The following is a 55290-nucleotide window of genomic DNA, read 5'->3' on the forward strand; positions in this document are numbered from 1 at the left end:
ACTGCTGACGATCGCGGAAGATCCGGGTGTCCCAGTCGAGCTGCTCCTCGATCGCGTCGATCCGGTCGAAGTCCTTCTCCTCCGCCGCCAGAAGCCGGCTCATCTTGGCCCGCAGCGCGTCGATCCGCCGGTCGAGCGCCTCCTGGCTGTGGGCGTAGCGCGTGATGCCCGACATGACGCGGCTGCGGACCGCCTCGATCCGCTCGAAGGTGGCGAGATACAGCGCCACCAGCGCCTCGGGCGGATGGCTTGCGGCAAACTCCGCAATCCGCCCCTCGGCCTCCTCGATGGAGAGGCGGCGCTGCTCAAGCTCTTCCGCCAGGTCCCGGATCTCGGGATCGCGGGCAAGATCCTCGGTGGCCGCGTCGGGAACCGGGCCGCTCCAGACCTGTCCCAGCGACAGGTGCGGCTGCTTGCGCTGGATGCAGGGCCAGTCGGGGTCCGAGAAATCCGCCGCCACGGCCGAGCCGGACATGAGGATCGCCGGAAGGATCCATTTCAGCATGGGGTGCCTCCTCACCGCTTGCGCAGGGCCCAGAGGCCCTTGGACGGGTCATACATGAAGACGGCCGCACCGAAGAACAGCAAGGCGCAGCCCGCGACGACGCCAAGCGCCAGCGGCTCGACCTGACGGTAGAGCGCGAAGCGGATCAGTTCGACCGCGTGGGTGAAGGGATTGGCCAGAGCGATGTCGGCCAGAAGCGGACTGGAATCGCGAAGCCGCCAGAGCGGATAGAGCGCGGTCGAGGCGAAGAACATCGGGAAGATGACGAAGTTCATCACGCCCGCGAAATTCTCGAGCTGCCGGATCGCCGACGAGATGAAAAGCCCCAGCGCTCCCAGCATCAGCCCCGACAGGAACAGCGCCGGCAGCACCGCGAGATAGCCCGGCGCCGGCGGCCGGATGCCCCAGATCCAGGCGATCAGCAGGAAGGCATAGACCTGCAGGATCGAGACCAGCACCCCCGCCACCAGCTTGGAGCCCAGCAGGAACCAGCGCGGATAGGGGCTGACCAGCAGCGTCCGCATCGCCCCCGTCTCGCGGTCATAGACCATCGAGAGCGAGCTTTGCATCCCGTTGAACAGCTGGATCATCGCGCAGAGGCCGGGCGTGACATAGACCTCGTAGAGCACATAGGTCTGATAGGGCGGCGTGATCGACAGGCCCAGCACCGCCCGAAATCCGGCCGCGAAGATGAACAGCCACACCAGAGGCCGGACCAGCGCCGACAGGAACCGTTCGCGCTGGCGCGTGAAGCGCAGAACCTCGCGCCCGGCGATGCCGGAAAAGGCGGTGAGATGGCCGCGCAGCGAGCGGCCGTGGCCGGGGCGCGGACGCGGCGGCGCCACGGGCGCCGTGCGGTGCGGTGCGGTCATGCGCCCTCTCCAGTCAGCGCAAGGAAGCCCTGCGTCAGGCTTCCGCCCAGATCCGCGGCCCGTCCCGTCAGCCGGACCTCGCCCCGGTGCAGCACCACCACACGGTCCTCGGGCGCGATCTCCTCCATCATGTGTGTGGCCCAGAGCGCCGAGACCCCCTCGGCCGCGATCAGGTCGCGCACCACGGTCTGAACCTCGGCCCGAGAGCGCAGGTCGAGCCCGGCCGTCGCCTCGTCCAGCAGCAGCAGTTCCGGCCGGTGCAGGAGCGCGCGGGCGATCTCGGCCCGGCGCTGCTGGCCGCCCGACAGGGTGGCCACACGGGCCCCCGCCTTGTCCGACAGGCTGACCAGCGCCAGCACCTCGTCAATGCGGGCCGTGGCCTCGCGGCGGCCGATCCCGTGCAACGCCGCATGGTAGCGCAGGTTCTGCGTCAGGGTCAGGTCGGCGTCGAGCGCCCGGCTCTGGAACACGACGCCCAGCCGGGCGAGCGCCTCGCCCGGCTGGCGGCGGGCGTCAAAGCCCGCCACGCGGATCGTCCCGCTCGTGGAGTCGTAAAGCCGGGTCACGAGCGAGAAGAGCGTGGTCTTGCCCGCCCCGTTCACACCGAGAAGCGCCACGAAGGCCCCCCGCGGGACGGTGAAGCTCACCTCCCGCAGGGCCCGGACCGCGCCGAAACTGTGGCTCAGGCCGGTGATCTCGAGCGCGGGCGGGCCGGCTGGCGTCATTCCTTGCGCTTCTCCGTCACCTCGAAGTTGCCATCCAGCTCGATGTCATACTGCCCGTCGGCGCAGAAGACGTCATCCAGTTCCCATCCGCCGTCATCGGCCTCGATGTTGACGGGATCGACCTCGCACTGCATCTCGGCCAGAAGCGCGTTGATGCGCGCGACCGTCGCCTCGTCGGCCTCCTGAGCCGAGGCGGTGGTGGCGGCCAGCACGAATGCCAGCGCGGCAAGTTTCTTCATCCTCTTTCCTCCCTGTCAGCGGATGTTGAAGGTGGCACGCTGCGTCTCGCCGGACGAGCCGGGAATGCTGAGCGTGAAGCTGCCCGGCACGATCGCCACTAACGAGATCCGCGCCTCGCCCGCCTCGTCGAACTCGATGGAATGGACGCCCATCGGCCGGATCTCGATCCCGTTGATGACGATCTCGTTGATCCAGATCGCGCGGAAGAAGTCGCCCCCCGACAGCGCAAGCTCGGCCGAGCCGTCGGCCACGATCTTGATCCGGTAGAAGGTGCCCGACTTCAGCTCGTAGGGCTCGTCCGCCACGGGCTTGCCCGAAGCCAGCGTCAGATCGGCCAGATCCTCGCGGTTCGAGGCCGACATGAGGCCCGCAAAGCCGAACTCGTGGGCGGCCGCCGGCACGGCCACCGGCGCTGCGACAAGGGCGGCGAGCGCCACGGCCAGGATGCGTTCAAACATGTCTTCCTCCCTGAACAATGTCCGTCATTCCACCGCCACCACCCCCCAGGGCTGCTCGCCCACCTGCACGGATCGGATAACCTCGTCCGTAGCCACGTCGATGATGGAGATGTCGTTCGAGTTTCCGTTGGTGGTGAAAAGGTATTTCTGATCGGGCGAGAAGGCCAGCTGCCAGACCCTCTGCCCCACGAGCAGATAGTCCGTCACCTCCCAGGTGGCGCCGTCCACCACGGCCACCCGGTTGGCGGGCCCGAGCGCGACATAGGCCTTGGAGCCGTCCGCCGTCACCCGCACCCCCACCGGCTGCAGGGCCTCGGGCAGGACGCCCGGCACCTCGAAGGTGATCTTCTTCTCGATCTGCCCCGAGGCCGGGTCGATGACCGAGACCGTGCCGCCGATCTCGGACGAGACGAGCAGCGTCGCGCCGTCGTCGGTGAATTGCGCGAAGCGGGGCCGCTGGTCCACCAGCACGTTCTGGACGATCTCGAAGGTCTCGGTGTCGATAAAATGCGCCATGTTCGTCGTCTCGGAGGTGTTGACGACGATCCGGCCGTCGGGCGAGACGCCCATGCCCTCGGGCTCCACCCCCACCGGCACCTCGGCCAGAACCGTGCGCGTCTCTACGTCGACGACGGTTACGATGTTGTCGTCCTCGTTGGCAATGTAGAGCGGGTTGCCCGAGGGATGCAGCACGAACAGCTCGGGGTCCGGCCCCGAGGGCAGCGTCGGCTGTTCCTCGTAGGTGTCGGTGCTGAACACCCGCACGAGATTGTCGTCCGAGGCGCAGACATAAAGCCACTTGCCGTCCGGCGAGGCCGTGATGCCACGCGGGCGCTGGCCGCCGGGGAAGGTCGCGATCACCTCGAAGCTCTCGCTGTCGAGCACGGTGATGTCGTTGCCCTTTTCGTTGCTGACGAAGATCTTGCCCGCAAGCGCCGGGCTCGCGGTGCAGAGGCAGGCCAGCAGGCCCGTGGCTCTCATGATCATCTCTTGTCCTCCCCTCTCAATGAATCACTGGCGCTCGATCTGGCAGGCCGTTTCCGGGCGGTCGATGCCGAGCGTATCGAGCTGGGAGACCTGGTGGAGATATTCGGACTGGGGCGAGACCGAGGTCACGATGTCGCCCGATCCGAGCAGGATCGGCTGGCGCAGCTGGCCGTCCCAGTCGCGCCATGTCAGCGGCTGGCCCTTGAAGCCGCCGAGCTGGAACTCGTCGCCCAGCATGTAGTCCCGCAGGACCACCATCTCGGCCGACTGGGTGCGGGTGGCCGCCTCGCCCACCGCGCGCATCGCCAGCCAGACCTGGTAATCCTCCTCGCGGCTCGGACGCTGGGCGAGCTTCTCGAAGCGGCTCTGGAACTGCATGCCGCCCCACATTTCCATCGCAGGATGCCACGAGAGCGGCGACAGACCCGCCGAGCCCGCGACAGGCCGCGCCTCCCATGTGTGATAGGGCAGGTAGGCGGCAAAGACGCCGGTCTCGTCAGCGGCCACCACCACATCATGCTGCGCCGCGCGCTGGGTGAAGGTGGGCATCTGCGCCTGGATCTGGACGAGCCCGCTGTCGGTCGCCCGCGCGCCGCCCGTATCCTCGAAGGTGCGCTCCTCGACGATGCGGGCGCCGAACTTGGTGGCGGCGCGCCGATAGCTATCGGCCAGCGCCCGGTCGGCCGGGTGGCTTCCCTCGATCAGGAACCAGTCGTCCCAGCGTTTCCACATGAGGAACTGAGCCAGAGCATCGGTGACCATCGCCCGGCTGGGCGCGGTGTGGAGAAGATTGGCCCGGCAGTCCTCGCCCCGAAGCGCGTCGCCCCGCGCGCGCGCGTTGAAGACCAGCACCTCGTCCCCCGCCGCATCGGCGAGCGCCAGCGTGGTCTCCTCATCGGCCAGCGTGACCACGAGCCGGACGCCCGAGGCCACGATCTCCTGCATCTTGCCGGCGGCCGTCTCGGGCGTGGCCGTCACCTCGTCGGTCACGAAGCTCTGGCCCATGAACTGCCCGGTGGTGGCGTTGTCACTGGTGCCGAGGCGCGCCCCGGCAAAGCCGAGATCCTCGGGCGGCAGGTCGAGACGCGAGGCGGGAGGACGGACGGGCACATCCACGCGCAGCACGGCCATCCGTATCTCGACCTGTGCCAGCGCGGCGCAGGGCATGGCCATGACCGCAACCAGCGCGGCGTGCAGAAATCGCATTCTCAATCCTCCCAACCCGTTCGTGTCTCACCGCGGCGCAGGCGGCACCTCCTCCAGATGCCCACCCAGATCCTGCCACGCCTCCGTCCCGCCGGGGAACCATTTCACGCCGGAAAAGCCCCAGCCGATCGCGCGCTTGGCCGCGTTCCAGGACATCCAGCAATCCTTCTTGCAGAAGATCACCACCTCGGCGCGCCCATCCCCCTGCGTCACACGCTCCAGCCCCTCGCGCAGGTAGGCGGCATCGGCCTCCGGCAGCGCCTCGTATCCCGTGTTCGGCAGCCAGACCGAGCCCGGAATGCTGAGATGCGGCTTCTCCCGCCATATCCGGTCTTCGGGCAGGCCTTCGGGGCGCGCCTCACGGGGAAGCACGTCAACGAAAGGCACACCTGCGGAATGGAGGGCGCGCGCCTCATCGGGCGTGAGGCCGGGCTGTCCCAGCACGGTGGCCGGAACCTCGGCCCTATAGGGCGCGCCGCGAAAGCCGTCGGGCTCGGGCACGCCGGCCAGCGCCGGAAGCGCCAGAAGACAGAGGGCCGCCGCGAACCTTCTCACCCGCCCTCCTTCAGCGCCTTTCCGTAATCATCCACCAAAGGCACGCCCGCCTCGCGCAGGATCGCATCAAGAGCCTCCTGTTCGCGCCGAAGCAGCGAATTGACCTCGCGCTTCCAGACATCCTCGCCCTGCCGCACGCCCATCGTGATGCGGTAGAACAGCCGTGGCGCGCCCTCTTCCTTAAGGAGCGGGATGGCCTTGAGCCCGGCACGCTCGCGCACGAGCGGACCGGCCACCGGCCCCCACATCAGGGCGGCATCGATCACCCCCGCCTCGATGTCCGAGAGCATGTCGCCGGCCGGGTCTTCGATCCGGCGGTCCACCATCAGGTCGTAGGGCTTGGCCCTCGCCATCAGCCCGTGCCGCGCGATGTGCGAGGCCGGGGGCGAGCCGGCCACCACGCCCATGCGCAGGCCCTTGAGCGCGGGGTCCGAGAGGGTCTCGACGCCCGCCAGCGGCCCCTCGGCCTTCACCACGAGCACATGGGTCGAGGTGTAGTAATGGTTGGTATTCAGCACCAGCTCGTCGCCCTGGGCGTAGCCGATGACGAGGTCGCACTTGCCCGCAAAGAGCGTGTTGCGCGCGAACCCCACCACCATCGGAAACCAGGTGTACTCCACCGGCTTGCCCATGACCTGGCCGAGATGCTCGGCGATGCGGTTCTCGAAGCCGCTGCCGTCGCGGTTGGACATGGGGGAATTGGCGGGGTCGGCGCAGATGCGCAGAACATCGTCCGAGACGAGGTCCGCGACCTGCGCCTGGGCCGGTCCGGCCGCAAGGACCGTCGCCACGAGCGCGCTGCGGATCATTCCATGCACGACGCTTCCACCTCGGCATATTCCTCGGTCTTGTCGGCGCGCTTGGCCGGGCGGCCACGATCAAGGTTCCCCGAGCCGCGGGCCCGCAGATAGGTCCAGATGTCATCGACGTAGCACATGACGTTCGGGTTCGTCCCGAAGGCCGGCATGACCAGCGTCTGCGCCGCCCCCACATCCTGCTTGCCGTTGGCGATGATCTCCAGGAACGTGTAGTAATCCATGCGCATCACGCTGTCCTTCAGCGCCGGCGCATAGGTCGAGCCCATGCCGTCCGGGCCGTGGCAGACGTGGCACTCCGACTGGTAGCGGCGGTAGCCCGAGAAGGTAGGCCAGTCCACCGTGCCGTCCTCGGCGATGTCGAAGGTGGGCACATCCTCGGCATTGAACGAGCGGATGCCGTCCGACGACGCGACCGCAACATCCGTGCCCTGTGCTGCGGCCTCGGCCGATGCCAGCGAGGTGGCGCCAGCCATCAGCGCGCACATCACCATGGCGCCAACGGACAGAGTGGTCTTCATTCGTTATCTCCTCCCAGAAGAAAGCCGCCCCCGCGGTGCCCGCAAGGGGGCGGCTTCGGTTCTTGCAGGGCCATGCACCCCCCTCCGCCGCACCTCCTTCAGCGGCGCAGGGGACCGGAGCCGGGACCGGCTCCGGCTGATGGCCGGGATCCTCAGTCCGGCACGGCGAACACGGTCAGCTGGCCGCCCAGCTCGGTGTAGTCCGAGAGCGCCGCATAGCCGCCCACAGCGCCCAGACCTTCGTTCGGGTTGGTCAGGCCGGCCGCGAGACCGATCCCGGCCCAGCCGCCGACGCCCGACAGGATGCCGATGTACTGCTTGCCGTTCAGCTCGTAGGTCATCACGTTGCCGATGACGCCCGAGGGGGTCTTGAAGCGGTAGAGAAGCTCGCCCGTCTCGGCGTCGATCGCCTTGAGGTAGCCTTCGAGCGTGCCGTAGAACACGACGTCGCCCGCGGTGGCCAGCGCCCCCGACCAGACCGAGAACTGCTCGGGCAGCGACCACTTGATCTCGCCCTTGGTGGCGTCCCAGGCGATGAAGTTGCCCATGCCGCCATGGCTGTCCGGCGCGGGATACATCGAGAGCGTCGCGCCCACATAGGGCTGGCCGGCCGAGTAGCTGACCCGGTAGGGCTCGTAATCCATGCAGACGTGGTTGGTCGGCACGTAGAAGAGGCCCGTCTTGGGCGAGAAGGCCGCCGGCTGCTGGTCCTTGGACCCCAGGGCCGCCGGGCAGACGCCGGTGGTGTTGGTGTCCTCGCCGTTCTGCGCCGTCGAGAACTCGGCCACCACCTGCGGACGGCCATACTGGTCGGACTCGGGGTCCATCACCACTTCCGTGGCCCAGTTCACCGCCGGATCGTACTTCTCGGCCACCAGAAGCTCGCCCGTCTCGCGGTCGAGCGTATAGCCAAAGCCGTTGCGGTCGAGGTTGACCAGCAGCTTGCGCATCTGCCCGTCGATCTCCTGATCGACGAGGATGTTCTCGTTCACCCCGTCATAGTCCCACTCGTCGTGCGGGGTCTTCTGGTAGAACCACTTCGCCATGCCGGTATCGACATCGCGCGCCATGATGGTCATCGACCACTTGTTGTCGCCCGGCCGCTGCGAGGGGTTCCAGGTCGAGGGGTTGCCGGTGCCGTAATAGACAAGGTTCAGGTCCGGGTCGTAGGAATACCAGCCCCAGGTGGTGCCGCCGCCGATCTGCCACTGATCGCCTTCCCAGCTGTCGAGCGACGAGTTCGGGCCGATCGGCTTTCCGAGATGCGTGGTCTGCTCGGGATCGACAAGCATCTCCTCGTCCGGGCCGGTCGAGAAGGCGCGCCAGACCTGCTCGCCGGTCTGCATGTCATAGGCGGTGAGGTGGCCGCGCACCCCGAACTCGCCCCCCGAGATGCCGACGAGGATCTTGTCCTTGACCGGCAGGACGGTCGCCGTGTTGGTCTCGCCCTTGGTGGGATCGCCGTTGACAGCCGTCCACTTCACCTCGCCGGACTTGGCATCCAGCGCCACGATCGTCGTATCGGCCTGATGCAGGAAGATCATGCCGTCGGCATAGGCCACGCCGCGGTTGACCGTGTCGCAGCACATCACGCCCACGACGTCGGGGTTCTGTTGCGGCTCGTAGCGCCACAGGATCTTGCCCTCGTTGTTCAGGTCGAGCGCATAGACATTGTTCGGGAACGGGGTGTGGACATACATGATCCCGTCGATCACGAGAGGCGAGCCCTCGTGGCCGCGCAGCACGCCCGTCGAGAAGGTCCAGGCGACCTGAAGCTTGCCCACGTTCTCGCGGTTGATCTGGTCCAGCTCGGAGTAGCGGGTGTTGGCATAGTCGCCGGTCTGGATCGCCCACTGGGTCGAATCCCCAATCGCCTGCATGACCGAGTCGTTCGCATAGACCGGCGCAGACGAGAGCAGCAGGGTCGCAGCGAGACCCCTCTTCAGCATCTTCATTGGCTCCTCCCGATGTTGATTTCTTGAGAATGTCTTGGTCTTCTCGACGGCCTTCGGTTCCCTCCCCGGAACTGGCGGCCTGTTCCCGAGCCTCATGCTACGGCGCGTCGATTTGTAGCGTCAACGTCGCCGGCCGGTTTTAAGCCCAAAGTATGACCGGCCGGTGCGCCATGAGCGGGATCTTGCGAAATCCTTGGCGCACCGAGCTTTTTCATCCTTCGGCTGGCGCGTCGGACGCCTCGCCGGCCTCCTGCACGGCGCCATCCGAGAAGGTCTCGAGATAGGCGATGATGTCGGCCAGCTCCTCCGGCTTCTTGATGCCGGGGAACGCCATCTTGGTGCCCGGCATGGACTTGCGCGGGTTGGCCAGGAAATCCTCGAGCGCCGCATGGTCCCAGACGAGGCCGCCCTCGGCCGCCTCGGCCATCGCCTTGGAATAGGCGAAGCCCTCGACGGTTGCGGCCGGACGTCCGACGACGCCGGTCAGCACCGGGCCGGTCTTGCTCGTGGCGCCTTCGCCGACCTGATGGCAGGCAAGGCACTTGCGGAAGGCCTTCTCGCCGGCGGCCGGATCGCCCTGGGCTGCGGCGGCATGCGCCGTGCCCAGCGCAAGCGCGCCTGCAAGAAACAACGTCAGTCTCATGATATGCTCCCTTTGCGGATGGCTCGGGGGGCGACCTGCGCACGAGGCCGCCCGGGCCGATCGAACGACCGGCCGGGTCACTGGCACCGACACTGGGAAATCGTCACGCGTCGCGGAGGGTCCGCGGCTCAGAACACCACGACCGAGCGGATCGACTCGCCCGCATGCATGAGATCGAAGCCCTTGTTGATCTCTTCGAGGCTCAGGATGTGGGTGATCATCGGATCGATCTGGATCTTGCCTTCCATGTACCATTCCACGATCTTCGGCACGTCGGTCCGCCCGCGCGCGCCACCGAAGGCGGACCCTTTCCAGACCCGTCCCGTCACCAGCTGGAACGGCCGCGTCTGGATCTCGGCCCCTGCCGGAGCCACGCCAATCACGATCGACTGGCCCCAGCCACGATGGCACGCTTCCAGCGCCTGTCGCATCACTTTCACGTTGCCCGTGCAGTCGAACGTGTAGTCCGCCCCGCCGATCTGGTCGAAGGGCGTCTTGGTCATGTTCACCAGATGGGCCACGATGTCCCCGTCGATCTCGGACGGGTTCACGAAATGGGTCATGCCGAAACGCTCGCCCCATTCCTTCTTGGAGTTGTTCAGATCCACGCCGATGATCATGTCGGCGCCGGCGAGGCGCAGGCCCTGGATGACGTTCAGCCCGATCCCGCCCAGGCCGAAGACCACGGCCTTGGCGCCGATCTCGACCTTGGCCGTGTTGATCACCGCGCCGATGCCGGTGGTGACGCCGCAGCCGATGTAGCAGATCTTGTCGAAGGGCGCGTCCTCGCGGACCTTGGCCACCGCGATCTCGGGCAGGACCGTGTAGTTCGAGAAGGTCGAGCAGCCCATGTAGTGCAGGATCGGCGTGCCATCGAGCATCGAGAAGCGGCTCGTACCGTCGGGCATCAGCCCCTGCCCCTGCGTGCCACGGATCGCGGTGCAGAGGTTGGTCTTCTGGCTCAGGCAGCTCGGGCATTGCCGGCACTCGGGCGTGTAGAGCGGGATGACGTGATCGCCCGGCTTCACGCTCGTGACACCGGGGCCCACTTCGACCACCACGCCCGCGCCCTCGTGGCCGAGGATCGCCGGGAACATGCCTTCCGGGTCGGCGCCGGACAGGGTGAACTCGTCTGTGTGGCAGATTCCGGTGGCCTTGATCTCGACCATGACCTCGCCGGCCTTCGGTCCTTCGAGATTGACCTCCATGATCTCGAGCGGCTTGCCGGCCTCGACGGCGACGGCGGCACGGGTGCGCATGTTACTCTCCCTCTCCTGAACCCGCCGCTGGGGCGGCGGTCCTGATATTTCTCTGACCTTAAGAGGAAATTCCGCCGGCGGCATTCGGCAAAAAGGATGAGGAAGCAGCCCTTGCATCCGGCGGGGATGCCCGTCCGCAGACGGTCTGGCCGCCTGCGGACGGGGATGGAGCGCGCGGCCGGGGCCGGACCGTGGCCGCCCCCGGCCCTTTGCGGCCTCAGGCGGCGAGCCTGCCCGAACGCTTGGCCACATGCGTCGCGATCGCGTCCATCAGCGGCGGCGAAAGGGCGTCGTAGGGCTCGAGCCCGAGTTCATGAAGACGGGCGCGGATGCCGTCCATCCGGTCCGGCGAGACCCCGCTCTCGATCACGGAAGAGACGAAGGCCGCAAATCCGGGCGGCGACCAGCCCTCCTCCGACGAGAGTTCCGTATGGATGAAGTCGAGCCCGTAGAACGGGTGGTCCTTGTTCTCGATCCGGCCGAACATGTGCGTGCCGCAGCCCGTGCAGGCATGGCGCTGGATCGCCATGCTGCTGTCGACGACCTTCAGCTTGTCGCCGTTGGCCACCACCTCGACCGCCTCGCGCGGCACGACCGCCACCATGCTGAAGATCGCCCCCTCGGGCTTCCAGCATTTCGTGCAGCCGCAGACGTGGTTGTGCGCCGACTGGGCGTTGATGCGCACCTCGACCGGCCGATCAGTGCATTTGCACCGCAACGTGCCACCGTGGAAATCATCCCGCGCCGGTGTGATGCCGTTGTCCACCGACGGATGGATCTTGACGTCTCCCTGAGTCATCTCCGTTGCATCCTCCCTGACATGCAGTCTCGCTGACATGCGCGGCAATTGTCGCGCGGCGGCCCGAGTCCAGCGAGTCAACCATTGGGGGGATGAACAGACGCTCCCTCCCTCTGCCGGAGAGGCCTTGGCCGCCTCCTCGGAAGGATCCCGCCCGTTGTTCCCGCGCCTCCCCTCAAACCTTTGTCCGGCTTGCGGCACCCGGCCCGGCGGGCAAGGCTGAGGGCATGAAACGCCTCTTCCTCTCGCTTCTCCTGCTCGCGGCCGCCCCGGCCATCGCCGAAGAGCCCTGGCAGGGACGCAGCGCGGCCTTCTTCGGCATCACCTTCCTCGACACCTCGACCGAGGGCGACATGAACGGCGTGCGCGCCGATGAGGTGGCGCGGCTCGAGATGGTGGAGCGGCAGGCCGCCGAGGCGATGCGCGCGCATGGGCTGACGCTGCTCGATCTGGCGCCGGTCGAGGAGGATCTGAAACGCATCCGCAATCCGGCCAAGTGCAACGGCTGCGACCTGCGCATGGCAGGGAAGCTTGGCGCCGATTATGCGGTGGTGGGCGAGGTGCAGAAGATCTCGAACCTGATCCTCGCGCTCAACCTCTATGTGAAGGATGTCGGGACGGGGCGGCAGATCCGCGGTCAGGCGGTCGACATCCGCGGCAACACCGACGAAAGCTGGCACCGCGGCATGCGCTACATCCTGGAGCGGAACATCTTCCGCTGACACATGCTCTGCGGCCGGCACCGCGGGGGCTACCGGCCTCCTTCGCGTCAGGCGCGCTGCAGATGAGCCACGTGCGGCGGAACCGCACCTAGCCCGTCCACGATGGCGGGCATGGGCAGGTCGATCCCCGACAGATCCTCGAGCTGCGCCAGCCGGGGCAGTTCGAGCACCCCGCCCTCATGCACGATCAGCAACCCGCGCCGCACCAGTTCGTCGCGCGCCTCGTCCAGCTGCGCCCCGCCCAGCGCGAGCAGCGTCGCGATATCCTCGTGTCGGCATTGCAGCGTCAGCCGCAGTGCGCCCATCCTGTCGCGCTCGGCCAGACGGTGGGCGCAGATCGACAGGAAGCCTGCCAGCCGCTCGACCGGAGCGAAGGTCGAGCGGAGGCGGGTGAAGATCCGGCGCAGGTCGGCGGCATGGGAGGCGGCCAGCATCAGCGCCGCATGGAGGCGGGGATCGCGCAGCGCCGCGGCCTCCACCTCATGCACGTCATACCAGCAGACCTGCGACGGTACGACGGCCGTCACCCGCATCTCGCGGTTGCCCCGGAAGGCCTCGCCCAGAGGCTCGCCGACCGAGACGATATCCATGCCGGTCTCGGCCCCGCACCGCAGCAGGAGCCCGGAATGAAGGATGCCGAATCGGCCGCCCTTCAGGCTGACGTCGGTCGGGGCCGCGCCCGGCTCCAGCGCGCCGAAGTCCGGCACCAGCGGCCAGACCGACGCGGCCCGCCGCCGGATCGCGGCACAGAGCGCGTTCCGGCGCTGGTTGCAGTCTTCGCAATGCAGGCTGGATCGGCACGGCATGTCAGTCCCCCCCCAAGGCCCGCATCCTGGCGGGCATTTCATGTCGTCAACCGCAGATACTGGTGAAACGCATGCTTCCTCAGCGGAGCACGCCAACCTGAATAGGAGATGCAGCGTTCGGGCTCTTTGACCTGCGTCAATTCGCGCGCCGGGTCAGAATGACCCACCACAGCCGGCGCGCACATCGGCCAGCAGTTCGGCCGCGTCGAATTCCTCGTTTTCCGACAGGGCGATAAGGGCGGGAAGATCCGTGATCTCGAACCGGAGCGGCGTGCGAATCGAGATCAGCCCATCGCGCGAGAAGCCCTGAACCGCGCGCGAGATCGATTCAACCGTCGTGCCGAGATAGAGCGCAAGATCATTGCGGGCGATCGGGACGTTCACGACGATTCGCTGCTGATCCCCGCTCAGTTCGCTCGTCTGGTGCGGCCAGCGGCGGCAGAGCATCAGAAGGTAGGTCGCCAGCCGCGCGGCCACGGTGGCGCCTGCGCGCAGGGTGATCCATTCGCGCGCGGCGTCGAGTTCGTCCAGAACCGCCAGCAGCACCGCATGTTCGAGATCGGGGCAGCTCCGCACGAGGGCCTCGAAGGCGTGGCGCTCGAAACAGCAGAGCGTGACCTCGGTCGCCGCCTCGATCGAATAGTCGGATCGGTCGGAAAAGACCCGCCCGAACATGTCGGACGGCACGAGAAGCCCCACGATCTGTGAGCGCCCGTCCGCGAGCAGCCGCTCCATCCTCAGCACGCCGCGGACGACGTTGCCCACATATTCGAGCGCGCCGCCCTGCTCCACGACGACGGAATCCCGGGGAAAGACCCGCAGGCGCGCGATCGCGTCCAGCTTGCGAAGCGTGGATGGCGTCAGGCCGCGGCGCAGACCGGCATGATGAAACTTGGCATCCGGGCCAAGCCGCGTGACCTCGTTGCTCACCAGAGAACGCTCCATCGCTACCGCTCCGCTACCAAAACTCCATGACGCACCAATCTTTAACGCCAGAGTCCGAAGCTGCAACCGGCGATAGCGACACTGCGCCATCAGGGACCGCCCCGTGGCGCGCCGGGCCGCGCGGCCGCTCAGCCGCTGGCCAGCATGTCGCGGACCATGGGGAGAACCTGCCGGCCGCAAAGCTCGATCGACCGCATCAGCGCCCCGTGGTCCAGCGGGCCCATCGAGTATTTCAGCTGGAAGCGCGCCAGACCCAGCGCGCCCACGGTGTCGGCGATGCGCCGCGCCACCGTCTCGGGCGCGCCCACATACATCGAGCCATGCTCGACCTCGCGCAGGAAGTCCTCGCGCCGGAGGCTCGGCCAGCCGCGCTCGGACCCGATCCGGTCATGGAGCGCCTTGTAGGCCGGAAACGCCTCCTCTCGCGCCTGTTCGTCCGTCGGCGCGACATGGCCCGGCGAATGGACGCCCAGCGGCATGGGCGGCTGGCCCGCCTGATCCGAGGCGCGGCGGTAGAGGTCGACGAAAGGCAGGAAGCGCCGCGCGGGCCCGCCGATGATGGCCAGGATCATCGGCATCCGGTAACGCACGGCGCGCACGACGGATTCGGGGCTGCCGCCCACCCCGATCCAGCTGCGCAGGCCCTGCTCGCCCAGGGGCGGCCAGGCCCGCTGCCGCTCCAGCGGGGCGCGGGTGGTGCCGGACCAGGTGACTTCCTCCTGACGGATCAGGCGCGCGAAGAGGTCAAGCTTTTCCTCGAAGAGCGTGTGGTAGTCGGCCATGTCGAAGCCGAAGAGCGGAAAGCTCTCGGTGAAGGACCCCCGCCCGAGCGTCACCTCGGCGCGCCCACCCGAGATTGCGTCGAGCGTCGAGAACCGCTGGAACAGCCGCACCGGATCGTCCGAGCCCAGCACCGTGACCGCCGTTCCCAGCCGGATGCGGCTGGTCCGCGCCCCGATCGCCGCCAGCAGGATCTCGGGCGCCGAGATGGCGAAGTCGTCCCGGTGATGCTCGCCGAGACCGATCACGTCCACGCCCACCTCGTCGGCCAGAACGGCCTCCTCGACCACATGGCGCAACACCTCGCGCTGGGGCAGCAGCCGCTTGCCGCTGTCCCAGGTCACGTCGCCGAATGTGTCGAGGCCGAATTCAACTGTCATGCGCATGTCCTCCAGGCGGTCAGGCGAGATCTAGCACAGGCCGGCGGCCTTTCCCCCGCCCCGCGCAGCACAGCACCCCTGCCCTGCTGCACAGTCGCCCCCGGCCTTCGGAACAGACGCCGGCGCCCGTCGTTGCAGCCCCGACCGCGGCCCCCCGGACCGCACCATCGAGGAAGGACGTCCCATGCAACTCGACGGCAAGACCATCGCCATCCTGATCGCCCCCCGCGGCACCGAGGATGTGGAGTTCGTGCGCCCCGCCAAGGCGCTCACCGAAGCCGGGGCCAAGGTCGTCGCGGTGAGCCTTGAGGAGGGCACGGCCGAGACGGTCAACCAGGATCTCGATCCCGGCTCGACCCATCCGGTCGATGCCGCTGTCTCGGACGTGTCGGCGTCCGGGTTCGACGGGCTCGTGATCCCGGGCGGAACGGTCGGGGCCGACAAGATCCGCGGCAGCGCCGAGGCGGTGGCCTTCGTCCGCGGCTTCTTCGAGGCCGGCAAGCCCGTCGCCGCGATCTGCCACGGCCCCTGGGCCCTGGTCGAGGCGGGCGTGCTCGAGGGGCGCCGGCTGACCTCCTTCCCCTCGCTCGCCACCGACATTCGCAACGCGGGCGGGGACTGGACCGACGCCGAGGTGGTGGTGGATCAGGGTCTCGTCACCAGCCGCAAGCCGGACGATCTCGAGGCGTTCTGCGCCCGGATGATCGAGGAATTTGCCGAGGGCCCGCACGCAGGCCAGCGCCGCTGCGCCTGACAGCCGTCGGCATCCGCTTGCCGAGCGTCGTGAAAACTTCATTCGACCAGTGGACTTGCAGCGGATACGGACCAAGATGTTCACGAGGACGTGTGCTCCGTCAGGGGCACGCGCGGTTCATCAAGGAGGCGTCATGCGTATTGCAGTTCTGGGTGGGGACGGTTTCGTCGGCTGGCCGACGGCGCTTCACCTGTCGGACCTCGGCCACGAGATCCATATTGTGGACAATCTCTCGCGGCGCTGGATCGACGCCGAGCTGGGCGTGCAGTCCCTCACCCCGATGGATTCGATCCAGGAGCGGTGCCGGATCTGGCATCAGGAGACCGGCCAGCGGCTGCATTTCCACCTGCTCGACCTGCGCGAGTACGACCGGATCCGGGCCTGGCTGGCGGAGTACCGCCCCGACGCGATCATCCATTTCGCCGAACAGCGCGCCGCGCCCTATTCGATGAAGTCGGATCGCCACAAGGTCTACACGGTCAACAACAACGTCAATGCGACGCACAACCTGCTGGCGGCGATGGTCGAGACCGGCGTGGACGCCCATCTCGTCCATCTCGGCACGATGGGCGTCTATGGCTATTCGACCGTCGGCGCCCCGATCCCCGAGGGCTACCTCGACGTGACGGTGGACACGCCCACAGGCCCGAGGGACCTCGAGATCCTCTATCCGACGCGGCCGGGCTCGATCTATCACATGACCAAGAGCCTCGATCAGATCCTCTTCCAGTATTACGCCCAGAACGACGGGCTCAGGATCACCGATCTGCATCAGGGCATCGTCTGGGGCACGCACACCAGCCAGACCCGGCGGCACCCGCAGCTCATCAACCGCTTCGACTATGACGGCGACTACGGCACCGTGCTGAACCGCTTCCTGATCCAGGCCGCGATCGGCTATCCGCTGACGGTGCATGGCACGGGCGGGCAGACCCGCGCCTTCATCCACCTGCAGGACTCGGTCCGCTGCGTCGAACTGGCCCTGTCGGATGCGCCGAAGGCGGGCGACCGGGTCAAGATCTTCAACCAGATGACCGAGACCCACCGCGTCCGCGACCTGGCCGAGATGGTGGCGAGGATGACGGGGGCCAAGGTCTCTTACCTCCCCAACCCGCGCAAGGAGGCGGACGAGAACGAGCTGCTGGTCAGGAACGACCAGTTCCTCGCGCTGGGGCTGAAGCCCGTGACGTTGCAGGAGGGGCTTCTGGCCGAGGTCGTGGACGTGGCAAAGAAGTTCGCCCACCGGATCGACCGCAGCCGCGTGCCCTGCGTCTCGGCCTGGACCAGAGACATCGCGCAGCGGGTCGAGCACGACCCCGAGGGGCGGCGGTTGCGCTCGGTGTCCTGATTGGATCTGGTTGCCGAAACGCAGGCGGGCTCGGACCGGGCCTATGTCACGCTGGTGACCAACGCCGACTACGCGCTGGGGGCGCGGGCGCTGCTGCGCTCGCTCGCCCTCAGCGGCACCGCGGCCGACCGCGTGGTGCTGCATACGGATGTGCCCGAAGGGGCGCTGGCGCCCTTGCGGGCGCAGGGGGCGCGGCTCGTGCGGGTCGCGCTTCTGCCCACGTCGCCCGAGTTCAACGCCACCCATGCCCGCGACGCGCTCCATGCGCGGGCGGCCTTCACCAAGGGGGGCAAGCCGCCCTTTCACACGCCGCTCGACAACTTCGCCAAGCTCCGGCTCTGGCAGCTGGTCGAATATCGATCGGTCGTCTTCATTGACGCTGACGCGCTGGTGCTGCGCAACATCGACCGGCTGTTCGACTACCCCGAGTTCTGCGCCGCGCCGAACGTCTATGAGAGCCTGTCGGACTTTCACAGGATGAACTCGGGCGTCTTCACGGCCCGCCCGTCCGAGGAGACCTTCGCCCGGATGCTGGCGCGCCTCGACCGGCCGGGGGTGTTCTGGCGGCGGACCGACCAGAGCTTCCTGCAGGAGTTCTTCCCCGACTGGCAGGGCCTGCCGGTCTTCTGCAACATGCTCCAGTATGTGTGGTTCGCCCTGCCCGACCTCTGGAGCTGGGAGCAGATCCGCGTCCTGCACTTCCAGTATGAAAAACCCTGGCAGGAGCATGAGAAGGCCGACCGGCTGCGTCCGCTGATCGACCTGTGGCGCAGCTATGCGGGCGATGGGCCGGTGCCCGACCTTGCGGAGCTTCCACGGCCATGCGCCTTGCGCTGACCGGGGCCGGCGGGATCGTCGGCCGCTTCATCGCCGAGGCGGCGCGGGCGGCGGGCCATGACCTCGTCCTGCTGTCGCGCCGCCCCACCGGCTTGCCGGACGAGCACCGTCCCTACGACCTTCTCGGGCCGCCGCCGCCGCTTGGGGATGTCGAGGCGCTGGTCCACTGCGCCTTCCGGCATGTCCCCGGCCGCTATCGGGGCGGCGAAGGCGCCGATCCGGCCGGGTTCCGCCGCGCCAATCTCGACGGCAGCCTGCGGCTCTTCGAGGCGATGCGCGGGCGACGGATCGTCTTTCTCTCCTCGCGCGCGGTGTTCGACGGCTACCCGCCCGGCACGCTCCTGACCGAGGGCATGCCGACCTGCCCCGACAGCCTCTACGGCCAGGTCAAGGCCGAGGCCGAGGCCCCCCTCTTCGCGGCGGGCGGGGCGAGCCTGCGGGCGACCGGCGTCTATGGGCCCGGTGCGAACCACAAGTGGCGCGCGCTCTTTGACGACTTCCGCGCGGGCCGGCCGATCCCGCCGCGCGCGGCGACCGAGATTCATGGCTCGGATCTCGCCGCGGCGGTCCTGCTGCTGCTGCAACGCGAGGAGACGGGCGCCTTCCACGCCTCGGATCTGCTTCTCGACCGTCACGACCTTCTGGCCGAGGTCGCGCGGCTGACGGGTCTGGCGCGTCCCTTGCCGCCGCGCGCGGACGCCTCGCAGGTCAGCCCGCTCGACTGCCGGCGCCTGTCGGCCCTGGGCTGGCGGCCCGGCGGGCGTGAGTTGCTGCTGCGCACATTGCCGCTCATGATCTAGGCGCTTCCCCGCTTGCTGCACCTGCAGCAAAGCCCCGGCGCCTTGCGGTTCACCCTGGAGTTGCGCAAGGACGCGCCCGGCGTGAAAGATCGCCTCACCCAAGGAGAATTGATGAAATGCCGGAACCGAACGCCGCGATTCAGCCTTGGACAATCGCGCGGCAACGGGCATTCTCCGGCGTATAGATAAGCCGCCATTGGTCGAAACTGCCCCGTGTCCATCACAAGTCCGTCCGCACCCTTTGCAGGTGCAGCATTGTATGAAAGATTGATTCCGTCACTTTGGCCCACCTTTTCAGCAGATCATCATCAAGAGGTCGCGAATGTCATTGAAGAAGGTCAACACCGCCATCTTCCCCATTGCCGGGATGGGAACGCGCTTCCTTCCCGCAACGAAATCGATTCCCAAGGAGATCCTGACCCTCGTTGACAAGCCGCTGATCCAGTATGCGGTCGAGGAGGCGCGCGAGGCCGGAATCGAGGATTTCATCTTCGTCACCTCGCGCGGCAAGGGCGCGCTCGAGGACTTCTTCGACGTCAACCAGCCGCTCGAGCGGGCGCTGCGGGCCGCCGGCAAGACCGAGCTTCTGGCCACGCTCGAGGCGACCAACATCGACAGCGGCCATGTGGCCTACGTCCGCCAGCACGAGGCGCTCGGGCTTGGCCATGCGGTCTGGTGCGCGCGGCGTCTGGTGGGCGACCGGCCCTTCGCCGTGATGCTGCCCGACGACATGGTGGTTTCCGACCGGCCCTGCCTTGCGCAGATGATGGAGGCCCACGCCGAGGTCGGCGGCAGCATCATCGCCACCATGGAGGTGGCCCCCGAAAAGGCCTCGTCCTACGGCATCCTCGACATCGAGGCCCGCCAGGGCGCGCTGGTCCGCCCCCGCGGCATCGTCGAGAAACCGAAGGCCGGCAGCGCGCCCTCGAACATGGCGGTTATCGGGCGCTACATCCTCGGGCCGCGGGTCATGCGGCACCTCGACCGCCGGACCGTGGGCGCGGGCGGCGAGATCCAGCTGACGGACGCCATCGCGCACGAGCTGGCCACGCACCCGGGCTCGGTCCACGGGTTCCGCTTCAGCGGCGAGCGGTTCGACTGCGGCTCGAAGGCGGGGTTCCTGCAGGCGACGGTCGCGCTGGCCCTGCAGCGCGCCGATCTCCGCGACGAGTTCGGGGCGTTCCTCGAGGCGATCACCGATCAGCACGGCATCAGCAGGGCGCCGCGGCTGAAGGTGGCCGCGGCAAGCTGAGACGACCGGAGAAAGACGGCATATTGAGAATACTCTACCTCGCCCATGATCTGGACGACAGCGCCATCTGGCGGCGCGTGGCCATGCTGCGCGCCGGTGGCGCAACCGTGCGGCTTGCCGGCTTCCGCCGGCGAGAAGGGCCCCTGCCCGAACCGGCCATCCTCCTCGGCCGGACGGCCGATGCCCGCCTGGCGCAGCGCGCCGCTTGCGTCCTTCGGGCGGGCGCCGGCCTGGGGCACAGGCTCGCCACCGAAGAGGCCCCCGACGTGATCCTCGCCCGCAACCTCGAGATGCTGGCGCTGGCGGCACGGGCCAAGGCGCTCTGGCCCGAGGCGCTGGTGGTCTATGAGGTACTCGACATCCACCGCATGATGCTGGGCGAAAGCCTCCGGGCGCAGGCGATGCGCGCGCTCGAGCGGCGGCTGCTGCGCCGCGTGGGGCTGGTGCTCACCTCGTCGCCGGGCTTCATCAACGAGTATTTCCAGCCGTTCGGCCAGACCCGCGCCCCGATCCGCCTGATCGAGAACAAGTGCTTCTACCCCGGCGCGGCCATCCCGCCGGTGCCCGCGCCTCAGCCGGTGGCAGCCCCGATCACCATCGGCTGGTTCGGCATCCTGCGCTGCGCCTGGTCGCTCGACTGCCTCGACCGGGTGACACGGGCCTCGCCCGGCCGATACCGGGTGCTGCTGCGCGGCAAGCCGGCGCTCGACCAGCTGCCCCGGTTCCACGAGACGGTGGCGGCCAATCCCGATCTCGAGTTCGGCGGGCCCTACCGCAATCCCGAGGATCTCGCCGGGATCTACGGACAGGTGCATCTGTCCTGGCTGATCGACCGCTACGACGCCGGCAAGAACTCGGACTGGCTGCTGCCGAACCGGCTCTATGAAGGGTGCCGCCACCATGCGGTTCCGGTGGCGCTGGCGGGAACGGAAGTGGCGAACTTCCTCGGCGACTGCAACATCGGCCTGACGGTCGCCGCGCCGGAGGTGGAGCAGGTTGCACGCCTTCTCGGCGACCTCGATCCCCCGAGGGTCGAGGTCCTGCGCGGCCGGGTCCGCGATGTCCCCGGAGCGGTCTGGGCGACGGGGCCCGAGGAATGTCAGGATGTCACGGGCCTGATGGCCCAGATTGCGGCCGCACGCGGACGCCGCCGTCAGGCCGCCCTGCGCCGGAAAGGCTGGTTCATCACATGACGCCACGCGTTCTCATCATCATCCCCACCCTCAACGAGGCCGATCACATCGACCAGGTGCTCGACGGGCTTCTGCCCTTCGCCGAGCGCCACGGGGCGCGGATCGTGGTGGCGGACGGCGGCTCGACCGATGACACGCGCGAGCGCGTCGCCGCCCGTCCCGAGGCCGGCATCACGCTGATCCACAACCCCCGCCGCCTCCAGAGCGCGGCCGTCAACCTCGCGGTCGCGCGGTTCGGCGCCGAGGCCGACATGCTGATCCGCATCGATGCCCACAGCGCCTATCCGCAGGACTATTGCGACGTGCTGCTGGCCGAGGCGCAGGAGACCGGGGCCGCCGCGGTCGTGGTCGGCATGAGGGCCGTCGGCTCGGGCTTCTGGCAGGACCTGATCGCGGCGGCGCAGAACTCGCGCATCGGCAACGGCGGCGCGGCACATCGCGTGGCCCCCGTCGGGCGGTTCGTCGATCACGGCCACCATGCGTTGATGCGGATCGACGCCTTCCGCCAGGTCGGCGGCTATGACGAGAGCTTCAGCCACAACGAGGATGCAGAGCTTGACCTGCGCCTTCGGCAGGCGGGCTTCCGCATCTGGCTGACGGCCCGCACGCGGGTGGACTATTTCCCGCGCCGCACCCTCCCCGCGCTGATGAAGCAGTATTTCGCCTTCGGCCGCGGCCGGGCCCGCAACATCCTCAAGCACCGCTCGGTGCCGGGGCTGCGCCAGATCGCTCTGGCGGGCCTTGCGCCGGGGCTGATGCTGGCGTTGCTCACGCCGCTGCATCCGGTCTTTGCACTGCCGCTGATCCTGTGGGGTGCGGGCTGCCTCGCCGGGGGGGCGCTGATCGCGCAGGAGACCGGCAGCCCGCGCGGGCTTCTCGCGGGCTTTGCGGCCGGAGCGATGCATGTCGCCTGGTCGGCGGGCTTCTGGAACCAGCTGCTGCGCCACCTCGGAGCTGGCCGTGGACGGTCGGAGGCACCGGCATGAACGGCGCGCGCATCGCGATCGGGATCTGCACCTATCGCCGGCCCGGCGTCGCGGCAACGCTGGCCTCGATCGGCACCCTGAACTGGCCCGACGGGACGGCCGGGACCGTGATCGTGGCCGACAATGACGAAACGCCCTCGGCGCGTGCGACCGTGGAGGCTGCGGCGCGGGCCCTTTCGCTGCCGGTCTGCTACCTGCACGCGCCCGCGCGCAACATCTCGGTCGCCCGCAACGCCATCCTCGAGGCGGCCCTCGCCCGCGGCGTCGACCGCCTTGCCTTCATCGACGACGACGAGATGGTCGAGCCCGGATGGATCGCCGCGCTTCTCGCCGCCCAGAGCCGGACGGGCGCCGAGGCGGTGCTGGGCCCGGTGCGGGCCGAACATGGCGCAGACGCCCCCGCCTGGATGCGCAAGGGGGCGGTGCACGACACGCTGCCGACCATCCTGCCCGACGGCTCGATCAAGTCGGGCTACACCTGCAACGTCCTCATGGATCTCGCGGCCCCGGCGCTCGAGGGGCTGCGCTTCGATCCGATGCGGGGGCGATCGGGCGGCGAGGACACGGCCTTCTTCGAGATCATGCTGCGCCGTGGGGGCCGCCTCGGCTATGCGCCCGAGGCGCTGGTCCGCGAGACCGTCCCGGCCGAACGCGCGCGCCTCGGCTGGCTGCTGCGCCGGCGGTTCCGCATGGGCCAGACCCACGCGAGCCTGATCGCGGCGCCCGCCGGGCTGGCCCGGGCCCGTCAGGGCGCGACGGCTCTCGCCAAGGTTGCAGCCTGTGCCGGAATGGCGGCCGCGGCCCTCCACGATCCGCTCCGGCGGAACAATGCGCTGTTGCGTGGCGCTCTGCATGTGGGCACACTGTCGGCGCTTTTCGGCGCACGACCGATCACGATCTACGGCGGATCGGCCCCGGCGCTTTCAAACCTTGATTCCAAGACCGATACTTATCCCGTTTCCAGGAGCAGAACTTGAAGCAGTTCGGAATCCGTATCGCCGACAGCGATCCACGCATCGACACGCCCGTTGCGTCCTCGGCGGCTGCGGACACGATCGACGTCTCCCGCCTGCTGGGTGCGGCCCGCAGGCAGCGCCGGGTGATGATGATCTCCTGCGCCATGAGCCTGTGCCTTGGCCTTGCCTATCTCGCCACCACGCCCAAGACCTTCGTCGCCGGCTCGACCGTGCTGCTGGCCGGCAAGGTCAACCGCACGATCGAGGAAGTGTCGGCGCTTGACAACAGCGCCTCGGAAAACGCTCTGGAAAGCGCGCAGGAAGTCATCCGCTCGCAGCCTGTGGCGCTGGCTGTGACGGACATGCTCAACCTGACCGAGAACGACTCCTTCCTCAGCCCGCCGGTGCCTCTGCTGACCGTGGTCGTGGAGAACGCCAAGGAGATCGTGCGCGCGCCCATGCGGCTCATCACACCCGCCCCGCCCTCGGGCGCGGCCGGACCGCCGCCCACGCCCGAACAGGTCGCCGAGCGCAAGCGGCAGCTAGTGGCGGCGGCCCTGTCCGGCAGGATCGGCGTGTCGCGCGTCGGGCGGTCGAGCGTCTTCGAGATCTATTACGCCTCGCACGATCCCGCCCTCGCCGCCGCCATCTCGAACGCCTACGCCGAGGCCTATGTCTCGGATCTGCTTAACGCGAACTACGACGCGACCGAGCGCACGACCCAGTGGCTGCGCGAACGGCTCGAGGAGTTGCAGGGGCAGGCCCGCGAAGCGGCGGTCGAGGCCGAGATCTTCCGGTCCGAGAACGGTCTCGTCTCGACCCGCGGGGCGCTGATCACCGAAGAGAACGTCTCGAAGCTCAACGCCGATCTTGCGGTTGCCATGACCGAGGCGGCGCGGGCGCAGGCGCTGATGAGCACCTATCAGACCATTCTTGACAGCGGGCCCGAGGCTTTCCTGTCGGAACGCAGCAGCGGCTTCTCGTTGCAGGGCAACGAGCGGCTGATCGAGATGCAGGATCAGCTCTCGGCCCTTTCGGCACGGCTGGACCGGATCGAGCGCGACTTCGGTGCCGACCATCCCCAAGCCGTCCGCCTGCGCGAGCAGGTCGCCGCCCAGACCAACGTCCTCTTCGGTGAGGTGCGGCGCCTTCACGAGGAGGCCCGCGGCTCGTTCAATGTGGCCAGTGCCCAGGTGCAGGCGCTGCGCGAAAGCCTCGGGCTCGCCGTCGATGTGAACTCGGAAGCCGGGCGCAAGCAGGTGCAGCTCAAGTCTCTCGAGCAGCGCGCCGAGACGCTGCAGACGCTCTACCAGACCTTCCTGACCCGCTTCCAGGAGATCGACCAGCAGAAGAGCTTCCCGATCTCGAACGTCCGCATCCTTGCTCATGCGGATGTCCCGATGGACCCGATCGGCCCCAGCACGATGCGCGTGCTGGCCGTGATGCTGGTTCTGGGCGGGATGGTCGGCGCGGGCATCGGCGTCCTGCGCGAGTGGCGTGACCGCTTCCTGCGGACGGGCGAGGATGTGCAGAATGACGTGGGCCAGCGGTTCCTCGGCTATCTGCCGCATTTCGACGCCGCCAACGGCGCCCCGCAGCTGTCGCGTCAGGCCCGCAGCGCGCCCCTGAAGCTGAGCGAGCCCGTGCCGGGCATCCCGGTCGTGCGCAAGCCGATCCACGCGCTGCAGCATCCCCGCTCGCACTACGCCGAGACGCTGCGCAACATCCGCTTCTCATCGGAGGTGAGCCTCGCGGGCAAGTCGCAGATCGTCCTGGGCATCACCTCGATCCGCCCGGGCGAGGGCAAGTCTTCGGTCGCGCTGAACCTGGCCGCGGTGATGGCCGCGTCCGGCAATTCGGTGCTGCTGATCGACACCGACCCGCGCAACCCCGGCCTCAGCCGCAGGCTTGGGCTGACGCGGGGCATAGGTCTTGTCGAAGCGGCGCTTGGCCGGGCGGACTGGACCAAGGCGCTGCGCGTGATCGGCGACAGCGGTGTGCATCTGCTGCCCTGCGTGACGCCCGGCATGATGACCCATTCCAGCGAGATGCTGGGCTCCAAGGGGATGCGGCAGCTGCTGGCGGCCGCGCGCGCGCGCTACAGCCACGTCATTCTCGACCTTGCGCCCCTGGGGCCGGTGGTCGATGCGCGGGTGGTGGTGCCAATGGTCGATCAGATCGTGATGGTGGCCGAATGGGGCAAGACGCCCAAGACGCTGCTGCGCGAGACGCTGATGAACGAGCCCGCCCTGATGGAGAAGACCCTCGGCGTGGTGCTGAACAAGGTCGATATGGAGTCGCTGCGCGACTACGTGCCCGAGACCGGCGGCGAGCATTACTACGAGGAATATGGCGACTATTTCTCAGGACGGAGCGGAACCGTCTGAGGCCACAGCTTCGCTTTCGCAACCTGCCACGATGTGCGCCGAACGTGACAGTTCGGCGTCACGTCGCTGACAATGATAGGTGCGCGCACCTGTCTCTTTCATTTCGGCAAGTTCCTGCCTATCTATGAGAGAGAGGCGCAACTTCGGGTTGCGCAATGCAGGAGAGCGCGATGCGGATCGGTGCCTTCTTGATGGGAATGGGCGGGGCGGCGGCGGCGGCTGCCGGGATCGCCATTTACCTGGGATTCTCGGGATGGGCCGTGGCTGGCCTCGCGGCCGCCACGCTGCTGATCGCGCAGATGCTCTACCTCGGCCTTATCCTCCTGATGGTGCGGGAAGAAAAGGCGAGGCGGTCGTCGCCGGATCATCCGGCCAGCCCTTCCGACGGGCTCCTGCCGATCGGCAAGTCGCAGCAATCGGGACTTTGACCGTCCCCGCTTCAGGGCCCAGGAGAAGCACCACCCGAAGGTCCGGTGATTCTCAAAATGGCGGATGCCGCGGCGGTGAGGATCGTCCTACTGGGCAAGTTTGAGTCGCGCAGGTTCCGACGCTTCGTGCGCGAACATCCGGGAGAGGTGCCCGTCCGTCTTTCGTAGAAGGTCGGCCATCGGCCCCTCCTCGACCACTCGTCCGGCTTCCAGCGAATAGACGTGATCGGCAAAGGCCACCATCGAGGGCCGGTGCGCGATGGTCAGAACCGTCATCTCACCCGCCCGCCGCGCGAGGGCCTGGGCCACGCGGCTCTGGCTCTCCCAGTCCAGGGCGCTGGTGGCCTCATCCAGGATCAGCACGGCCGGCCGCTTCAGGAAGGCCCGCGCGAGCGCGATCCTCTGCCGCTCGCCCCCTGACAGGAGCGTGCCGCGGTCGCCCACCCGCGTGTCGAGCCCCTCGGGCAGGGCGGCCACGAAGCGGTCGGCGGCGGCGTCGGCGAGGGCCTGGCGCATCTCGTCCTCGCTGGCGTCGGGGGCCACGATGGCAAGGTTCGCCCGGATCGTGTCATGCAGCAGGAAGGTCTCCTGCGGCACATAGGCCAGATGCTCGCGCCAGCCGCGGCGCTCGGACTCGGTCAGTTCGTGCCCATCGACCAGAAGGCGCCCGGCCTCGGGCCGGATCAGCCCCATCACGATGTCGGCCACCGTGCTCTTGCCCGCCCCCGAAGCGCCGATCAGGGCCGTCGCCTGCCCGACCGGCAGGCGGATGGTGCAGTCGTTCAGGGCGGCCTCTTCCGAACCTTCCGTGTGGCGGTAGGTCACGCGGTCGAGCAGGATCTCGTGCCGGGGTGCCGCCACCGGCGCCGAGACGAAGCCGGCCCCGCCCTCGCGGTTGGCCTCGAGGCGGTTCTGCAGATCGACCACGCGCCACCAGGCCGGCAGGTCCACCAGCAGCGCCTGCACCTGCGCCTGCAGACCCTGAAACCGCGGCGTGACCCGCATCAGGATCACGAGCAGCACCAGCATCTGCGACATCTCGAGGCCGACGACGCGGAGGGAGAGCAGCACGAAGGCGGCCGCCCCGATCGCCAGCGCGACCTGAAAGAGCCCGTTGCCCAGTGCGTTGCGCCGCGCGTAGTCGTGGGCGTCCGCCTTGGTGCCGTCGAGCGTGCGCTCGAACTGGGCGACATGGTGCGGCTCCTGGTTCATCGAGCGGGCGGTCTTGAGCCCGGTTATGAACTCGGACACGAGCCGCGCCTGCACCGTCCGCGCCGTCTGGATCTTGTGGCCATACCTTTCGGCGAGCTTGCGGTAGGGCTTCAGCAGCAGCAACGCCACGAGGCCGAACCCGAAGGCGAACAGCGTCATCGGCACCGACACGGCGAGGCAGAGCACGAAGTAGATCACGAGACCCACGAGGATCTGGATCAGGCTCAGCGACACAAAGCCCGAGAAGGTGATCCGGTCGATCTCGCCCGTCAGCGCATGTTCGAGATCGGCCCGGCGCATCCGCACCACCGTCTCCCATCGCGCCGAGGCCACCGCCGAAAAGAGCCCCGCGCGCGTGGCATTGGCGAAATCCTGCAAGAGATCCGACAGATAGACCGCCTTGACCCGGTTGAAGGCCGCCTGCAGCGCCACGAGCAGGACGATCGCCCCCAGCAGCACCTCGAGCCCGATGCTCACGTCCGGCAGGGGCTGGCCGAAGAGATGCCGCCCGCCGAGGTCGATCGCGTAGTCGGATGAACCCCGCCCGGCCAGTGTCAGGATCGGCAGGAGAAGAAGGATCGAGGCGCCCTCGGTCACATTGCCGAGGACAAGGAAGGTCAGGGCGATCGCCAGCCGCTTGCGCCCGAAGCGGGCCATGGCCCGCACCAGCGCCGCGGCGCTCCGAAGGCCCTCGGCCGCGGGAATCGGCGAATGATCGTCGGTCACGCTGCGGCCCCCGCGTCCCGCTCGATCAGGGCCACGACCTCTGGCAGCCGCCGAAGATCGTGGGGCACGATCACGCGATGCAGGACGCCGCTGGCGGCTATGGCCGCGGCCTGCCGCAGATGCCGGGCGCCTGCGGCGCCGTTCAGCACCTCGGCGCCGAAGCGGGTGACATAGGCAAAGCGCAGGGCCAGCGGCAGCGCCTCGAAGGGCGGCACGGCGATCACCGCAGGCTCGGCCTCGGCCGGTCCGCGTTCAAGCCGGTAGATCCGCCGGAGCGGCGTGACGCCGCGGGCGAACCGGCCGGGCAGCAGAACGCGGCTCTTTTCGGGCACCTCGGGCACCACCGGGCGATGGACCGCATCCGGCGCATCGAAGGCCGCGGCCGCCGCCGGTGACAGCTTGACCTGGGGAAAGCCGGGGCGGAGCGACAGGGTCTCGTCCACGGCCACGATGTCGTCCGCGATGAGCGGATGGCCCGCGCGGATCATCGCGGTCGCGGTCGTGGACTTGCCCGCCCCCTTGTCGCCCATCATCACCACGCCGCGGCCGCCCACCGACACCGCGCTCGCATGGAGCGTGAAGAGACCCAGCTGCTCCAGAGCCAGCGCCAGCACCGAGCCCAGCAGCGGATAGGCCAGGAGATCCTCCGACACGCCGGGGTGCGGGCTGGCCGTGATCCGGCCCGGCTCGACCCGGAAGCCGCCCACCGTCTGCCACCACAGCTCGGCCCGATCCGGCGCAAAGCGGGTGCGGAAGCTCCCCTCTCCCGGCAGATCCTCCAACAGTGCGCGGTGCACCGTCAGGTCGGCCGCCCCATCGCCTTCCAGCGGCTCCAGCTCGGGCAGGTCCACGTCCGAGCGCCACGCGAGACCGTAGGCGGTCCGCAGCGCAGGCCGGAGAGAGGAAGTCTCGACGATCATGCAGGTGTCCTTCTGTCGAGCCGGGCGGCGGCGGGAAATTCGCGGGCCCGAAGCCATTCGTCCAGCACGACGGCGCGCAGGGTCTGGAAGAGCGCGGGGGCATCGGCCTCGCCCGCGCGAAGCCCGTCGATGCCGCCGCGGATGACGCCAAGATCCACGAACTCGGCGATCTGGCCGGGATCGCGCCGGGACAGCCGGTCAAGGCCGGTCGTCCAGTCCCTCAGCACACGCTCGCGCACGTTGGGGCTGAAGTCGGTCTTGCTGCTGCGCAGGCGGATCTCGTCAGGCAAGAGGCCGCGCATCGCGTCGCGCAGCAGGGCGCGGGTCATGCCGTCGCGGAACTTGGCCGAGGCGGGCTGCGCCACGCAATGCTCGACCAGCCGCCGTTCGAGGAACGGATAGCGCGGCGAAATCCCGCACGGGGCCGCGGAACGGTCGAGCACCTCGAGCGCGGTGGCATAGCCGGGCGTCGTCAGTTGCGAGATGTGGCGCCGGATGTCGTCCGTGGCGCCCTTCACCGTCACGCCGTTCGCGTCGCGCACGCGCTGGACGAGGCCGGTCCGTGCCACCAGATCGGGATGAACCGCCCGCCTCCAGGCCGTCGCATCGCGGGTGGCTCTGGGCCCCAGCCGGCGGGCCAGCGCCCGGATCCAGCGCGACGAGGCGCCCACCGACGCCGATTCCAGGAAAAGTTCGCGCCGGGGGCTGCCGAACAGCGCCGAGACGGCGGCGGTGGACCGCCAGAGAGCGCGCCACTGCGCCTCGCCCGCCAGTTCGGTCAGGCGCGAGGTCCCGAACGAGATCACCTCGTCGCCGCCGTGCCCGTCGAGCAGGATCTCGATCCCCGCCTCGGCCGCCCGACGGTAGAGCCAGCGCGAGGTGGGCAGGTTCGGCGCAAGGAATGGCGTGCCCTGCTCTGACAGAAGCTCTTCGACGGTGCCCCCGAGGGCTTCGCTGCCATCGAGCCAGAGCTGCCGGAAGCGGCCGGCCTCGTGAACCTTGCCGATCCATGCGCGCTCGTCGATCTCGGGGCAGGCGTCGAACTTCATCGACACCACCGGAAGCGGCGCCTCGGACATCCGCGAGGCCAGAACGGCGAGCGTGCTGGAATCGAGCCCGCCGCTCAGCATCGCGCCGACCGTGCCGCCCCGCATCCGCGACGCCACCGACCGCTCGAGCAGCTCGAGCAGCGCCTCGGGCGGGTCGGGCCGGTGGCGGGGCTCGGCCTCCAGCCGCCAGTAGCGGCGGACCTCGGTCCGGCCCTTCTCGACCAGCAGCATGTGCGCCGGTTCCAGCCGGCTGATCCCGCGGTGGATGGTGCGCTGCGCCGACGTGGGCTGGCCCGAAAGGAACTCGGCGATCCAGATCTCGTCGAGCGCGGGGGGACAGCCGGGAAAGGCTTCGAGCAGCGCCTCGACATCCGACGCGACGGCGACCGCCTGAGGCGTGGCGCGATACAGGAAGGGACAGACGCCGAACCGGTCACGCAGCCCCAGCAGCCGTCCCACGGCCGGGTCCCACAGCACAAGGGCGAAGTCGCCCTCGAGGTGGTGCGGCAGATCCAGCCCCCAGCGGTCGTAGGCCGCCAGCACGAGTGCGGCATCGGATGCCTCGGCCAGCCCCAGCGCGCGCTGCAACTCGGCGGCGTTGTCGAGCCGCAGGTGGCCGGTCAGCACCGCCCCCCCCGGCCGCAGCCGCCACGGGCCCATGGCGGATTGCGACGCACGGGGGCCCGCGGCGTGCCGCTCACGATGGCCCAGCGCGACGCCGCCCGGCAGCCGCACCGAACGCGCCTCCTGCCCCCGGTTCGGCATGGCCGCAAGCATGGCCTGCACCCGGGCCTCGGCTTCCGACGGATCTCCGCCCAGCGTGACGAAGGCGGCGAGCGCGCTCACAGGGCCGCTCCTGTCGCAGGTTCGGCCACCGGATCGGTGCGGCCGGAGCTTTCGTAATCGACGAGGGCGCGATGCTGGCTGTAGTCCATGGAAGATCCCCCGAGCACGATGACATTGTCCGACAGAAGCCAGGCATGTGGGCGGAAGTCGCTGTCGCGCCCGTTCGGCAACGAGATGCGAACGGTGGAGGCGTAGCCTTTCCGCGCAAGCAGGCGCTGGCCGGCCAGCGCCTGCGTGAGGCAGGTGGCGCCCGGGACCAGCCGCGCGGCCGCGGTCACCGACCAGGCGACGACGCGCTGCTCCGCGGCCGGGGCCACGCCCGCGGCGCCGAAGGCCGCGGTGGCGGTCCGCACCGCGTCGGTCCGCCGGCGCGCGATCGCGAGGCGGACCCGTGCCACCTCCGCCAGCGCCCGCCACAGCGCCAGCGCCTCGGCCGGCCTCAGGGTCAGGAGACGCCGCACGCGCCGCATGTAACCTCCCTCAGGCCAGGATCACGAGCCGGTTCGCCGCCAGATCATCCACCAGCTTGCGGATGTCGCCCTCGCAGACCGAGGGCTCGATCCGGTAGCGATCCGCGACCCGTCCCACGAGATCCTCGATCTCGACGGGCTGATCGAGCTGCGACCAAACGAATTCACCCACCGCATTCATGCTGAAGTAGGAGTTGCTGTTCGTGTCGAAGATCGCAATCCCGTCACCGAAAGGACAAGGAATGCAGCCGGGTGCCGCCCTGATGGTCACGTCGAAAATTCCTTGATCAAACACGTTCTGAGGCCGAGGCAGCCATAGACCGCCTCGGACCGGAGCTTCCTTACGTCCTGGAGATCAGGAGAAGGTCATGTCGGAGATGGCCGTGCCGGCCGGGAAGGCCGCATCGGTCACGGTGCCCCGGCTCGCCCCATGAGTCATGGCTTCCAGCGTGCCATGAGCGCGCAGCACCGGGGCCTGATAAGCAAGAGTTTGGATGTTGTTTGCCACGTCAAATATCCTCAGCATAAGGTAAGATGGCCCAAAGGACCGGGTCCAAGCCTGTTGAAAGATGCCCGAGGTGTCAATGCAGACGCCGCCGCTCTCCGATCGGATGCCGCCCGCACTGAATATATTTATCAAAAGGAATTGTAAATGCAATTGAAGGTTGAGCCCATCATTTGCCACAACCCTCACGGGACAAAGTTGCTGCTCAAATTTTCATCAAAATGCGCAACCGAAAGGGGAAAGCGCGCTACCTCGGGGCGACAGCGCCTCGGCCGAACGGCCACTATCCCTGCGGGGGACACACTTCGATTCGAGAGGAGCGGCCTCCTGAGGTCCGGACACGGGGCATGACCTTCACCGCCGAACATTTCGCCGCCGTGCGCGGCCACGACTGCCTGTCGGAGGCCGAGGCCCTGCGCGCGGCCCTTGCACGCGCCTTCGGAGACGCCGCGCCGCTGCCCGAAGAGGTTCTGCCGCAGGTGCTTTTCGACATGGCCCGGCTCAACAAGGTCGGGCTGTTCCTCGCCCCGCGCCCGGCCGACCTTCCCCCGGCCTGGGCCGCCATCGCCTCGCAGATCGAGTCAATGCGCCTCCACACCGCCGCGCGCAATGGCCACAGCCTGCGCGTCAGCGGCGAGGTCGCCCGGCTCATGCAGGCGGCGGGGATCGCCCATGTGCAGTTCAAGGGGCCGTTGCAGCAGATCGCCCTCTATGGCGGGCCCTGCTGGAAGCCGACCGGAGACGTGGACCTTCTGGTGGCCGAGGCGGACTTGCCCCGCGCGGGCGCGGTGCTGCGGGAGGCGGGTTTCGCCCCGCAGGAGGCCGAGCTTGCCGACTGGTGGACGAAGCACCTGGGCGAGCAGCATTTCCGTCGCCCCGCGGGCGGCCCGGTGGTGGACCTGCACCATCGCCTTCAGCAGCCGGGCGCGCCGCGGCCGCGCCGGACGGCCGACTTCCTGACCCGGGCCGCGCCCATGCCGCACGAGGGCGGCACGGTGCCGATGATCTCGGGCCCCGACCGGTGCCTCGTGGCGGCCATCGGCGTGGTCAAGGCCTTCGTCGCGCACGAGCCCTGCGCGGGCCACCTGTGCGACCTGCGCGCCAGCCTCGACCGGCTCTCGGCCGCCGAAGCGGACATGCTGCCCCGCATCGCCGCCGAGCAGGGTCTGTCCGAGACGCTGGCGCTGGCGAGCTGGGGCGTGGATGCGCTGTTCGAAGGGCTCGCGCCGCGCCGCCATGCGATCGGGGCGCACCCGCTGGCCGACCTCTCTCCCGCGATCCTGCGCCGGATGCTGATCGCCCCATGGGATCCTGCCCTTGACTGGCCGCGCCGGAGCCGCATCCTCTGGGCGCTCTCGGGCCGGCAGCCCACGCGCTACCTGCGCGAGGAACTTGCCGCCAAATCCTCCGAGATCCACAGGCTCTGGCTCAAGGGGCTCATCCGCTCCGGCCTGCTCTCCCGCCGCGAAGGAACTGCTGCATGACGGACATCTGCGTGATCATCGCCGCACACAATGCCCAGGCGACCATCGCCAAGGCCGTGCGCTCGGCTCTGGCCGAGGCGGAGGTGGCCGAGGTTGTGGTGGTGGACGATGCCTCGACCGACGCAACCTCCGAGGCCGCGCGGGGCGCCGACGACGGAAGCGGCCGGCTGATCGTCGAGCGGCAGGCGCAGAATGGCGGTCCCTCGGCCGCGCGCAACCGCGCCATCGCCCTGTCACGCGCGGCACGGATAGCCATCCTCGACGCCGATGATTTCCTGCTGCCGGGCCGCTTCGCACGGCTCGATCCGACGCTCGATCTGGCCGCCGACAACATCGTCTTCGTCACACCTGACCATGCCGCCGATTTCATGCCCGCGGCGCTGCCTGATGCCCCGACCGGGGTGGAGATGCTGGATGCCGAGGCCTTCGCGCTCGGCAATCTGGCGCAGGGTGTCCGGCGGGGCGAACTGGGCTTTCTCAAGCCGGTCATGTCGCGCGCCTTCCTGGCGCGGCACGGGCTGCGCTACGACGAACGCATGTGGCTGGGCGAGGATTTCGACCTCTACATGCGGATGCTGCTTCTGGGCGCGCGCTTCGGCCTCATCCGGTCCGTGGGCTACGTCGCGGTGGAACGGGGCGCCTCGCTTTCGGGGCGGCACCGGACGGCGGATCTTGCGGCGCTGGAGAGCGCGTGCCGCGCGCATCTGGACCTGCCGGCCTCCCCCTCCACGCGGGCGGCCATGCTGCGGCACCTGCAGCAGGTGCAGGCCAAGCTCCTCCTCCGGCAGTTTCTCGACCGCAAGGCCGAGGCCGGGCTCGCCGCCGCCCTCGGCTTCGCGCTGAGCCCGCCGGCGCGCTTCCTGCCGATCGCGCGCGGGGTCGCGCGCGACAAGCTGGCCGCCCTGCGCCCGCCTGCCCCGCCCCGACCGGAGAGGCTGCTGCTGCCCGTCTGAGGCCGGGGCTCAGTCGCCCGGATCCTCATCCGCGTCATCGGGCGCCGCGCCACGGCGCTCGGCGCCCGGAGGCAGCCGCGCCTCCATCCCGTCCGGCAGCACCACCTCGGCGCGGCTCCAGCGCGGCACGAGCCAGAGCCAGAACAGCCCCTCCTCGCCGTCGGCGCAGATGTCGAGATCATGGCGCGCGGCGAGATCCGACAGAAGCGCGGCCTGCTGCGCGGGCGGCCAGGGATGCGGCAGTTCCGGGGCAAGCAGCGGCGGCACCGCCACGAGGCGCTGCCCGTCCCCCACAGGCCGCGGATCGGCCGACAGCACCAGCGAGAGCGGGTGGGTCTCGACCTCTTCCGCGGCCCTGCGCTGAAGCCGCTCGCGCACGCTGCGCACCAGCTCGCCCACCAGATCCGGCCGCCGCAAAAGCTGACCCAGCGCCGGCAGCGGCCTGCGCCGCTTGATCGCCGCCACCAGATGCTCAAAGGCCAGAAGCCGCTCGAGCCCCGCGCGGCGCCGGCGCATCATGTCGGCGAGCGCGGGATCGGCGACATCCCGCGCCGTCCGGTCATGCGCCACGATCAGCGGCTCGAGCGCCGCAACCGACAGCCTGTGCGAGATCGAGCCCGAGTGGCGCCGGTAGAGGTAGAGCGCCTCGGGCAGCAGCACGAGCCGTGCGCCGTTCAGAAGCACGCGCAGATACAGGTCGTAATCCTCGCCCACCCTCAGCGTTTCGTCATAGCGCAGCCCGCCCCAGGCCGCGCGGCGGACGAGAGGCTTGAGATAGCCCAGCGGCGGCAGATCGTCCGAGCCTCCGTTGGCGGCCACGAACATCGTGGCATCCACCGGCATCGGCGCGACCAGATGCAGGGACTGGAGAAGCGTCCGTCCGCCGGCATCCGGCGCATCGCCGAAATGGAGCATGTCATCGGCCACCGCATCGACCCCGAGCGCCTCGGCGGCGGCGAGAAGGCGCGCAAGACGGTCGGGATGGAGCACATCGTCCGAATCCATCACGGCAAGCCAGTCCCCGGTCGCCGCCTCGAGCGCGCGGTTGCGCGCCGCCGAGGGCCCGCCGTTGCGCTCCATCTCGATCAGCGTGACGCGGGGATCCCCCTCGGCGATCTCGCGCACGAGGTCCGCGCTCTCGTCGCCCGAGGCATCATCGACCACGATCAGTTCGAGATCCGCGTGGCTTTGGCGCAGAACGGACTCGATCGCCTCTGGAAGGAAGGCCGCGCCGCGATAGTTCGCCATCAGCACCGAAATCCGCATCGTCCCTCCGTCCTCCGAATCGTCCCTGTGTAGCTGTCCTCGACCCGCCGCGTAACCCGGCACCATGTCCGCCGCCGTCCGACCGCCGGAACTGCCGGTTTTCGCGGCACTGCGGCAAGCTGTTGCCGATGTGATCGGAGAACGGTCGCCTTCGGTCAGAGCCGGGCCTACCCTTGATCCTCAAACAGCCACGGAGCCCGTGATGAGCCAACGTCTGCCGCTTGCGCGCCTTGCCGCGCGAACCCTTCTGCCCCTCCTCGTGGCCGCTCCCGCCGCGGCGGACGAGCCGCCGGCCTCGTTCCGCGAGACCTTCGACGAGATTGACGGCCAGCGCTGGTACATTTCCGACGGCTGGACCAACGGCGAGCATCAGAACTGCACCTGGTCCTCCAACGCCATCCGCGCCGAGGATGGCATCCTGCGGCTTCTGTATCTGCCGGACACCTCCGGCGAGGGCCAGCACCGTTGCGGGGAGGTGCAGACCGAGCAACGCTTCCTGCACGGAACCTTCGAGGCGCGGATGCGGACGGATCACCGCAAGTCCGGGCTCAACGCCGCCTTCTTCACCTACATCGGGCCGGTGCATCACCAGCCCCATGACGAGATCGACTTCGAGATCCTGACCCGCAACACCGCCTCGGTGGATGTGAACACCTATGTCTCCGGCGAACCGAAGAACCGCCATGTCGTGCCACTCGACCCGCCCTCGGATGAGGGCTGGCACACCTTCTCCTTCATCTGGGAGCCCGAGCGGCTGCGCTGGTTCGTGGATGGCGAGCTGGTCCACGAAGCCACGGAAACCCTGCCGGTGGCGCCGCAGAAGATCTTCTTCAGCCACTGGAGCACCGACGTGCTGACGGAATGGATGGGCGCTTACGAGCAACCCGAGGGGCCGGTCGCCCTCGAGGTGGACTGGGTCTCGTGGACGGCGCCCGGAGAGGCGTGTCAGTTCGAGGAATCCGTGCTATGTCGGCTGGAAGACTGAGGAGACGCCGCACGAGATGACCGCCGCCCCCCTGCGCCCGCACCGCCAAGACGGCATGATCATCGACGTCTGCCCGACGACGGTGCTGGCCTTCCTGACCATCCTGTGCCTCCTGCTGGTGCAGTGGATCGGATCCATGGCGGCGGCGGGCTTTCTGGCCTCGGGCTGCCTTCTGGTGGTGCGACGGCCCCAGACCACGCTGATGGAGCTGCGGCGCTACTGGATGATCTTCGCCATCGCCGCCTGGTGCCTCTTCACGGTGCTCTGGTCGCAATATGCCTCGCTCAGCCTGCGGTATGCCATCCAGCTCTGCGTGACCTTTGCCATCGCGGTGGCGATCGCCAGCCGGCTCTCGCCGATCATCTTCCTGCGCATCCTCTTCAGCGCGCATCTCGTCGCGGCCCTGCTGAGCCTGGCGTTCGGAAAGGTCCGGGGGGACGGGCTCGGCTGGCTGGGCATCTTCGGCTCGAAGAACGCCTTCTCGCTGCCGATGTCCACCCTGATGCTCTGCGCCTTCGCCATCATGCTCGACCGCAACCAGTCGCGGACATGGCGGATGCTGGCCGCGGGCGGCTTCCTGATCGGGACCTTCCTGCTGATCCAGGCGCAGTCGGCCGGACAGCTTCTGGCCACCGGCGCCGCGCTGGCCTTTGCGCTGCCCTTCTTCCTTGGGCGCTGGCTCAGCTTTGGCCAGCGCATCCTGCTCGCGGGCTTTACCGTCGGGCTGGGGATCGTGGTCGCCATCCTGCTCGTCGCCATGCAGGAAGAGGTCATGGCGCTGATCCTCGAGACCACCGGCAAGGACGCGACCCTCACCGGCCGCACCGAGCTGTGGTCGCTGGCCTTCCGCGAGATCGCGCAGCAACCTTTCACCGGGGTCGGCTATCAGGCCTACTGGGTGCCGGGGAACCCGGGCGCCGAGGCGATGTGGAAGGAGTTCGGCATCAGCGGCAAGCGCGGCTTCCACTTCCACAACACCTTCATCTCGAACGCGGTCGAGATCGGGATCATCGGGGTTGCCATGCAGGCGGTCGCGATCTTCGGGGCCTTGGCGCTGGCCACGATCTGGGCCTTCAAGGAGCCGCGGGCGGAATCCATCTTCCTGACCGCCCTGATGATGCGCAGCACCGTGCTCAGCATGTCCGAGGTCGTGGGCTTCCTGCAGTTCGACCTGGCGACCCTGATGCTGGTCGCGGCGCTCGTCTATGTCCTTCGCAACCAGCGCGAGCGTCGGCAGCAGCGGATGCCGCTGCGCCAACGCAGCGCCGTTCGGCCTGTGAACGACGCGGCCGAGCCGGCCCCGCCGCATCCGGTCTAGCCGGCCGCGCGTGACCTCTCGCGGCCAAGGAAAAAGGGAAGCCGATCCGCGTCGGCTTCCCTTCCTGTGTCTTCAAGCGGACCTTCTCAGTTGGTCGAAGGCGGCCTCAGCGTCATCTGGACCATGTCGCCCGGCTCCAGCCGCAGGTCCATCGCGTCGGGGATCTGGCGCAGCTCGTCGCGTTCGATGCGCAGTACCATGACGCTGCTCATGGCGGCGATGGCGTCCGGGTCGGCCGCCAGATCCTTGCCGCCCGCCTGCCCCAGAAGCGACACCGAGAGCCCCCGCTGCGTGTCGATCTTGCGGTCGATCTCGAGGATCTGGGCCTCGACCTCCTGCAGCTGGGCCGCGATCTCGGAAGAGCGGCCATCCAGCAGCGCGATCCGGTCGCGCTCGGCCGTCGTGATGCCCTGACGGGCCCGCAGGATCGCCGTCGAAGTGTCGAGCAGCTGGCTCTCGATGGCCGACAGGGTCCGCTGCGTCTCGAACAGCCGCCCGCTGGCCACAAGTCCCCGTTCGGAAAGGTTCCGGGCGTTCGCAGCCTCTTTCTCCGCCAGTTCGAGCTGTGTCTCGAGCTGGCCCGTTTTGGCCTGCAGCGCCTCGATCTCTGCGGTCAGCAACTCGCTCTGCGCGTCGATGGCCGCCAGATTGCGCTCGACCTGATCGCGGCGCAGATCCATGAAGGACTTCTCTTCGGCCAGCAGCGCCCGGCCCCGCGCGCTGTCGAGGTCCGGCACGGCGCCCAGTTCCGTCTCGTTGGCGCGCTCCGCCATCAGGCGCGCGCGGCGGGCGAGCATCCCCTCGCGGCTGTCGAGCAGGATGCGCAGCGCGCCTTCCTGCGAGATCAGGTCGCGCACGATGGCCGGGGTGCTGCGGATCTCGTCGCTCGGCCCGCCCGCCATGGCAATGGCCTGCCGTGCGGTGATGCCGGGACGATAGACCACCTCGCCCGGATTGCGCACGTGACCCGCCACGATGACCGGGCGATATTCGGCGATCTCGACGGTGGCGTCGGGCATGTCGGGCAGCGCCAGACGCTCCATCAGGCCGTCGGCGATCAACGTGCCCAGCTGGGAGGGCGTGTGCCCGGCCGCCTCGACCGGCCCTAGGAACGGCACCGAGATCGTGCCGTCCGAATTGACGCGGTATTCGCCGGTCATCGCGTCCCACACGCGCATCGTCCCGTCCACCGGTTGCCATTCGAGGACGCGCAGACGCAGGAGGTCGCTGGCGCTGATCTTGTAACCTTCGGCCAGCACGGCCCCTCCGGGCAGCATCGCCAGCGCGACGAGCGGGAGGAGATGGCGACGGAACACGGCCATTCGGATACCTTTCTCTCTAAGACATGAAGGCGCGGCGGACCCTCCGCCGCGGCCGCTGGCCAGATCGTGGGTGACGGCTCAGCAGGAGCCGCGCGAGCGCAGAACCGCAGGCACCGTCCGCAGGATGATCGCCGCATCCGCCAGAACGTTCCAGCGCATCACGTAATAGCGGTCGAGGAGCACACGCTGCCGGTAGCTCAGATCGCTCCGGCCGCTGACCTGCCACATGCCGGTCAGACCGGGGCGGGTGCGCAGGTAATGGCCGGCCGAGCCGCGGTAGCGGCGCAGTTCGGCCGCCACCACCGGGCGCGGGCCGACGACGCTCATCTCGCCGGAGAGGATGTTGAAGAGCTGCGGCAGCTCGTCGATCGAGAGCATGCGGATCACGGCGCCGATCGGCGTCACCCGCGGATCCTGCCGGAGCTTGCGGTCACGCTCCCATTCGCGCTGCGCCTCGGGGTTGGCGCGCAGATGCCGCTCGAGCACCACGTCGCCGTCCACCACCATCGAGCGGAACTTCCAGCAGCGGAAGGTCCGGCCGCCGAAGCCCACGCGCTGGTGACCGTAGAGGATCGGCCCGTTGCTGCTGAGCCAGATGATCAGCGCCACGCCGATCATCAGCGGCGCCAGCGCGATCAGCGCGGTCACCGCGATCAGGATGTCGATAATGCGTTTGGCCAGCCCTCCGACCGGTCCCGACTCCGCACCGGCAACGGGTGCCAGGGACGACAGGTAGATGTGGTCGGAACTGACGTTGTCTGGCGCCAAAGAGGATTGCGGATTGAATTCCATGAAACACCTGTTGCTTTCGAGCGTCGCCACTCAGGCACGGACCGACTTTAATCCAGAAAATGCTGAGTCATGTCGTGCCAAGTCTTCCGGGTCGAATATTGTCCAAATTAGAACAAGAATTTTCCTCGCTTCAGCCGATATGTCAAGGCATGCCCATTTTGAGGGCGGTTTCTCGATCATGCCTCCGCGGATTCTTGCTGCACCTGCAAATGAGAGAGACTTGTAAGCAATACGACCACGGGGGCGCGCCTTCTGGTGGATGCGATTCTCGGCCCGGCCCTCCGCATGCTCCATCCTCAATGTTTCCGCGCGATTTTCAAGCTGTAGAATGGTGCATCATCACCATCGAAACCCCATAAGCCACCGCAACCGAAGGAAGTATTGGGAACAGCCTTCGGTAGAGGAAACGCGCCGCACGCGACGCTGGGCCGCACCGCCACGGCCCGCCTTCGCGCCGCATCCGCGGACTCGCGCGAAAGATCAAGCACCGGGAGACCGCACAGGCGGATCCCCGCTTCTGCGGTTGCATTCAGTTTCTTCCCGCGCTGCAGCAAGTCGGCTACCCCGGCTGACGATCAAGGTTTGGGCATGGATCCACCCGCCGGACACGGGGGTCCGGTCGGGGCAGAGTGCGCTCAACACCGCACGCCGTCCGGGGTTCCCGACAATCTTGCGGGCCACGAGGACACAGCCCCCGACATGGCCGTCGCGCACGGCTTTACGCTCGCGCACCGCTCGTCTAAGCAGATGATCGGCAAAGAGAGAACCCAATGCGCATCCTGATCACCAACGACGACGGCATCAATGCTCCGGGCCTCGAGGTGCTGGAGGGGATCGCGCTGGACCTCGCCGGGCCCGAAGGCGAGGTCTGGACGGTTGCCCCCGCCTTCGAGCAGTCGGGCGTCTCGCACGCGATCAGCTACACCCATCCGATGATGATCGCCAGGCTGGCGCCGCGCCGCTATGCGGCAGAGGGCAGCCCGGCCGACTGCGTGCTCGCCGCGCTCTATGACGTGTTGCAGGGCGCGCGCCCCGACCTCGTGCTGTCCGGCGTGAACCGTGGCAACAACTCGGCCGAGAATGTCCTTTATTCCGGCACGGTCGGCGGCGCGCTCGAGGCCGCGCTGCAGGGCCTGCCCGCCATCGCCCTGTCGCAGTTCCTCGGGCCCGAGACCGAGGGTCTGGCCGATCCGTTCGAATGCGCCCGCACCCATGGCGCGCGGATCGTGCGGCTGCTGCTGGACAAGGGGCTCTGGGACGACGGCGACTATCGCCTGTTCTATAACGTGAATTTCCCGCCCAAGTCTGCGGCCGGCGTGCGTGGCCAGCGGGTCGCGGCGCAGGGCTTCCGGCGCGACACCTCCTTCGGGGTGGAGCCGCACATGTCCCCCTCGGGACGCCGCTTCCTCTGGATCCGGGGCGGCGCTCAGCACAGCCCCACCCTGCCCGGCACCGACGCCGCCGTGAACCTCGACGGCTACATCTCGATCACCCCGATGCGTGCGGACCTCACCGCGCACGACCGGCTTGCGGAGCTGGAGGCGCTGATCGGATGAACGGGGGCCCGGACGAGGAGGATCCGGCAGAGCGCAAGATGCGGTTCCTGTTCGCCGTCCGCTCGCGCGGCGTCACCGACGCCCGCGTGCTCGCCGCGATGGAGCGGATCGACCGCGGGGCCTTCGTCCGGGGCATCTTCGCCGACCGCGCCTACGAGGACATGCCGCTTCCCATCGCCTGCGGCCAGACCATCAGCCAGCCCTCGGTCGTGGGCCTGATGAGCCAGGCGCTCGCGATCAATCCGCGCGACAAGGTGCTCGAGATCGGAACCGGCTCGGGCTACCAGGCCGCGATCCTCAGCCAGCTGGCGCGCCGCGTCTATACGGTCGATCGCCACCGGCGTCTCGTGCGCGAAGCGACCGAGCTGTTCCATCGGCTGGGGCTGACCAACATCACCGCCCTGGCCGCCGACGGCAGTTTCGGCCTGCCGGAACAGGCGCCGTTCGACCGCATCCTCGTCACCGCCGCCGCCGAGGATCCGCCGGGGCCCCTGTTGGCACAGCTCAAGATCGGCGGTATCATGGTGGTCCCGGTCGGGCAGACCGACGCCGTGCAGAACCTGATCAAGGTGACGCGGCTCGAGCAGGGCTACGACTACGAGGAACTTCGCCCGGTGCGCTTCGTGCCGCTGATCGAAGGGATCGGGACCGACTGACGGGCGCTCCGGCCCGCTGCCCGGAGCGCATCACCGGCGCCTGCGGCGTCCGAGACGGCTCCGGGAACCAACCCGGAGGCATGACAAGCTCCGGGACCAACCCGGACTGCAAGACGAGAGGCAGAGCATGTTCCACCGACCCCCGCTCGCGCGTGCCCTCTGCATGACGGCGACGCTGACGATCCTTGCCGCCTGCAACACCTCCGAGCTTGACTGGGACCTCCGCAGTCGCCCCGGCGCGCTCAGCACGTCCGAGGCCGCCCGCGCGGCCACGGCGCCGCGGCCACGCCCCGACGATCGGGGCGTGATCTCCTATCCGAACTATCAGGTCGCCGTGGCGCGGCAAGGCGATACGGTGGCGTCGCTGGCGGGGCGCCTCGGGCTCGATCCCGTGCAGGTGGCCGGCTACAACGCGCTGGCCCCGCAGAACCCGCTTCGGGCCGGCGAGGTCGTGGCCCTGCCGCAGCGCGTTGCGGCCGCCCCGGCCATGGCGCCTGCGCCGGTGATGGCCACGCCCGTGGCCACGGCAGGCCCCTCGAGCGTCGATGTGACGGCCATCGCCACCACGGCCCTCGACCGCGCCGGAAGCGGCACGCCCGCGCCGGCCGCGGCGCCGGCCCCGGCAGCCGCCCCTGTTGCGGCGGCTCCGCGCACGGCGGACGAGCCCGTGCGCCATCGCGTCGTGCGCGGCGAGACCGCCTATTCCATCGCGCGCAGCTACAATGTCTCGGCCAAGGCGCTGGCGGACTGGAACGGTCTCGGCGCCGATCTGGGGGTGCGGGAGGGCCAGTATCTCATCATCCCGACAGCCGCGGCGGCCCCGCCTGCGCCTGCGCCTGCGCCGAACGTGACGCCCGTCACGGTGCCGGGGGTCGGTTCGCCCACGCCCACACCGCCCTCGGCCGCCAAGCCGCTGCCGGCCGAGTCGACCACCCCGGCCTCGAAGCCTGCCAACCAGCCCGCCTCGCCCGACCTCGGCGCGCAGCGGACGTCGGCCTCGGCTTCGAGGCTCGGATTCCCGGTGCAGGGCAAGATCATCCGCGGCTATGTGAAGAAGAAGAACGACGGCATCGACATCTCGGCCGCCGTCGGCAGCCCCGTCGCCGCCGCGGCCGACGGGACGGTCGCCGCCATCACGCAGGACACCGATCAGGTGCCGATCCTCGTCATCCGGCACCCGGACAATCTGCTCACGGTCTATGCCAACATCGACGGGATCAAGGTGGCCAAGGGCGCAACCGTCAAGCGGGGCCAGCCGATCGCCGTGGTCCGTGCTGCCGATCCACCCTTCGTCCATTTCGAGGTCCGCAAGGGCTTTGAAAGCGTGGACCCGATGCCCTACCTGCAATAGTCGAGCCGGATCAGTCCCTTGGAAGACAAAGCTGCCGCGGAACTTCAGGTTCCGCGGCAGCTTTGTCTTTCCTCGGCCCGTTCAGCCCGCGGGTGCCCTAGAGCGCGACGCCGTGGCGCGCGGCGAGATCGGTGAAGAACTGCCAGGCCACCCGCCCCGAACGCGAACCGCGCGTCGCCTGCCATTCGATCGCCTCGGCCCGCAACTCCTGCTCGGCGACGGACAGGCCGTGCGCCGCGCAATAGCCGCGGATCATCTCGAGATACTCGTCCTGCGAGCACGGGTGGAAACCCAGCCACAGCCCGAAACGGTCCGAGAGCGACACTTTCTCTTCCACCGCTTCCGAGGGGCTGATGGCGGTCGATCGCTCGTTCTCGATCATGTCGCGCGGCATGAGGTGCCGGCGGTTCGAGGTCGCATAAAGGATCACATTCTCGGGCCGCCCCTCGATCCCGCCGTCCAGCACCGCCTTGAGCGATTTGTAATGCTGGTCATCGTGGCTGAACGACAGGTCGTCGCAGAACAGGATGAAGCGGAAGGGCGCCGCCCGCAGATGCTTGAGCAGCCGCTGGACCGAGGGCAGATCCTCGCGGCTGAGTTCCACGATCTTGAGCGGCAGGCCCTGCGCCACCACCGCGGCGTGGATGGCCTTGACGAGGCTCGACTTTCCCATTCCCCGCGCGCCCCAGAGCAGCGCATTGTTGGCCGGCAGGCCGCGGGCGAAATGCTCGGTGTTCGCAAACAGGATGTCGCGCGCCCGGTTGACCCCCACCAGAAGCGACAGATCCACCCGCGCCACCCGCTCGACCGGGTCGAGCCGGTCCGGCGCGGTGTGCCAGGCGAAGGCGTCGGCCGAGGCGAAATCGGGGGCCGGCATCGGCGGCGGGCTCATCCGTTCGAGCGCCGCCGCGATCCGTTCCAGCGGGTCCGTCATGCCGCGCCGTCCTCTTCCTCATCCTCGAACCAGAGGCCCTGCGCGCGCAGCTCGGCCTCGCGCTTGCGCTCCATCCGCTTGATCAGGAAGATCGAGATCTCGTAGAGCGGGTAGACCGCGCCGAACAGGATCATCTGGGACATCATGTCCGGCGGCGTGACCAGGGCCGCAACCCCAAGGATCAGCACGACCGCATATTTGCGCATCGAGCCCAGCCCGCGCGAGGTCACGAGCCCCGCCTTGCCCATCAGCGTCAGCAGGACAGGCAGCTGGAAGCAGAGGCCGAAGGCCAGGATGAAGTTCGAGGTCAGCGCCAGATACTGCTCCATCGAGCCCTGGAACACCACGCCGGCCAGCGGCAGGCGGCCCTCCTCGCCCTCGACGCCCGGCTGTTCGGTCATGAACTGCTGGAAGCCGAGGAAGAAGTCGAAGGCGATCGGCAGCACCACATAGAAGGCAAAGAGCCCCCCCAGCACGAACATGATCGGCGAGGCGACCAGGAACGGCAGGAACGCGGCCTTCTCGTTCCGGTAGAGCCCCGGCGCCACGAACCGCCACATCTGCCAGGCGATCACCGGGAAGGAGAGCATGATGCCGCCCATCACCGAGATGCGAATGGCGACGAAGAAGCCCTCCTGCAGCTTGATCAGGACCAGCCCGCAATCCTGTCCGCGCGTGGCCAGCGCATCGCAGATCGGATGGGTGAGGAAGTTGAAGATCGGATTCCAGACCGTGAAGGCGACCAGCATCGCCACCAGGAAGGCGCCCAGCGAGATCAGGATCCGGGTTCTCAGCTCGGCCAGATGCTCGATCAGCGGAGCACTGGAACTGTCGATGTCGTCTTTGGTGTCGCGGCTCATTCGTCACTCTTGCGATCGGCCGGCGCGGACGCCTGCGAGGCGGGTGCGGCGCCCGCCGGAGCCGTCACGGCCGCAGCCCCCGGCCCCTGCTGCGCCTGCGCCGCCGGGATCGTCCCCGCCTGCGCCGGAGGCTTCGGCGCGGACGCCTGCGGCTTCATCGGGTCCCACTTCTCGAACCGTTCGGCCGCGTCCTTGATCGCGTCGAGACCCATGCTGCGCGGCGAGGTCACGTTCTTGACGTCCTTCACCACATCCTTGACGCCGGTCTCGTCCGCCGCCGCCTCCATCGCGCGCTGGAACTCTCGCGCCATGTTGCGGGCCTTGGCCATCATCCGCCCGAGCGTGCGAAACATTTCGGGAAGGTCCTTGGGACCCACCACGATCAGCGCCACGACGCCGATGACGAGCAGTTCGCTCCAGCCGATGTCGAACATCGGGCGCCGATCAGACCTTGTCGCGCTCGGAGGCGGGCGTCACGTCACGCGTCGTCTCGGGGCGGTTCTCGATCTCGGCGGTCTCTTCCTTGACGCCTTTCTTGAAGGCATTGATCCCCTTGCCGACTTCGCCCATGAGCGAGCTGACCTTGCCGCGCCCGAACAGCACGAGCACCACCACCGCGATGAGGAGCAGGCCGGGCAAACCGATATTGTTGAGCATCTCGCGTCTCCTGCGGCCGACATGCGGCCTCGCTTCGTCACTGCCCCCATTTATTGGTTCGCGCCCGCGGATCAAAGACCCTTTCGCTGCGGCTCCGCGTTTTTTGTAGCCGTGCTTGCGCCCGCACAAGGTTGCCAGAGCCACCGCAAGCGGCGCCGTTCCGCCCCGCGGCTTCGTTCACCGCATGAAGTATCCCGCACAACGCACTGATCGGGCGGGCTGTCCGTCAGCGGCGGGCTGGGAAGACGAAGCAGCGGTCACGCCGGATCATCAGCCAGAGCGGCGTGCCGGGCCGGGGCAGGAACACGTTCGGCACCGAGGCCGTGAGGCGCGAGCCGTCGCTGTCCATCACGAACTCGACCAGGCTCTCGCGGCCGAGGAAACGCGCCCGCAGCACCCGTCCTCGCGCGGCCGTGCCCTCGGCGGGCGTCGGGTTCGGCCCGCGCCCGTTGCGGTCGAAGTCGATCCTGAGATGCTGGGGCCGGATGATGATCTCGACCTCGGCGCCGTCGGCATGTCCCGGCGTCAGGAACTCGCCGAAGGGCGTCTCGGTCAGCGCCCCGCGCGAGATTCCCTGGATCACGTTGATGTCCGAGAAGAAGGCCGCCGCCGCCCGGTCCACCGGCGCGTTGTAGACATTGTAGGGCGAGCCGCGCTGCACGATCCGCCCGGCCCGCATGAGCAGGATCTCATCGGCCATCCGCAGGGCCTCGTCGGGCTCGTGCGTCACGAGGAGGACCGCCGCCCCCTCCTCCTTCAGGATCTCGAGCGTGGTGTCGCGGATCCCGTCGCGCAGCCGATTGTCGAGCCCCGAAAAGGGTTCGTCCATCAGCATGACCTTAGGTCTTGGCGCCAGCGCGCGCGCCAGCGCCACCCGTTGCTGCTCGCCGCCTGACAACTGGTGGGGGTGCTTTCGCCCGTATCCGGCGAGGTTCACCCTCTCGAGGAGTTCGGCAACGCGCCGGTCCTTCTCCTCGCGGCCGCCGCGGAGGCCGAAGGCCACGTTCTGCGCGACCGTCAGGTGCGGAAAGAGCGCGAAATCCTGAAACATCAGGCCGACCGAGCGCGCCTCGGGCGGCAGGAACAGCGAGCCGTCCGAGACCGGCTGCCCGTCGAACCAGATGCGGCCGCTGTCGGGCTGCTCGACCCCGGCGATCATCCGCAGGGTCGTGGACTTGCCGCAGCCCGAAGGGCCGAGGAGGCAGGCCACCTGCCCCGCAGCCACCTCGAGCGACACGTCCTGAACGACGGGGCTGCCGCCGAAGGCGCGCGTCAGATGCTCGACCTTCAGGCGCGGGGGGCTGGGAGGGAGTTGACGCACGCTCTGTCCGACCATTTCCATCGGGAAGGTTCTGGCCGGTTTCGGCGACCGTTTCAACCCTCCTGCCGCCGCTTGCGCCTCAGACCGTCAGGTTGGTTCCGCCGCCGTCCACCAGCAGGTTCTGGCCGACGATGAAGCGCGCCTGCTCGGAGCAGAGGAAGGCGCAGGCCGCGCCGAAATCCTCGGCCTGCCCGTAGCGCCGGGTCGGGATCGCGGCCGCCCGCTGCGCCCGGGCCTCATCAAAGCTGATGCCCTGCGCCTTCATCACGTTGCGATCGAGCGCCTCGGCACGGTCCGTGTCGTGGATCCCCGGCAGGAGGTTGTTGATGCAGACGCCGTGCTGCGCGACCTGCCGCGAGGTGCCCGCGACATAGCCCGTCAGCCCCGCCCGCGCCGAGTTCGACAGCCCGAGCGCCGGAATGGGCGCCCGCACCGACTGCGAGGTGATGTTGACCACCCGTCCCCAGCCCTTGTCGATCATGCCGGGCAAGAGCGCCGTCATCAGCGCGATGGGCGTCAGCATGTTGGCGTCGAGCGCGCGGATGAAGTCGTCGCGCGTCCAGTCGGCCCAGTTGCCGGGCGGCGGCCCGCCGGCGTTGGTCACGAGGATGTCCACCGCTCCGGCGGCCTCGAGCACCCGCGCCCGCCCCTCTTCGGAGACGATGTCGGCGGCGACGGTGGTGATCGAGACGCCGTGGCGGGCCCGCAGATCCTCGGCCGCCGCCTCGAGCGCCTCGGCCCCGCGGGCGTTCATCACCAGATCAACCCCGGCTTCGGCCAGCGCCCGCGCACAGCCCAGCCCCAGACCCTTCGACGAGGCGCAGACCAGCGCGCGGCGGCCGCGAATGCCCAGATCCATTGTCATCTCTCCCATTCATCTTTCCGCACCCGGCTTAGCAGCCCTTGCCCGGCCGCGAAACCCGGAACGGGCGGCGGCATGCGACAGCGGGGGCTCAGGACGCGCTTCCCAAGCCGCGGGCCACCGGCTATATCGCGCCCCATGCTGGACCAGTCGAACCGCCCCGCCCTCCCTGCCGAAATTGCCCGCCGCCGGACCTTTGCGATCATCTCGCACCCGGACGCCGGCAAGACGACGCTGACCGAAAAGTTCCTGCTGTTCGGCGGCGCGATCCAGATGGCCGGACAGGTGCGCGCCAAGGGCGAGGCACGGCGCACGCGCTCGGACTTCATGGCGCTGGAGAAGGAGCGCGGGATCTCGGTCTCGGCCTCGGCCATGAGCTTCGACTTCGGTCCGTGGCGCTTCAATCTGGTGGACACCCCCGGCCACTCGGACTTCTCCGAGGACACCTACCGCACGCTGACCGCCGTCGATGCCGCGATCATGGTGATCGACGGCGCGAAGGGCGTGGAAAGCCAGACCCGCAAGCTCTTCGAGGTCTGCCGCCTGCGCGACCTGCCGATCCTGACCTTCTGCAACAAGATGGACCGCGAAAGCCGCGACACGTTCGAGATCATTGACGAGATCCAGCAGAACCTGGCCATCGACGTGACGCCGGCCTCGTGGCCGATCGGGATGGGGCGCGAGTTCCTCGGCTGCTACGACATCCTGCACGACCGGCTGGAGCTGATGGACCGCGCCGACCGCAACCGCGTGGCGGAATCGATCAAGATCGACGGCCTGTCGGACCCGAAGCTGGCCGAGCACATCCCCGCGGACCTGCTGGCCAAGCTGCGCGAGGATCTCGAGATGGTGGCCGAGCTGATGCCCCGCTTCGACCGGCAGAGCTTCCTTGAAGGCCACCTGACGCCGATCTGGTTCGGCTCGGCCATCAACTCCTTCGGGGTGAAGGAGCTGATGACCGGCATGGGCGAATTCGGCCCCGAGCCGCAGGTGCAGAAGGCGGCCGAGCGCGGCATCGCCCCCGAGGAAGCGCCGGTGACCGGCTTCGTCTTCAAGGTGCAGGCCAACATGGACCCAAAGCACCGCGATCGCGTGGCCTTCGTCCGCCTCGCCTCGGGGCATTTCGAGCGCGGGATGAAGCTGCTGCATGTCCGCTCGAAGAAGCCGATGGCGGTGACGAACCCGGTGCTGTTCCTTGCCGCCGACCGCGAACTGGCCGAGGAGGCCTGGGCCGGCGACATCATCGGCATCCCGAACCACGGCCAGCTGCGCATCGGCGACGCGCTGACCGAGGGCGAAAGCCTGCGCTTCACCGGCATCCCCTCCTTCGCGCCCGAGCTTCTGCAGGGCGTGCGCGCGGGCGATCCGATGAAGGCCAAGCATCTCGAAAAGGCGCTGATGCAGTTTGCCGAGGAAGGCGCGGCCAAGGTCTTCAAGCCGATGATCGGATCGGGCTTCATCGTCGGCGTCGTCGGCGCGCTGCAGTTCGACGTGCTGGCGAGCCGGATCGAGCTGGAATATTCGCTTCCCGTCCGCTTCGAAGGCTCGCAATTCACCTCGGCGCGCTGGGTCACGGGGCCGAAAGCCGCGGTCGAGGCCTTCGTCAACGTCAACAAGGGCCATATCGCCCATGACAGCGACGGCGATCTTGTCTATCTCACCCGCCTGCAGTGGGACATCGACCGCGTCAGCCGCGACCACCCCGAGGTCAGGCTGACCGCGACCAAGGAGATGATGGTCTGAGGCAGGACGTGCCAAGGTGCGACCCTTGGCCCCTGCTCTTCCAGGGCGCCCGGGCTGGGTAACCGCGGCCCCAAAGGGACACAGTACGGCTGCGAGGCGGCAAACGCAGCCCGAACCTTGACCCTAGGGCCAATTTGGGCTAAGGCGCCCGCAGGCCATGAGGGCCGAAAGACGCCGGGACGCCCGGACCATCAGCGTCCCCTTGACTACCATGCGGTCCGATACCGCATTGACAGGATGCTAATGACCAAGTTCTCCGACCTCGCGCTGGACCCCCGCGTGCTGAAGGCCGTGCAGGAAGCCGGCTACGAAACGCCCACCCCCATCCAGGCGCAGGCCATCCCGCATGCGCTGGAAGGCAAGGATGTGCTGGGCATCGCCCAGACCGGCACTGGCAAGACCGCCAGCTTCACGCTGCCGATGATCACCATCCTCGGCAAGGGTCGCGCCCGCGCGCGGATGCCGCGCAGCCTCGTGCTCTGCCCGACCCGCGAACTGGCCGCGCAGGTGGCCGAGAATTTCGACATCTACGCGAAACATTCCAAGCTCTCGAAGGCGCTGCTGATCGGCGGCGTCTCCTTCACCGAGCAGGACAAGCTGATCGACCGCGGCGTGGACGTTCTGATCGCCACCCCCGGCCGCCTGCTGGACCATTTCGAGCGCGGCAAGCTGCTCCTGACCGGCGTGCAGATCATGGTGGTGGACGAGGCCGACCGGATGCTCGACATGGGCTTCATTCCGGACATCGAGCGCATCTTCTCGCTGACCCCCTTCACGCGCCAGACGCTCTTCTACTCGGCCACCATGGCGCCCGAGATCGAGCGGATCACCAACACCTTCCTCACCGGCGCGGTGAAGATCGAGGTGGCGCGGCAGGCCACCACCTCCGAGACGATCGAGCAGAAGCTGATCCAGATCACCCCTTCCCGGAAAGAGCGCAGCTTTGCCGACAAGCGGGCCGTCCTGCGCGCGCTGATCCGCGCCGAGGGCGAGGCCTGCACCAACGCGATCATCTTCTGCAACCGCAAGATGGACGTGGATGTGGTGGCCAAGTCGCTGAAGCAGCACGGCTTCAACGCGGCGCCGATCCACGGCGACCTTGACCAGTCGCAACGGATGAAGACGCTCGACGGCTTCCGCGACGGGACGCTGCACCTGCTGGTGGCCTCCGACGTGGCGGCGCGAGGGCTCGACATCCCGGCCGTGAGCCATGTCTTCAACTTCGACCTGCCGACCCATCCCGAGGATTACGTCCACCGCATCGGGCGGACGGGACGCGCGGGCCGCAAGGGCAAGGCCTTCAGCATCGCGGTGCCGTCGGACGACAAGCATCTTGTCGCCATCGAGAGCCTCGTCAAGCAGACGATCCCGCGCGGCGCGTTGCCCGAGGGCTTCAGCCTCGAGGACCGTCCCGACCGGCCCGAGCGGGAAAGTTCGCGTGGCGAGCGGCCCGGTCGCAGCCGCCGCGGCCGCGACCGCGAGCGGGACCGCCGCGAGGAGCCGCGCGCGGAGGCCGTCGAGCCCGTCGTTGCCGAGGAGGTGCCCGAGGTGCCGGTGCGCGAGGAGCGTGCTCCCAGGCGGGACGACCGCCGCGAGGATCGCGGGCGTCGGGACCGTGACCGCGACCGCCGCGACGAGCGCGTGGTCGGCATGGGCGACCATGTGCCGGACTTCCTGCTGCGCAGCTTCCGCATCCCGAGCCTCACGGCGCTGGACGAGGAAGAGCCGGCCGCGGACAGCGCCGAAGAGGTTCTCGCCGGACAGGGCGAGGCCTGAGCCCGCTCTGGCAGCGCCCTTCCGGCGCTGCCTTGCCTTCATGGAAACGAATTGGCGACCTGAGCGTTGAGGGGCATCCTCACGCAATGAAAGGTGCTGCCATGAACCGCCTCTCCATCGCCCTGCCGCTGGCGGGCCTGCTCGCCCTTGCCGCCTGCGGCAGCAACGACACCGAACGTGCCGCCACGGGCGCACTGGGAGGCGCGGTCGTCGCCGGCCCGCCCGGCGCCCTCGTCGGTGGTGCGGCCGGAACGCTGGTGGATTGACCCTCAGGCCGGTCGGCGGTCCGGGGGCAGTTCAAGCGTGCGCCCGGACCATCGGACGATGAGGGGCAGCCAGAGCTCCCCTCGCCGCCTCAGCCCTCCATCAGGCGGCTGACCACCACAGTCACCTCGGGCTTCTTGCCGATCTCTTCCATCGAGACCTGCCGGACGATCCGCCGGATCGCCTCGTCGAGCTTGTCGTCGTCGCGCATGACCTTGGCACCCGCCCGGCCGAGATAGTCGGAGAGTTCCTCCTCCATCGTCTCGGACAGCGCCTTGCCGGTCCGGCCCCGCTCGGGCAGGCCCATGAGCTCCACCCAGGCCTCGCCCAGCGGCTCGTCCTGCTCGTCGAGGATCACCGTCGTCAGCACATGGCCGTTCAGCGCCATTCGGATCCGGTCGCGCACCACCCCGTCGCGCGCGCCGATCAGCACGTTGCCGTCGAGGTAGGTCCGGCCGGTGTCGATATATTCCGCCACCTGCAGCCCGCGCGTCAGATCGGTCAGCATCCCGTTGGTGATCACGTCCGACGTGATCCCCTTGGCCGCCGCGATGCGGGAATGTTCGCGCAGGTGGCGGTGCTCGCCGTGCATCGGCACGAGCACCTCCGGCCAGAGGAGCGTATGCACCTGCTCGAGATCCGGCCGGTTCGCGTGGCCCGAGACATGGTAGAGCCCGCCCGCATCATCCATCACATCGACGCCCATCTCCGAGAAGGCGTTGACGACACGCAGCACGCCGCGCTCGTTGCCGGGGATGGTCTTGGAGGAGAAGAGGAAGAGGTCGCCCTCCTTCATCTCGAGCCCCAGATACTTCCCGCGCGCGAGCTGGGCCGAGGCCGCGCGCCGCTCGCCCTGGCTGCCGGTCACGATCAGCATCAGGTTCTGCCGCGGGATCTCGGCCGCTTCCTCGGGGCTCACCACCTGCGGAAAGCCGGACAGCACGCCGCTTTCCTGCGCCGCCTGCACCATGCGCCGCATGGCGCGCCCGAGAAGGCAGATCGAGCGATTGGACGCCGCCGCGGCCTCGGCCAGCGTCTTGAGCCGCGCCACGTTCGAGGCGAAGGTCGTCGCCACCACCATGCCACGCGCACCCGCGATCAGCGCCCGCAGCGGATCGGCCAGCGTCGCCTCGGACCGGCCGGGATGCAGCGAGAAGACGTTGGTCGAGTCGCACATCAGCGCCTTGACCGGGCGTTCCGCCGCGATGGCCCGGAAGGTCTCGTCGGCCCAGGGCTCGCCCACCACCGGCGAGCGGTCGAGCTTGAAATCGCCGGAATGGACGATGCGGCCCGCGGGCGTGTCGATCACCAGCGCCGAGCTTTCGGGGATCGAGTGCGAGACCGGCACAAACTGCACCTCGAAGGGCCCGGCCTCGACCACCTCGGGGCGCGCGCCCACGATGTTGATCCGGTCAGCCGGCAGCCCATGTTCCTCGAACTTGAGCCGGCCGATGGTGCCAGTGAAACGGCGCGCGTTGACCGGCGCCTTGAGTCGCGGCCAGAGATGGCCGAGCGCGCCGATATGGTCCTCGTGCGCGTGGGTGATGAAGATGGCCTCGATCCGGTCCTGACGCTCTTCCAGCCAGGAGATGTCGGGCATGATGAGATCGACGCCCGGCGTCGTCTCCATGTCGGGGAAGGTCACGCCCAGATCGACGACGATCAGCCGCTCGCGTCCCTCGGGGCCATAGCCATAGACATAGCAGTTCATTCCGATCTCGCCCGCTCCGCCGAGCGGCAGATAGATCAGCCGGTTCGCACTCATTCCAGATCCTTGTTGTATTGGTGGATCAGGACGAGACCCTGCATGGTCAGATCGTCCTCCACCTTGTCGAACAGATCGAATCCCTGGTCGAATAAGGGTGCCAGGCCCCCTGTGGCGATGACCTTCATCGGGGCGTGCCGCTCGAGCCGGATCTGGCGAACGATGCCCTCGACAAGGCCGATATAGCCCCAATACACCCCCGACTGGATGCAGGCCACCGTATTCGTGCCGATGGCATGCGAGGGCTTGGTCACATCGACATGCGGCAGGGCTGCGGCCGCCATGTGCAGCGCCTCGAGGCTGAGGTTGACGCCGGGCGCGATCACGCCGCCGATATAGGCGCCGTCGGCGTCCACCACGTCGAAGGTGGTGGCGGTGCCGAAATCCACCACGATCAGGTTGCCGCCGTGCAGGTGGTAGCCCGCGACCGTGTTCACCAGCCGGTCCGGCCCGACCGTGGTGCCCTGATCGACGCGCGGCGCGACCGGCAGCCGGCATTCCGGCTTGCCCACCACCAGCGGGCGGCAGTCGTAATAGCGGTTGCAGAGGACGCGCAGGTTGAAGACCACCCGCGGCGCGGTCGAGGAGATCACCGCCTCGGTGATCCGCGCCTCGATCCGCGTCAGGCTGAGAAGCGTCGAAAGCCAGACGTGGTATTCGTCGGCGGTGCGCTTGTGGTCGGTGGCGATGCGCCAGGTGGCCAGGAACTGCGTGCCGTCCCAGATCGAGAAGACCGTGTTCGTGTTGCCGCAGTCGATCGCCAGAAGCATGCCGTCACCTTCAGAAAAACACCTCGGCCGCCGGGATCGCCACGCGGCCGTCGCGTGTCTTCAACACCAAAGCGCCGGAAGCGTCCACCGTCTCGAAGATGCCTTCGCGCAGGTCGTGGCCGGTGCGTGCCCGGATGGGCTCACCCAGGCGCGCGGCATGGGTCAGCCAGGCCTCGCGCGTGGGGGCAAAGCCGTAGCGGGCAAAGCTTTCCTCGCGCCGGGCATAGGCGGGGGCGAGACGGTCGAGGAAGGCCGCCGGATCGACGCGCAGGCCGGTCTCGGCCAGAAGGCTGACGGGCGGCACCGCGCCCGGCTCGACCTCGGCCACCGCAGGGGCGCCAATCAGGTTCACGCCGATGCCGATGGCCAGATGCTGGACGCGCCCGCCCTGCCCGATGCTTTCCAGCAGGATGCCGGCCAGCTTGCCGCCGTTCAGCAGCACGTCGTTCGGCCATTTCAGCGCGAAGGCCTCCGGCAGGCCGGTCAGCGCGACGCAGGCATCGCGCAGCGCCAGCGCCGCCACGAAGGAGCGCAGCGCCACCACCTCGGGCGCCTCGGTCGGGTGCATGAGGTAGGTCGCGTAGAAATTGCCGCGCGGCGAGGTCCAGGGACGCCCCCGCCGCCCCCGCCCCGCCGTCTGCTCGCCGGCCTGGATCCAGGCCGGCCCACTCAGGCTGGGCGCGAGGCGGGCGGCCATCGCGTTGGTGCTGTCAACCGTCTCGAGGGCATGGCGCGCCACACCCTCCGGCCAGGGATCAGCGAACAAGCGTCTCGGCCGCCACCGCAGCAAGGGGTTCAAGGCCGAACATGTTG

57 protein-coding genes (2 of these 57 cut by a window edge) are annotated in these 55290 nt (G+C 68.6%); 21 read left to right on the forward strand and 36 right to left on the reverse strand.

The features are described from left to right. The 14 genes from FG154_RS03140 to gfa form a co-directional block, all read right to left on the reverse strand. On the reverse strand, positions 1-505 hold the 5' portion of the coding sequence (locus tag FG154_RS03140; protein WP_145104272.1) for a hypothetical protein. 89 nt of this gene lie to the left of the window's left edge; only the first 505 of its 594 coding nucleotides appear in the window; it begins with the start codon at positions 503-505; its stop codon lies beyond the left edge, outside the window. A gap of 11 nt (positions 506-516) precedes the next feature. Next, positions 517-1377, reverse strand: coding sequence for an ABC transporter permease (locus FG154_RS03145; protein WP_145104274.1), 861 nt, complete (start codon positions 1375-1377; stop codon positions 517-519). Next, positions 1374-2102 carry an ATP-binding cassette domain-containing protein gene (locus FG154_RS03150; RefSeq protein ID WP_145104276.1) on the reverse strand — a complete coding sequence of 243 codons (729 nt, stop codon included), beginning with the start codon at positions 2100-2102 and terminating at the stop codon, positions 1374-1376. Before FG154_RS03150 ends, FG154_RS03145 begins: the two co-directional genes overlap by 4 nt. Next, positions 2099-2341 carry a PepSY domain-containing protein gene (locus FG154_RS03155; RefSeq protein ID WP_145104278.1) on the reverse strand — a complete coding sequence of 81 codons (243 nt, stop codon included), beginning with the start codon at positions 2339-2341 and terminating at the stop codon, positions 2099-2101. Before FG154_RS03155 ends, FG154_RS03150 begins: the two co-directional genes overlap by 4 nt. A 15-nt stretch (positions 2342-2356) precedes the next feature. Further along, positions 2357-2800, reverse strand: a complete 444-nt coding sequence (locus tag FG154_RS03160; protein WP_145104280.1) for a cupredoxin domain-containing protein — start codon at positions 2798-2800, stop codon at positions 2357-2359. Between the two features lie 24 nt (positions 2801-2824). Next, a complete protein-coding gene (locus tag FG154_RS03165; RefSeq protein ID WP_145104282.1) occupies positions 2825-3787 on the reverse strand; it encodes a YVTN family beta-propeller repeat protein in 963 nt (320 codons plus the stop codon). Between the two features lie 24 nt (positions 3788-3811). After that, positions 3812-4993: an ABC transporter substrate-binding protein gene (locus FG154_RS03170; RefSeq protein ID WP_145104285.1), complete on the reverse strand. Its 1182-nt coding sequence runs from the start codon at positions 4991-4993 to the stop codon at positions 3812-3814. A 27-nt stretch (positions 4994-5020) separates the two neighbouring features. Then, the gene (locus FG154_RS03175; protein ID WP_145104287.1) at positions 5021-5548 is read right to left on the reverse strand and encodes a PQQ-dependent catabolism-associated CXXCW motif protein; all 528 of its coding nucleotides are present in this window, start codon (positions 5546-5548) and stop codon (positions 5021-5023) included. Then, entirely contained in the window at positions 5545-6357 is an 813-nt protein-coding gene (locus FG154_RS03180; RefSeq protein WP_186312275.1) for a substrate-binding domain-containing protein, read from the reverse strand. The genes FG154_RS03175 and FG154_RS03180 overlap by 4 nt, the downstream gene beginning before the upstream one ends. Further along, entirely contained in the window at positions 6354-6884 is a 531-nt protein-coding gene (locus FG154_RS03185; RefSeq protein ID WP_011908956.1) for a c-type cytochrome, methanol metabolism-related, read from the reverse strand. The genes FG154_RS03180 and FG154_RS03185 overlap by 4 nt, the downstream gene beginning before the upstream one ends. A gap of 152 nt (positions 6885-7036) precedes the next feature. Further along, positions 7037-8839, reverse strand: a complete 1803-nt coding sequence (locus FG154_RS03190) for a methanol/ethanol family PQQ-dependent dehydrogenase (RefSeq protein WP_145104290.1) — start codon at positions 8837-8839, stop codon at positions 7037-7039. A gap of 211 nt (positions 8840-9050) precedes the next feature. Continuing rightward, complete coding sequence (locus FG154_RS03195) at positions 9051-9482, reverse strand: c-type cytochrome (RefSeq protein WP_145104292.1); 432 nt, start codon at positions 9480-9482, stop codon at positions 9051-9053. A gap of 128 nt (positions 9483-9610) precedes the next feature. Continuing rightward, positions 9611-10741, reverse strand: a complete 1131-nt coding sequence (locus tag FG154_RS03200; RefSeq protein ID WP_145104294.1) for an S-(hydroxymethyl)glutathione dehydrogenase/class III alcohol dehydrogenase — start codon at positions 10739-10741, stop codon at positions 9611-9613. Positions 10742-10958: 217 nt separating this feature from the next. Further along, the gene (gene gfa / locus FG154_RS03205; protein WP_145104296.1) at positions 10959-11540 is read right to left on the reverse strand and encodes an S-(hydroxymethyl)glutathione synthase; all 582 of its coding nucleotides are present in this window, start codon (positions 11538-11540) and stop codon (positions 10959-10961) included. A gap of 227 nt (positions 11541-11767) precedes the next feature. Between gfa and FG154_RS03210 the strand changes: the two genes are divergently transcribed. After that, a complete protein-coding gene (locus FG154_RS03210; protein ID WP_145104298.1) occupies positions 11768-12262 on the forward strand; it encodes a DUF3280 domain-containing protein in 495 nt (164 codons plus the stop codon). Between the two features lie 47 nt (positions 12263-12309). Here FG154_RS03210 and FG154_RS03215 read toward each other — a convergent pair whose 3' ends face one another. The 3 genes from FG154_RS03215 to FG154_RS03225 form a co-directional block, all read right to left on the reverse strand. After that, on the reverse strand, positions 12310-13068 hold the full coding sequence (locus FG154_RS03215; protein ID WP_145104300.1) for a Crp/Fnr family transcriptional regulator: 759 nt from the start codon (positions 13066-13068) through the stop codon (positions 12310-12312). Between the two features lie 153 nt (positions 13069-13221). Next, positions 13222-14013, reverse strand: coding sequence for a Crp/Fnr family transcriptional regulator (locus tag FG154_RS03220; protein ID WP_145104302.1), 792 nt, complete (start codon positions 14011-14013; stop codon positions 13222-13224). Positions 14014-14141: 128 nt separating this feature from the next. After that, entirely contained in the window at positions 14142-15173 is a 1032-nt protein-coding gene (locus FG154_RS03225; protein ID WP_222120548.1) for an LLM class flavin-dependent oxidoreductase, read from the reverse strand. 184 nt (positions 15174-15357) lie between these two features. On the opposite strand from FG154_RS03225, the gene FG154_RS03230 reads away from it, so the two are divergent. From FG154_RS03230 to FG154_RS03275, 10 genes are all read left to right on the forward strand, one after another. Then, positions 15358-15927 carry a type 1 glutamine amidotransferase domain-containing protein gene (locus FG154_RS03230; protein ID WP_145104306.1) on the forward strand — a complete coding sequence of 190 codons (570 nt, stop codon included), beginning with the start codon at positions 15358-15360 and terminating at the stop codon, positions 15925-15927. Between the two features lie 133 nt (positions 15928-16060). Then, the gene (locus FG154_RS03235; RefSeq protein WP_145104308.1) at positions 16061-17275 is read left to right on the forward strand and encodes an NAD-dependent epimerase/dehydratase family protein; all 1215 of its coding nucleotides are present in this window, start codon (positions 16061-16063) and stop codon (positions 17273-17275) included. Further along, entirely contained in the window at positions 17276-18112 is an 837-nt protein-coding gene (locus FG154_RS03240; protein WP_145104310.1) for a glycosyltransferase, read from the forward strand. Next, positions 18097-18912, forward strand: a complete 816-nt coding sequence (locus tag FG154_RS03245; RefSeq protein WP_145104312.1) for an NAD-dependent epimerase/dehydratase family protein — start codon at positions 18097-18099, stop codon at positions 18910-18912. The genes FG154_RS03240 and FG154_RS03245 overlap by 16 nt, the downstream gene beginning before the upstream one ends. Before the next feature lie 322 nt (positions 18913-19234). Next, positions 19235-20164, forward strand: coding sequence for a UTP--glucose-1-phosphate uridylyltransferase (locus FG154_RS03250; protein WP_145104315.1), 930 nt, complete (start codon positions 19235-19237; stop codon positions 20162-20164). Between the two features lie 23 nt (positions 20165-20187). Then, positions 20188-21357: a glycosyltransferase gene (locus tag FG154_RS03255; RefSeq protein WP_145104317.1), complete on the forward strand. Its 1170-nt coding sequence runs from the start codon at positions 20188-20190 to the stop codon at positions 21355-21357. Beyond that, entirely contained in the window at positions 21354-22343 is a 990-nt protein-coding gene (locus FG154_RS03260; RefSeq protein WP_145104319.1) for a glycosyltransferase family 2 protein, read from the forward strand. The genes FG154_RS03255 and FG154_RS03260 overlap by 4 nt, the downstream gene beginning before the upstream one ends. Beyond that, positions 22340-23320 carry a glycosyltransferase family 2 protein gene (locus FG154_RS03265; RefSeq protein ID WP_145104321.1) on the forward strand — a complete coding sequence of 327 codons (981 nt, stop codon included), beginning with the start codon at positions 22340-22342 and terminating at the stop codon, positions 23318-23320. Before FG154_RS03260 ends, FG154_RS03265 begins: the two co-directional genes overlap by 4 nt. Continuing rightward, positions 23317-25686 carry a GNVR domain-containing protein gene (locus FG154_RS03270; protein WP_145104322.1) on the forward strand — a complete coding sequence of 790 codons (2370 nt, stop codon included), beginning with the start codon at positions 23317-23319 and terminating at the stop codon, positions 25684-25686. Before FG154_RS03265 ends, FG154_RS03270 begins: the two co-directional genes overlap by 4 nt. Before the next feature lie 170 nt (positions 25687-25856). Next, positions 25857-26114 carry a hypothetical protein gene (locus FG154_RS03275; RefSeq protein WP_145104324.1) on the forward strand — a complete coding sequence of 86 codons (258 nt, stop codon included), beginning with the start codon at positions 25857-25859 and terminating at the stop codon, positions 26112-26114. 87 nt (positions 26115-26201) lie between these two features. On the opposite strand, the gene FG154_RS03280 is transcribed toward FG154_RS03275, so the two are convergent. The 6 genes from FG154_RS03280 to FG154_RS21015 form a co-directional block, all read right to left on the reverse strand. After that, on the reverse strand, positions 26202-27983 hold the full coding sequence (locus FG154_RS03280) for an ABC transporter ATP-binding protein (RefSeq protein WP_425456830.1): 1782 nt from the start codon (positions 27981-27983) through the stop codon (positions 26202-26204). 65 nt (positions 27984-28048) lie between these two features. Next, entirely contained in the window at positions 28049-28972 is a 924-nt protein-coding gene (locus tag FG154_RS03285; protein WP_145104327.1) for a phosphoenolpyruvate carboxykinase (ATP), read from the reverse strand. Further along, complete coding sequence (locus FG154_RS03290) at positions 28969-30867, reverse strand: asparagine synthase-related protein (protein ID WP_145104329.1); 1899 nt, start codon at positions 30865-30867, stop codon at positions 28969-28971. The genes FG154_RS03285 and FG154_RS03290 overlap by 4 nt, the downstream gene beginning before the upstream one ends. Next, positions 30864-31337, reverse strand: a complete 474-nt coding sequence (locus FG154_RS03295; protein WP_145104331.1) for a lasso peptide biosynthesis B2 protein — start codon at positions 31335-31337, stop codon at positions 30864-30866. The genes FG154_RS03290 and FG154_RS03295 overlap by 4 nt, the downstream gene beginning before the upstream one ends. Before the next feature lie 10 nt (positions 31338-31347). Next, positions 31348-31632, reverse strand: coding sequence for a PqqD family protein (locus tag FG154_RS21700; RefSeq protein WP_342779047.1), 285 nt, complete (start codon positions 31630-31632; stop codon positions 31348-31350). 60 nt (positions 31633-31692) lie between these two features. After that, the gene (locus FG154_RS21015; RefSeq protein ID WP_186312276.1) at positions 31693-31845 is read right to left on the reverse strand and encodes a hypothetical protein; all 153 of its coding nucleotides are present in this window, start codon (positions 31843-31845) and stop codon (positions 31693-31695) included. Positions 31846-32189: 344 nt separating this feature from the next. On the opposite strand from FG154_RS21015, the gene FG154_RS03305 reads away from it, so the two are divergent. Together FG154_RS03305 and FG154_RS03310 are read left to right on the forward strand one after the other, a co-directional pair. Further along, positions 32190-33326, forward strand: coding sequence for a nucleotidyltransferase family protein (locus FG154_RS03305; RefSeq protein ID WP_145104335.1), 1137 nt, complete (start codon positions 32190-32192; stop codon positions 33324-33326). Then, positions 33323-34279 (forward strand): glycosyltransferase family 2 protein, encoded by a 957-nt coding sequence (locus FG154_RS03310; RefSeq protein ID WP_145104337.1) that lies wholly within the window; start codon positions 33323-33325, stop codon positions 34277-34279. Before FG154_RS03305 ends, FG154_RS03310 begins: the two co-directional genes overlap by 4 nt. Before the next feature lie 9 nt (positions 34280-34288). Here the strand turns inward: FG154_RS03310 and FG154_RS03315 are convergent, their stop codons facing one another. Further along, a complete protein-coding gene (locus FG154_RS03315) occupies positions 34289-35545 on the reverse strand; it encodes a glycosyltransferase family 2 protein (protein WP_145104339.1) in 1257 nt (418 codons plus the stop codon). 202 nt (positions 35546-35747) lie between these two features. Between FG154_RS03315 and FG154_RS03320 the strand changes: the two genes are divergently transcribed. Beyond that, positions 35748-36530, forward strand: a complete 783-nt coding sequence (locus tag FG154_RS03320) for a glycoside hydrolase family 16 protein (RefSeq protein ID WP_145104341.1) — start codon at positions 35748-35750, stop codon at positions 36528-36530. Between the two features lie 16 nt (positions 36531-36546). Further along, positions 36547-37848 carry an O-antigen ligase family protein gene (locus FG154_RS03325; protein ID WP_145104343.1) on the forward strand — a complete coding sequence of 434 codons (1302 nt, stop codon included), beginning with the start codon at positions 36547-36549 and terminating at the stop codon, positions 37846-37848. Positions 37849-37934: 86 nt separating this feature from the next. Here FG154_RS03325 and FG154_RS03330 read toward each other — a convergent pair whose 3' ends face one another. Next, complete coding sequence (locus tag FG154_RS03330; protein ID WP_145104345.1) at positions 37935-39170, reverse strand: polysaccharide biosynthesis/export family protein; 1236 nt, start codon at positions 39168-39170, stop codon at positions 37935-37937. 78 nt (positions 39171-39248) lie between these two features. After that, positions 39249-39962: a sugar transferase gene (locus FG154_RS03335; protein WP_011908987.1), complete on the reverse strand. Its 714-nt coding sequence runs from the start codon at positions 39960-39962 to the stop codon at positions 39249-39251. 770 nt (positions 39963-40732) lie between these two features. Between FG154_RS03335 and surE the strand changes: the two genes are divergently transcribed. From surE to FG154_RS03350, 3 genes are all read left to right on the forward strand, one after another. Beyond that, positions 40733-41518: a 5'/3'-nucleotidase SurE gene (gene surE, locus FG154_RS03340; protein ID WP_145104347.1), complete on the forward strand. Its 786-nt coding sequence runs from the start codon at positions 40733-40735 to the stop codon at positions 41516-41518. Continuing rightward, a complete protein-coding gene (locus FG154_RS03345; RefSeq protein ID WP_145104349.1) occupies positions 41515-42174 on the forward strand; it encodes a protein-L-isoaspartate(D-aspartate) O-methyltransferase in 660 nt (219 codons plus the stop codon). The genes surE and FG154_RS03345 overlap by 4 nt, the downstream gene beginning before the upstream one ends. A gap of 127 nt (positions 42175-42301) precedes the next feature. Then, positions 42302-43525, forward strand: a complete 1224-nt coding sequence (locus tag FG154_RS03350) for a M23 family metallopeptidase (RefSeq protein ID WP_145104351.1) — start codon at positions 42302-42304, stop codon at positions 43523-43525. Between the two features lie 97 nt (positions 43526-43622). Here FG154_RS03350 and FG154_RS03355 read toward each other — a convergent pair whose 3' ends face one another. The 6 genes from FG154_RS03355 to FG154_RS03380 all read right to left on the reverse strand — a co-directional run bounded on the left by FG154_RS03355 (position 43623) and on the right by FG154_RS03380 (position 48156). Then, positions 43623-44459 carry an ATP-binding protein gene (locus tag FG154_RS03355; RefSeq protein WP_145104353.1) on the reverse strand — a complete coding sequence of 279 codons (837 nt, stop codon included), beginning with the start codon at positions 44457-44459 and terminating at the stop codon, positions 43623-43625. Further along, positions 44456-45319, reverse strand: a complete 864-nt coding sequence (gene tatC / locus FG154_RS03360; protein ID WP_145104355.1) for a twin-arginine translocase subunit TatC — start codon at positions 45317-45319, stop codon at positions 44456-44458. Before tatC ends, FG154_RS03355 begins: the two co-directional genes overlap by 4 nt. Continuing rightward, complete coding sequence (gene tatB / locus FG154_RS03365) at positions 45316-45753, reverse strand: Sec-independent protein translocase protein TatB (protein WP_145104357.1); 438 nt, start codon at positions 45751-45753, stop codon at positions 45316-45318. Before tatB ends, tatC begins: the two co-directional genes overlap by 4 nt. A 10-nt stretch (positions 45754-45763) precedes the next feature. Further along, the gene (gene tatA, locus FG154_RS03370; protein WP_011908995.1) at positions 45764-45976 is read right to left on the reverse strand and encodes a twin-arginine translocase TatA/TatE family subunit; all 213 of its coding nucleotides are present in this window, start codon (positions 45974-45976) and stop codon (positions 45764-45766) included. 226 nt (positions 45977-46202) lie between these two features. Continuing rightward, positions 46203-47318 (reverse strand): ABC transporter ATP-binding protein, encoded by a 1116-nt coding sequence (locus tag FG154_RS03375; protein ID WP_186312277.1) that lies wholly within the window; start codon positions 47316-47318, stop codon positions 46203-46205. Between the two features lie 58 nt (positions 47319-47376). Continuing rightward, positions 47377-48156 (reverse strand): SDR family oxidoreductase, encoded by a 780-nt coding sequence (locus tag FG154_RS03380; RefSeq protein ID WP_145104521.1) that lies wholly within the window; start codon positions 48154-48156, stop codon positions 47377-47379. A 141-nt stretch (positions 48157-48297) separates the two neighbouring features. Here FG154_RS03380 and FG154_RS03385 point away from each other — a divergent pair, with 141 nt between their 5' ends. The 3 genes from FG154_RS03385 (at position 48298) to FG154_RS03395 (ending at position 51944) form a co-directional block, all read left to right on the forward strand. Then, the gene (locus FG154_RS03385) at positions 48298-49902 is read left to right on the forward strand and encodes a peptide chain release factor 3 (RefSeq protein ID WP_145104361.1); all 1605 of its coding nucleotides are present in this window, start codon (positions 48298-48300) and stop codon (positions 49900-49902) included. Between the two features lie 243 nt (positions 49903-50145). Next, the gene (locus FG154_RS03390) at positions 50146-51678 is read left to right on the forward strand and encodes a DEAD/DEAH box helicase (RefSeq protein WP_186312278.1); all 1533 of its coding nucleotides are present in this window, start codon (positions 50146-50148) and stop codon (positions 51676-51678) included. Positions 51679-51779: 101 nt separating this feature from the next. Next, positions 51780-51944 (forward strand): hypothetical protein, encoded by a 165-nt coding sequence (locus FG154_RS03395; protein WP_085996573.1) that lies wholly within the window; start codon positions 51780-51782, stop codon positions 51942-51944. A gap of 89 nt (positions 51945-52033) precedes the next feature. Here FG154_RS03395 and FG154_RS03400 read toward each other — a convergent pair whose 3' ends face one another. The 4 genes in view from FG154_RS03400 to nuoN are tightly spaced (at most 10 nt apart) and all read right to left on the reverse strand, a layout consistent with a single transcriptional unit that may run on beyond the window. Further along, entirely contained in the window at positions 52034-53707 is a 1674-nt protein-coding gene (locus FG154_RS03400) for a ribonuclease J (RefSeq protein ID WP_145104365.1), read from the reverse strand. Continuing rightward, positions 53704-54477: a type III pantothenate kinase gene (locus tag FG154_RS03405; RefSeq protein ID WP_145104367.1), complete on the reverse strand. Its 774-nt coding sequence runs from the start codon at positions 54475-54477 to the stop codon at positions 53704-53706. The genes FG154_RS03400 and FG154_RS03405 overlap by 4 nt, the downstream gene beginning before the upstream one ends. A 10-nt stretch (positions 54478-54487) precedes the next feature. Next, complete coding sequence (locus FG154_RS03410) at positions 54488-55243, reverse strand: biotin--[acetyl-CoA-carboxylase] ligase (RefSeq protein ID WP_145104369.1); 756 nt, start codon at positions 55241-55243, stop codon at positions 54488-54490. Further along, on the reverse strand, positions 55233-55290 hold the 3' portion of the coding sequence (nuoN, locus tag FG154_RS03415; protein WP_145104372.1) for an NADH-quinone oxidoreductase subunit NuoN. 1379 nt of this gene lie beyond the right edge of the window; the window shows 58 of its 1437 coding nt (coding positions 1380-1437); its start codon lies off the right edge, out of view — the gene reads right to left on this strand; it ends in the stop codon at positions 55233-55235. The genes FG154_RS03410 and nuoN overlap by 11 nt, the downstream gene beginning before the upstream one ends.

This window comes from Cereibacter sediminicola (assembly GCF_007668225.1).
Taxonomy (GTDB): domain Bacteria; phylum Pseudomonadota; class Alphaproteobacteria; order Rhodobacterales; family Rhodobacteraceae; genus Cereibacter_A; species Cereibacter_A azotoformans.

Bases quoted from the DNA above. Each gene is read 5' to 3' on its own strand.
- FG154_RS03315 (WP_145104339.1), bottom strand. From the start codon at position 35,545: ATGCGGATTTCGGTGCTGATGGCGAACTATCGCGGCGCGGCCTTCCTT.
- FG154_RS03295 (WP_145104331.1), bottom strand. From the start codon at position 31,337: ATGCGGCGCGTGCGGCGTCTCCTGACCCTGAGGCCGGCCGAGGCGCTG.
- FG154_RS03320 (WP_145104341.1), top strand. From the start codon at position 35,748: ATGAGCCAACGTCTGCCGCTTGCGCGCCTTGCCGCGCGAACCCTTCTG.
- FG154_RS03325 (WP_145104343.1), top strand. From the start codon at position 36,547: ATGACCGCCGCCCCCCTGCGCCCGCACCGCCAAGACGGCATGATCATC.
- FG154_RS03225 (WP_222120548.1), bottom strand. From the start codon at position 15,173: ATGACAGTTGAATTCGGCCTCGACACATTCGGCGACGTGACCTGGGAC.
- FG154_RS03380 (WP_145104521.1), bottom strand. From the start codon at position 48,156: ATGGATCTGGGCATTCGCGGCCGCCGCGCGCTGGTCTGCGCCTCGTCG.
- FG154_RS03355 (WP_145104353.1), bottom strand. From the start codon at position 44,459: ATGACGGACCCGCTGGAACGGATCGCGGCGGCGCTCGAACGGATGAGC.
- FG154_RS03350 (WP_145104351.1), top strand. From the start codon at position 42,302: ATGTTCCACCGACCCCCGCTCGCGCGTGCCCTCTGCATGACGGCGACG.
- FG154_RS03230 (WP_145104306.1), top strand. From the start codon at position 15,358: ATGCAACTCGACGGCAAGACCATCGCCATCCTGATCGCCCCCCGCGGC.
- FG154_RS03165 (WP_145104282.1), bottom strand. From the start codon at position 3,787: ATGATCATGAGAGCCACGGGCCTGCTGGCCTGCCTCTGCACCGCGAGC.
- FG154_RS03330 (WP_145104345.1), bottom strand. From the start codon at position 39,170: ATGGCCGTGTTCCGTCGCCATCTCCTCCCGCTCGTCGCGCTGGCGATG.
- FG154_RS03190 (WP_145104290.1), bottom strand. From the start codon at position 8,839: ATGAAGATGCTGAAGAGGGGTCTCGCTGCGACCCTGCTGCTCTCGTCT.
- FG154_RS03260 (WP_145104319.1), top strand. From the start codon at position 21,354: ATGACGCCACGCGTTCTCATCATCATCCCCACCCTCAACGAGGCCGAT.
- FG154_RS03150 (WP_145104276.1), bottom strand. From the start codon at position 2,102: ATGACGCCAGCCGGCCCGCCCGCGCTCGAGATCACCGGCCTGAGCCAC.
- FG154_RS03275 (WP_145104324.1), top strand. From the start codon at position 25,857: ATGCGGATCGGTGCCTTCTTGATGGGAATGGGCGGGGCGGCGGCGGCG.
- tatB (WP_145104357.1), bottom strand. From the start codon at position 45,753: ATGTTCGACATCGGCTGGAGCGAACTGCTCGTCATCGGCGTCGTGGCG.
- FG154_RS03145 (WP_145104274.1), bottom strand. From the start codon at position 1,377: ATGACCGCACCGCACCGCACGGCGCCCGTGGCGCCGCCGCGTCCGCGC.
- FG154_RS03385 (WP_145104361.1), top strand. From the start codon at position 48,298: ATGCTGGACCAGTCGAACCGCCCCGCCCTCCCTGCCGAAATTGCCCGC.
- FG154_RS03345 (WP_145104349.1), top strand. From the start codon at position 41,515: ATGAACGGGGGCCCGGACGAGGAGGATCCGGCAGAGCGCAAGATGCGG.
- FG154_RS03375 (WP_186312277.1), bottom strand. From the start codon at position 47,318: ATGGAAATGGTCGGACAGAGCGTGCGTCAACTCCCTCCCAGCCCCCCG.
- tatC (WP_145104355.1), bottom strand. From the start codon at position 45,319: ATGAGCCGCGACACCAAAGACGACATCGACAGTTCCAGTGCTCCGCTG.
- FG154_RS03265 (WP_145104321.1), top strand. From the start codon at position 22,340: ATGAACGGCGCGCGCATCGCGATCGGGATCTGCACCTATCGCCGGCCC.
- FG154_RS03305 (WP_145104335.1), top strand. From the start codon at position 32,190: ATGACCTTCACCGCCGAACATTTCGCCGCCGTGCGCGGCCACGACTGC.
- tatA (WP_011908995.1), bottom strand. From the start codon at position 45,976: ATGCTCAACAATATCGGTTTGCCCGGCCTGCTCCTCATCGCGGTGGTG.
- FG154_RS03395 (WP_085996573.1), top strand. From the start codon at position 51,780: ATGAACCGCCTCTCCATCGCCCTGCCGCTGGCGGGCCTGCTCGCCCTT.
- FG154_RS03280 (WP_425456830.1), bottom strand. From the start codon at position 27,983: ATGGCCCGCTTCGGGCGCAAGCGGCTGGCGATCGCCCTGACCTTCCTT.
- surE (WP_145104347.1), top strand. From the start codon at position 40,733: ATGCGCATCCTGATCACCAACGACGACGGCATCAATGCTCCGGGCCTC.
- FG154_RS03245 (WP_145104312.1), top strand. From the start codon at position 18,097: ATGCGCCTTGCGCTGACCGGGGCCGGCGGGATCGTCGGCCGCTTCATC.
- gfa (WP_145104296.1), bottom strand. From the start codon at position 11,540: ATGACTCAGGGAGACGTCAAGATCCATCCGTCGGTGGACAACGGCATC.
- FG154_RS03335 (WP_011908987.1), bottom strand. From the start codon at position 39,962: ATGGAATTCAATCCGCAATCCTCTTTGGCGCCAGACAACGTCAGTTCC.
- FG154_RS03405 (WP_145104367.1), bottom strand. From the start codon at position 54,477: ATGCTTCTGGCGATCGACTGCGGCAACACGAACACGGTCTTCTCGATC.
- FG154_RS03310 (WP_145104337.1), top strand. From the start codon at position 33,323: ATGACGGACATCTGCGTGATCATCGCCGCACACAATGCCCAGGCGACC.
- FG154_RS03285 (WP_145104327.1), bottom strand. From the start codon at position 28,972: ATGATCGTCGAGACTTCCTCTCTCCGGCCTGCGCTGCGGACCGCCTAC.
- FG154_RS03195 (WP_145104292.1), bottom strand. From the start codon at position 9,482: ATGAGACTGACGTTGTTTCTTGCAGGCGCGCTTGCGCTGGGCACGGCG.
- FG154_RS03200 (WP_145104294.1), bottom strand. From the start codon at position 10,741: ATGCGCACCCGTGCCGCCGTCGCCGTCGAGGCCGGCAAGCCGCTCGAG.
- FG154_RS03220 (WP_145104302.1), bottom strand. From the start codon at position 14,013: ATGGAGCGTTCTCTGGTGAGCAACGAGGTCACGCGGCTTGGCCCGGAT.
- FG154_RS03210 (WP_145104298.1), top strand. From the start codon at position 11,768: ATGAAACGCCTCTTCCTCTCGCTTCTCCTGCTCGCGGCCGCCCCGGCC.
- FG154_RS03250 (WP_145104315.1), top strand. From the start codon at position 19,235: ATGTCATTGAAGAAGGTCAACACCGCCATCTTCCCCATTGCCGGGATG.
- FG154_RS03185 (WP_011908956.1), bottom strand. From the start codon at position 6,884: ATGAAGACCACTCTGTCCGTTGGCGCCATGGTGATGTGCGCGCTGATG.
- FG154_RS03160 (WP_145104280.1), bottom strand. From the start codon at position 2,800: ATGTTTGAACGCATCCTGGCCGTGGCGCTCGCCGCCCTTGTCGCAGCG.
- FG154_RS03215 (WP_145104300.1), bottom strand. From the start codon at position 13,068: ATGCCGTGCCGATCCAGCCTGCATTGCGAAGACTGCAACCAGCGCCGG.
- FG154_RS03180 (WP_186312275.1), bottom strand. From the start codon at position 6,357: ATGATCCGCAGCGCGCTCGTGGCGACGGTCCTTGCGGCCGGACCGGCC.
- FG154_RS03400 (WP_145104365.1), bottom strand. From the start codon at position 53,707: ATGAGTGCGAACCGGCTGATCTATCTGCCGCTCGGCGGAGCGGGCGAG.
- FG154_RS03155 (WP_145104278.1), bottom strand. From the start codon at position 2,341: ATGAAGAAACTTGCCGCGCTGGCATTCGTGCTGGCCGCCACCACCGCC.
- FG154_RS03170 (WP_145104285.1), bottom strand. From the start codon at position 4,993: ATGCGATTTCTGCACGCCGCGCTGGTTGCGGTCATGGCCATGCCCTGC.
- FG154_RS03235 (WP_145104308.1), top strand. From the start codon at position 16,061: ATGCGTATTGCAGTTCTGGGTGGGGACGGTTTCGTCGGCTGGCCGACG.
- FG154_RS03390 (WP_186312278.1), top strand. From the start codon at position 50,146: ATGACCAAGTTCTCCGACCTCGCGCTGGACCCCCGCGTGCTGAAGGCC.